This is a genomic window from Cryobacterium inferilacus (genome assembly GCF_019599185.1).
Classification (GTDB): Bacteria; Actinomycetota; Actinomycetes; order Actinomycetales; family Microbacteriaceae; genus Cryobacterium; species Cryobacterium inferilacus.
On sequence record NZ_JAIEUL010000014.1, the window covers coordinates 57,385 to 115,055 of the forward strand.

49 protein-coding genes, 1 tRNA gene, 1 other RNA gene and 1 pseudogene (2 of these 52 only partly in view) are annotated in these 57,671 nt (G+C 68.8%); 37 read left to right on the forward strand and 15 right to left on the reverse strand.

Annotation, left to right across the window (positions count from 1 at the left end; translation table 11 throughout):
- The 3 genes in view from K2F54_RS13150 to K2F54_RS13160 are tightly spaced (at most 49 nt apart) and all read left to right on the forward strand, a layout consistent with a single transcriptional unit that may run on beyond the window.
- Window positions 1–968, forward strand: partial view of a TrkH family potassium uptake protein gene (locus tag K2F54_RS13150; RefSeq protein WP_308287653.1) — the 3' portion only. Its footprint begins 400 nt before the window's first position; the window shows 968 of its 1,368 coding nt (coding positions 401–1,368); the start codon falls outside the window, past its left edge; it ends in the stop codon at window positions 966–968.
- Between the two features lie 49 nt (window positions 969–1,017).
- Window positions 1,018–1,674, forward strand: a complete 657-nt coding sequence (locus K2F54_RS13155) for a potassium channel family protein (protein WP_220606323.1) — start codon at window positions 1,018–1,020, stop codon at window positions 1,672–1,674.
- Complete coding sequence (locus tag K2F54_RS13160) at window positions 1,674–1,910, forward strand: hypothetical protein (protein WP_220606324.1); 237 nt, start codon at window positions 1,674–1,676, stop codon at window positions 1,908–1,910. Before K2F54_RS13155 ends, K2F54_RS13160 begins: the two co-directional genes overlap by 1 nt.
- A 24-nt stretch (window positions 1,911–1,934) precedes the next feature.
- On the opposite strand, the gene K2F54_RS13165 is transcribed toward K2F54_RS13160, so the two are convergent.
- Complete coding sequence (locus K2F54_RS13165) at window positions 1,935–3,260, reverse strand: RNA polymerase sigma factor (RefSeq protein ID WP_220606325.1); 1,326 nt, start codon at window positions 3,258–3,260, stop codon at window positions 1,935–1,937.
- Window positions 3,242–3,619, reverse strand: coding sequence for a YciI family protein (locus K2F54_RS13170; protein WP_220606326.1), 378 nt, complete (start codon window positions 3,617–3,619; stop codon window positions 3,242–3,244). Before K2F54_RS13170 ends, K2F54_RS13165 begins: the two co-directional genes overlap by 19 nt.
- A 145-nt stretch (window positions 3,620–3,764) precedes the next feature.
- Here K2F54_RS13170 and K2F54_RS13175 point away from each other — a divergent pair, with 145 nt between their 5' ends.
- Complete coding sequence (locus K2F54_RS13175) at window positions 3,765–4,895, forward strand: ECF transporter S component (RefSeq protein ID WP_220606327.1); 1,131 nt, start codon at window positions 3,765–3,767, stop codon at window positions 4,893–4,895.
- Here the strand turns inward: K2F54_RS13175 and K2F54_RS13180 are convergent.
- Window positions 4,892–5,656 (reverse strand): hypothetical protein, encoded by a 765-nt coding sequence (locus K2F54_RS13180; RefSeq protein ID WP_220606328.1) that lies wholly within the window; start codon window positions 5,654–5,656, stop codon window positions 4,892–4,894. The genes K2F54_RS13175 and K2F54_RS13180 overlap by 4 nt on opposite strands.
- Before the next feature lie 212 nt (window positions 5,657–5,868).
- Window positions 5,869–5,956 (reverse strand) — tRNA-Ser (locus K2F54_RS13185).
- A gap of 121 nt (window positions 5,957–6,077) precedes the next feature.
- On the opposite strand from K2F54_RS13185, the gene ffs reads away from it, so the two are divergent.
- From ffs to K2F54_RS19760, 12 genes are all read left to right on the forward strand, one after another.
- An RNA gene (ffs, locus tag K2F54_RS13190) (signal recognition particle sRNA small type) lies at window positions 6,078–6,174 on the forward strand.
- 210 nt (window positions 6,175–6,384) lie between these two features.
- Window positions 6,385–8,856, forward strand: a complete 2,472-nt coding sequence (locus K2F54_RS13195; protein WP_220606329.1) for a phosphoketolase family protein — start codon at window positions 6,385–6,387, stop codon at window positions 8,854–8,856.
- A 2-nt stretch (window positions 8,857–8,858) separates the two neighbouring features.
- Window positions 8,859–11,075, forward strand: coding sequence for a phosphate acetyltransferase (gene pta, locus K2F54_RS13200; RefSeq protein WP_220606330.1), 2,217 nt, complete (start codon window positions 8,859–8,861; stop codon window positions 11,073–11,075).
- Window positions 11,072–12,265, forward strand: coding sequence for an acetate/propionate family kinase (locus K2F54_RS13205; RefSeq protein ID WP_220606331.1), 1,194 nt, complete (start codon window positions 11,072–11,074; stop codon window positions 12,263–12,265). Before pta ends, K2F54_RS13205 begins: the two co-directional genes overlap by 4 nt.
- A 198-nt stretch (window positions 12,266–12,463) precedes the next feature.
- Window positions 12,464–12,868, forward strand: a complete 405-nt coding sequence (locus K2F54_RS13210; RefSeq protein WP_220606332.1) for a YccF domain-containing protein — start codon at window positions 12,464–12,466, stop codon at window positions 12,866–12,868.
- Window positions 12,869–13,083: 215 nt separating this feature from the next.
- Window positions 13,084–13,743 carry a hypothetical protein gene (locus K2F54_RS13215; protein ID WP_220606333.1) on the forward strand — a complete coding sequence of 220 codons (660 nt, stop codon included), beginning with the start codon at window positions 13,084–13,086 and terminating at the stop codon, window positions 13,741–13,743.
- 81 nt (window positions 13,744–13,824) lie between these two features.
- Window positions 13,825–14,655 (forward strand): DUF2382 domain-containing protein, encoded by an 831-nt coding sequence (locus tag K2F54_RS13220; protein WP_374107295.1) that lies wholly within the window; start codon window positions 13,825–13,827, stop codon window positions 14,653–14,655.
- Between the two features lie 173 nt (window positions 14,656–14,828).
- Window positions 14,829–15,383 (forward strand): hypothetical protein, encoded by a 555-nt coding sequence (locus K2F54_RS13225; protein ID WP_220606334.1) that lies wholly within the window; start codon window positions 14,829–14,831, stop codon window positions 15,381–15,383.
- 59 nt (window positions 15,384–15,442) lie between these two features.
- Window positions 15,443–16,324 (forward strand): SDR family oxidoreductase, encoded by an 882-nt coding sequence (locus tag K2F54_RS13230; RefSeq protein ID WP_220606335.1) that lies wholly within the window; start codon window positions 15,443–15,445, stop codon window positions 16,322–16,324.
- Window positions 16,314–17,111 (forward strand): histidine phosphatase family protein, encoded by a 798-nt coding sequence (locus K2F54_RS13235; RefSeq protein WP_308287654.1) that lies wholly within the window; start codon window positions 16,314–16,316, stop codon window positions 17,109–17,111. The genes K2F54_RS13230 and K2F54_RS13235 overlap by 11 nt, the downstream gene beginning before the upstream one ends.
- Window positions 17,095–17,973 carry an NAD(P)H-hydrate dehydratase gene (locus K2F54_RS13240; protein ID WP_220606336.1) on the forward strand — a complete coding sequence of 293 codons (879 nt, stop codon included), beginning with the start codon at window positions 17,095–17,097 and terminating at the stop codon, window positions 17,971–17,973. Before K2F54_RS13235 ends, K2F54_RS13240 begins: the two co-directional genes overlap by 17 nt.
- Window positions 17,974–18,008: 35 nt before the next feature.
- A complete protein-coding gene (locus K2F54_RS19760) occupies window positions 18,009–18,323 on the forward strand; it encodes a DUF7882 family protein (RefSeq protein ID WP_489667116.1) in 315 nt (104 codons plus the stop codon).
- A gap of 46 nt (window positions 18,324–18,369) precedes the next feature.
- On the opposite strand, the gene K2F54_RS13250 is transcribed toward K2F54_RS19760, so the two are convergent.
- From K2F54_RS13250 to K2F54_RS13280, 7 genes are all read right to left on the reverse strand, one after another.
- Complete coding sequence (locus K2F54_RS13250) at window positions 18,370–19,545, reverse strand: alcohol dehydrogenase catalytic domain-containing protein (RefSeq protein WP_220606337.1); 1,176 nt, start codon at window positions 19,543–19,545, stop codon at window positions 18,370–18,372.
- The gene (locus K2F54_RS13255) at window positions 19,542–20,504 is read right to left on the reverse strand and encodes a manganese catalase family protein (RefSeq protein ID WP_220606338.1); all 963 of its coding nucleotides are present in this window, start codon (window positions 20,502–20,504) and stop codon (window positions 19,542–19,544) included. Before K2F54_RS13255 ends, K2F54_RS13250 begins: the two co-directional genes overlap by 4 nt.
- A 79-nt stretch (window positions 20,505–20,583) precedes the next feature.
- Entirely contained in the window at window positions 20,584–21,648 is a 1,065-nt protein-coding gene (locus K2F54_RS13260; RefSeq protein WP_220606339.1) for a YihY/virulence factor BrkB family protein, read from the reverse strand.
- 48 nt (window positions 21,649–21,696) lie between these two features.
- On the reverse strand, window positions 21,697–22,269 hold the full coding sequence (locus K2F54_RS13265) for a DUF3618 domain-containing protein (RefSeq protein WP_220606340.1): 573 nt from the start codon (window positions 22,267–22,269) through the stop codon (window positions 21,697–21,699).
- Window positions 22,266–22,682 (reverse strand): phage holin family protein, encoded by a 417-nt coding sequence (locus K2F54_RS13270; RefSeq protein WP_220606341.1) that lies wholly within the window; start codon window positions 22,680–22,682, stop codon window positions 22,266–22,268. The genes K2F54_RS13265 and K2F54_RS13270 overlap by 4 nt, the downstream gene beginning before the upstream one ends.
- Window positions 22,675–23,355 carry a hypothetical protein gene (locus K2F54_RS13275; RefSeq protein WP_220606342.1) on the reverse strand — a complete coding sequence of 227 codons (681 nt, stop codon included), beginning with the start codon at window positions 23,353–23,355 and terminating at the stop codon, window positions 22,675–22,677. Before K2F54_RS13275 ends, K2F54_RS13270 begins: the two co-directional genes overlap by 8 nt.
- A 699-nt stretch (window positions 23,356–24,054) precedes the next feature.
- Window positions 24,055–25,044, reverse strand: coding sequence for a LacI family DNA-binding transcriptional regulator (locus K2F54_RS13280; RefSeq protein ID WP_220606372.1), 990 nt, complete (start codon window positions 25,042–25,044; stop codon window positions 24,055–24,057).
- A 217-nt stretch (window positions 25,045–25,261) separates the two neighbouring features.
- Between K2F54_RS13280 and K2F54_RS13285 the strand changes: the two genes are divergently transcribed.
- The 7 genes and pseudogenes from K2F54_RS13285 to K2F54_RS19710 all read left to right on the forward strand — a co-directional run.
- A complete protein-coding gene (locus tag K2F54_RS13285) occupies window positions 25,262–26,206 on the forward strand; it encodes a carbohydrate ABC transporter permease (protein WP_220606343.1) in 945 nt (314 codons plus the stop codon).
- 148 nt (window positions 26,207–26,354) lie between these two features.
- Window positions 26,355–27,164: a carbohydrate ABC transporter permease gene (locus tag K2F54_RS13290; RefSeq protein WP_255577102.1), complete on the forward strand. Its 810-nt coding sequence runs from the start codon at window positions 26,355–26,357 to the stop codon at window positions 27,162–27,164.
- Between the two features lie 101 nt (window positions 27,165–27,265).
- Window positions 27,266–28,618 (forward strand): ABC transporter substrate-binding protein, encoded by a 1,353-nt coding sequence (locus tag K2F54_RS13295; RefSeq protein ID WP_220606345.1) that lies wholly within the window; start codon window positions 27,266–27,268, stop codon window positions 28,616–28,618.
- 79 nt (window positions 28,619–28,697) lie between these two features.
- Window positions 28,698–30,236, forward strand: coding sequence for an arabinosylfuranosidase ArfA (gene arfA / locus K2F54_RS13300; RefSeq protein WP_220606346.1), 1,539 nt, complete (start codon window positions 28,698–28,700; stop codon window positions 30,234–30,236).
- Window positions 30,227–32,425 (forward strand): beta-galactosidase, encoded by a 2,199-nt coding sequence (locus K2F54_RS13305; protein ID WP_220606347.1) that lies wholly within the window; start codon window positions 30,227–30,229, stop codon window positions 32,423–32,425. The genes arfA and K2F54_RS13305 overlap by 10 nt, the downstream gene beginning before the upstream one ends.
- Window positions 32,422–34,377 (forward strand): glycoside hydrolase family 35 protein, encoded by a 1,956-nt coding sequence (locus tag K2F54_RS13310; protein WP_255577091.1) that lies wholly within the window; start codon window positions 32,422–32,424, stop codon window positions 34,375–34,377. Before K2F54_RS13305 ends, K2F54_RS13310 begins: the two co-directional genes overlap by 4 nt.
- Before the next feature lie 291 nt (window positions 34,378–34,668).
- Window positions 34,669–36,009: pseudogene (locus tag K2F54_RS19710) on the forward strand (DNA polymerase III subunit gamma and tau); the annotation flags it as partial.
- Between the two features lie 182 nt (window positions 36,010–36,191).
- Here K2F54_RS19710 and K2F54_RS19715 read toward each other — a convergent pair.
- Window positions 36,192–36,809, reverse strand: coding sequence for a pentapeptide repeat-containing protein (locus K2F54_RS19715; protein ID WP_374107296.1), 618 nt, complete (start codon window positions 36,807–36,809; stop codon window positions 36,192–36,194).
- Between the two features lie 634 nt (window positions 36,810–37,443).
- Between K2F54_RS19715 and recR the strand changes: the two genes are divergently transcribed.
- The 11 genes from recR (at window position 37,444) to K2F54_RS13370 (ending at window position 52,081) form a co-directional block, all read left to right on the forward strand.
- Window positions 37,444–38,043 carry a recombination mediator RecR gene (gene recR / locus K2F54_RS13320; protein WP_220606349.1) on the forward strand — a complete coding sequence of 200 codons (600 nt, stop codon included), beginning with the start codon at window positions 37,444–37,446 and terminating at the stop codon, window positions 38,041–38,043.
- A 201-nt stretch (window positions 38,044–38,244) separates the two neighbouring features.
- Window positions 38,245–39,534 (forward strand): ABC transporter substrate-binding protein, encoded by a 1,290-nt coding sequence (locus K2F54_RS13325; RefSeq protein ID WP_220606350.1) that lies wholly within the window; start codon window positions 38,245–38,247, stop codon window positions 39,532–39,534.
- Window positions 39,535–39,635: 101 nt separating this feature from the next.
- A complete protein-coding gene (locus tag K2F54_RS13330) occupies window positions 39,636–40,682 on the forward strand; it encodes a carbohydrate ABC transporter permease (RefSeq protein ID WP_220606351.1) in 1,047 nt (348 codons plus the stop codon).
- 20 nt (window positions 40,683–40,702) lie between these two features.
- Window positions 40,703–41,578: a carbohydrate ABC transporter permease gene (locus K2F54_RS13335; protein WP_220606373.1), complete on the forward strand. Its 876-nt coding sequence runs from the start codon at window positions 40,703–40,705 to the stop codon at window positions 41,576–41,578.
- Between the two features lie 73 nt (window positions 41,579–41,651).
- Window positions 41,652–43,082 carry a GH1 family beta-glucosidase gene (locus K2F54_RS13340; protein ID WP_255577104.1) on the forward strand — a complete coding sequence of 477 codons (1,431 nt, stop codon included), beginning with the start codon at window positions 41,652–41,654 and terminating at the stop codon, window positions 43,080–43,082.
- 72 nt (window positions 43,083–43,154) lie between these two features.
- On the forward strand, window positions 43,155–44,186 hold the full coding sequence (locus tag K2F54_RS13345) for a LacI family DNA-binding transcriptional regulator (protein ID WP_220606352.1): 1,032 nt from the start codon (window positions 43,155–43,157) through the stop codon (window positions 44,184–44,186).
- A 104-nt stretch (window positions 44,187–44,290) separates the two neighbouring features.
- Entirely contained in the window at window positions 44,291–45,586 is a 1,296-nt protein-coding gene (locus tag K2F54_RS13350; protein ID WP_220606353.1) for an aspartate kinase, read from the forward strand.
- A 46-nt stretch (window positions 45,587–45,632) separates the two neighbouring features.
- On the forward strand, window positions 45,633–46,727 hold the full coding sequence (locus K2F54_RS13355; RefSeq protein WP_220606354.1) for an aspartate-semialdehyde dehydrogenase: 1,095 nt from the start codon (window positions 45,633–45,635) through the stop codon (window positions 46,725–46,727).
- A 48-nt stretch (window positions 46,728–46,775) separates the two neighbouring features.
- Window positions 46,776–49,199, forward strand: a complete 2,424-nt coding sequence (locus K2F54_RS19580; protein ID WP_220606355.1) for a putative bifunctional diguanylate cyclase/phosphodiesterase — start codon at window positions 46,776–46,778, stop codon at window positions 49,197–49,199.
- A gap of 16 nt (window positions 49,200–49,215) precedes the next feature.
- Window positions 49,216–50,877, forward strand: a complete 1,662-nt coding sequence (locus K2F54_RS13365; RefSeq protein WP_220606356.1) for a sensor histidine kinase — start codon at window positions 49,216–49,218, stop codon at window positions 50,875–50,877.
- A 61-nt stretch (window positions 50,878–50,938) separates the two neighbouring features.
- Window positions 50,939–52,081, forward strand: a complete 1,143-nt coding sequence (locus tag K2F54_RS13370) for a GGDEF domain-containing protein (RefSeq protein WP_220606357.1) — start codon at window positions 50,939–50,941, stop codon at window positions 52,079–52,081.
- 37 nt (window positions 52,082–52,118) lie between these two features.
- Here K2F54_RS13370 and K2F54_RS13375 read toward each other — a convergent pair whose 3' ends face one another.
- Entirely contained in the window at window positions 52,119–52,721 is a 603-nt protein-coding gene (locus K2F54_RS13375) for a hypothetical protein (protein ID WP_220606358.1), read from the reverse strand.
- Window positions 52,722–52,842: 121 nt separating this feature from the next.
- Here K2F54_RS13375 and K2F54_RS13380 point away from each other — a divergent pair, with 121 nt between their 5' ends.
- Complete coding sequence (locus K2F54_RS13380; RefSeq protein ID WP_308287659.1) at window positions 52,843–54,288, forward strand: glycosyltransferase family 2 protein; 1,446 nt, start codon at window positions 52,843–52,845, stop codon at window positions 54,286–54,288.
- Window positions 54,285–54,641: a hypothetical protein gene (locus K2F54_RS13385; RefSeq protein ID WP_220606359.1), complete on the forward strand. Its 357-nt coding sequence runs from the start codon at window positions 54,285–54,287 to the stop codon at window positions 54,639–54,641. Before K2F54_RS13380 ends, K2F54_RS13385 begins: the two co-directional genes overlap by 4 nt.
- 34 nt (window positions 54,642–54,675) lie before the next feature.
- Here K2F54_RS13385 and K2F54_RS13390 read toward each other — a convergent pair whose 3' ends face one another.
- Complete coding sequence (locus K2F54_RS13390; protein WP_220606360.1) at window positions 54,676–55,665, reverse strand: response regulator transcription factor; 990 nt, start codon at window positions 55,663–55,665, stop codon at window positions 54,676–54,678.
- A 54-nt stretch (window positions 55,666–55,719) separates the two neighbouring features.
- The gene (locus K2F54_RS13395) at window positions 55,720–56,715 is read right to left on the reverse strand and encodes a glycoside hydrolase family 6 protein (RefSeq protein ID WP_220606361.1); all 996 of its coding nucleotides are present in this window, start codon (window positions 56,713–56,715) and stop codon (window positions 55,720–55,722) included.
- 123 nt (window positions 56,716–56,838) lie between these two features.
- Here K2F54_RS13395 and K2F54_RS13400 point away from each other — a divergent pair, with 123 nt between their 5' ends.
- A protein-coding gene (locus K2F54_RS13400; RefSeq protein WP_374107297.1) for a malate:quinone oxidoreductase crosses the window boundary here: on the forward strand, window positions 56,839–57,671 show its 5' portion. The gene runs 598 nt beyond the window's last position; the window shows 833 of its 1,431 coding nt (coding positions 1–833); it begins with the start codon at window positions 56,839–56,841; its stop codon lies off the right edge, out of view.

Genomic DNA, 57,671 nt, shown 5'->3' on the forward strand with positions numbered 1-57,671 from the left:
GTCTCGTGGTCGGTGTCGTCACGATCTCCCTGATCGTCGAGGGCGTGGTGGCGGTGCTGCTCAGCCTGCGTTTTCTGTTCGGCTACGGGGAGCCGCTCGGCCAGGCGATCTGGTTCGGCGTGTTCCACGCGGTGTCGTCGTTCAACAACGCCGGGTTCGCGCTGTTCAGCGACAACCTGATGAGCTACGCGGTCGACCCGTTCATCTGCCTGCCGATCGCCGCCGCGGTGATCCTCGGCGGGCTCGGCTTCCCGGTGATCGTGCAGCTGCGCAAGCACCTGCGCTCGCCGCTGCTCTGGACGATGAACACCCGCATCGTGCTGGCCGGCACGGTAACCCTGCTCGTCGCCGGCACCGTCTACATCACCGCAGTGGAGTGGTCGAACTCGGCCACGCTGGGCCCGCTGGACTGGCCGGCGAAGCTGCTCGTCGGGTTCTTCCAGTCGGTGCAGACCCGCACGGCCGGCTTCAACAGCATCGACATCGGCGCCATGGACTCCGCCAGCCTGCTCGGTATGGACGTGCTGATGTTCATCGGCGGCGGCCCGGCCGGCACCGCGGGCGGTATCAAGATCACCACCTTCGCGGTGCTGTTCTTCATCCTCGTCGCCGAGGTGCGCGGCGACAGCGTCGTCAACGTCTTCGGCAAGCGGCTCTCCCGCGCCGTGCACCGCCAGGCGATCACCCTCGTGCTGCTGGCCGTGTTCGTGGTCACCGCCGCCACCGCGGCGCTGATGCTGCTCACCGACATCGGCCTGGACGCCCTGTTGTTCGAGGCGGTCTCGGCGTTCGGCACCGTCGGCCTGTCCACCGGCATCACGGCGAGCCTGCCAGCGGCCGGCCAGGTCATCCTGATCGTGCTGATGTTCATCGGCCGGCTCGGCCCCATCACCTTCGCCTCCGCCCTGGCCCTCCGCGAGCGGCCCGCCACGTACGAACTCCCGAAGGAGAGGCCCATCATTGGCTAAATTCCGGTCGTCATCGTTCTCCCTGTTCAACCAACGGCAGCCTGCGAGGATGGCCGAGGAGGATTCCGTCGTCGTCATCGGTCTCGGTCGGTTCGGCAGCGCCCTCGCCCTCGAGCTGATGGCGAACGGCACCGAGGTGCTCGGCATCGACGCCGACGAGGAGATCGTGCAGGCGCACAACCGGCTGCTCACCCACGTGGTGCGGGCGGACTCCACCAAGGAAGACACCCTGCGCCAGCTCTCGGTGCCGGAGTTCAGCAGCGTCGTCGTCGCCATCGGCGGCGACATCCAGGCCAACATCCTCACCGCGTCGCTGCTGCTCAAGCTCGGCATCCCCAACATCTGGGCCAAGTCGGTGAGCGAGCCGCACGGCGAGATCCTGCGCCAGCTGGGCGTGAAGCACGTGATCTACCCGGAGAAGGACATGGGCAAGCGCGTCGCCCACCTGGTGCGCGGCGTGATGCAGGACTACATCGACATCGGTGAGGACTTCGCCCTGATCAAGACGGCCCCGCCGCAGGAGATCCTCGGCCGGCCGCTGAGCGAGACCAAGGTGCGCACCGTGCACGGGGTCACGGTCACGGCGTTCCACCGCGCCGGCCTGGGCTGGAACTACGCCACCATGGACACCGTGATCGAGGCGGGCGACATCATCCTCGTCGCCGGCCAGACCCAGCGGGTCGAGTCGTTCAGCCGGTTGCGCTGATGAGCTCGCCACTGGAGTTTCTGACCGGCGCCGAACTGGGCACGCGGGTCGTGGTGCGCACCACCGTCGAGGGTGGCTACACGGATGCCCTCGGCTACCTCCGCTCCCGCGACGCCACCCACTGCACGGTCGAGACCAAGCGCGGCCTGGTGAGCCTACTGCTGGCCGAGGTGGTCGCCGCCAAAGAGGTGCCGCCGCCCCCGCCCCCTCGCCCGCGCCGCCACGTCGGCGACTAGCCGTTCCGGGCCCCCGCCGGGCGCTCAACCGGGCGGCAGCGCGTCGGCCCGTCGCCGCAACGCCGCACGCACTCTCGCGTCGCCGGCCAGCTCCACCGCCCGGTCGTACGCGGCCCGGGCATCCGTAGGCCGACCCGCCCGACCCAGCAAGTACGCGCGGGTGGCCCAGAGCGGCTGGAACGCCGCGGTGTCCGCCCGCTCGCGCACGAGGGCGTCGAGCGCGCCGAGCCCGGCGCCGGGGCCGTGCACCTCGCCGATGACCGCCGCCAGCGCCACTCGTGCCCCCGCGGTGGGGGAGAGGCGCACCAACGCGGTGTGCAGGTTCAGCAGCGCCGCCCAGTCGGTCAGTCCCGAGCGCGCCCGATCACAGTGCACCGACTGGATGGCCGCCTCGAGTTGAAACCGCCCGACGCGGGCCAGCGCCCGAGCGCGTCGCAGATAGTACTCACCGCGGGCGATCAGCGCGGCTTCCCACAGCGCCGGATCCTGATCGTCGAGCGCCACCAGCTCGCCCGTGCTGCTGGTACGCGCCGGCAGCCGAGCGATCGACAGGGCGAGCAGAGCGGCCAGCCCGAGCACCTCGGGTTCGTCGGGCAGCAGAGTCGCGAGGGTCTCGGCCAGGTACAGCGCTTCGCCGGCCAGCGAGTCCGGCTCGGCCCGGGCATCCGGGGTCGCGGTCGGCCAGTCGATCGCGTACGCACCGTAGACGGCCTCGAGCACCGCGGGCAGCCGTTGCGGCAGGTCGGCGAGCGCCGGCAGTGCGAACGGGATGCGCGTGCTGCGGATGCGCCGTTTGGCCCGCACCAGCCGCTGCGCCATCGTCGACTCCGGCAGGGCGTAGGCGGCCGCGATGTCGGCGGCGGTGAGCCCGAGCACGGTGTGCAGCATCAGCGGCGTGCGCACGGCGGGGTCGATGGCCGGATGCGCGCACACGCAGAGCAGTTCGACCCGCTTGTCTGGGATGGCCTGCGCGTCGATCGCGTCGATGGCCGCGAGCGCCGAGAGTCCAGGCCCCGCGGCCGCCTGCGTGCCGCCGGCCCGTGCCCCGGCCCCACCGGCACCGGCACCGTCGAGCGTGCCCTCCTCCAGCGGAGCCCGCAGCCGCACCGCCGCCGACTTCCACAGGTCCCTCAGCCGGTTGCGGGCCACGGTGAGCAGCCATCCTTCGGGGTTGTCGGGCACTCCGTCGCGTGGCCAGGTGGTGAGCGCGCGTTCGAAGGCATCGGCGAGGGCGTCTTCGGCCGCGGCGATGTCGCCGGTGGGCGCGGCGAGCACGGCGATCAGGCGCCCGTAGGAGGCGCGGGCGGCGAGCTCCGCCCGCGCCTGGGCGCTCACGCCACCGCTCGCCATGCCCCATCGGTGAAGATGATCGCCGACGGGCGCACCTCGATCGCGCCGTACTGGGCGGCCGGGCATTTCGCGGCCCAGTCGAGGGCCGCGTCGAGGTCGGGCACCTCGATCACGAAGGTGCCGTTCAGGCGCTCCTTGGTGTCGGCGAACGGGCCATCCTGAATCTGCAGGGCGCCATCCCGCATCGACACCGTCGTTGACGCCGAGACGGGCTGCAGGATGTCGGCGGAGACGAGCACCCCGGCCGCGGCGAGCGCCTTGCCGTAGGCGTCGAACGCCACCCGGCCCCACTCCATGTCTTCCTCGGTGATCCCGGCGTCCCCGGACTCCTGGCTGATGACGAGTAGTGAATACTGCATGGTTTGTCCTTTCACGCGTTACGGATACTGACACCCCTATGACGACTGAGCCAGCCCCCAAACGACACCCGTCCGCATCCGGCCACGGCCTCCGCCGTTACACTCACACTGTGCGTCAGAGCACACATTCACCGGGGGGTCGATCATGCGGGATGACGCAGCGCACGCGACCGCGCGGTCCGAAACGTTCGATTCCGTCGCCGAGGAGCTGCAGCGGTTGCGCGCGCGAGCCGGCCACATCTCCTACGCGCAGATCGTCTCCCGCATCTTCGACGCCCGCCTGCTGCTCACCGACCCCGGCGCCCGCCCGCCCGGTCGCAGCACGGTCTACGACACGTTCAAGTTCGGGCGACAGCGGGTCGACGTGGCCCTGGTTCTCGAGATCGCCCGAGCGTTGGGGGCGGATGCGGCGGGGTGCCACGACCTGGAACAGCGCTGCGCGACCGTGCGCATCCGCCTCGAACGGGGAGCCCCGAGTGGCCAGGGCGGCACGCCCACCACACTCGCGGCCGCCCTTCCCGCCACCGCAGGTGCGACCCCGTCGTCGACCAGCCCGGCCGGGCGTGTGGCCGGGGTCGCCCGGCCGCGGCGCTGCGGCGTGTACCTGCTGGTCGCGCTCGCCGCGGTGTGCCTCAATACGCTCGGACACGGGCTGGTGGCCTGGCTGGGTCTGCCGCTCTACCTCGACATGCTCGGCACCGGCATCGTGGCGATCGCGCTGGGACCGTGGTGGGGCGCGGCTGTCGGCCTGGCCACCAACTTCGTGGCCGTGCCGTTCAACTCCGAAGCCTCGATCCCGTTCGCGGCGGTCAATGTCGTGGGCGCTCTGGTCTGGGGCTACGGGGTGCGCTCGTTCGGTCTGGGCAAAACCCTGCCGCGGTTCTTCACGCTCAACCTGCTCGTGGCGCTCACCTGCACGGTGACGGCGGTGCCGATCCTGGTGCTGCTCTTCAACGGTGACACCGGGCATTCCGGCGAATCGCTCACCGGTACGTTCTCGCTGATGGGGGAGACCCTCGTGCTCGCCGTCTTCTCGTCCAACCTGGTGTCTTCGGTGGCCGACAAGCTGATCGCCGGCTTCGTCGCCCTCGTGATCGTGGGCTCGCTGGGCCGATGGATCCCTGCCCCGGCCGGCGTGCTCTGGGCCACGGGGCAAAGCTTCGGCAGCCGTGCGCACCCGCCGGTCGCGACCACCGAACGGCCGCTCGCGCCCACCGGCGACCCGAGCGACCTCAGCTCGGCCGCCCGCTCAGCCCGATCCGGCCCACCGCGCTAGTCGTCGTCGACGCCCTGCTCGAACCGGAGCACGGTCTGCTCGGCGCCTGCGTGCCACTCGAACCGGTCGCCGTCCCGCACCGCGTGCCGGTCGTCGACGATGTCCCAACCCGCTGCGGCCAGCTGCGTTAGATACTCGGTCGCGCCGCCGGGCCGACCCGCGGCGACGAACTCGTACGTGTCCGTGGTCGCCGAGCGGATCACCCGCGCATCGATGAAATCCCCCGCGGGCAGGGCGGGCACGTTCCACCCGGTCGGCAGCGCGAACGCCGGCGACACCGGGTTGACCACATAGACGAACGACACCGAGTCCGCACCGACCGGGGCGCGCACGCCGCCCACCTCCGGCAGCCATGCCGCCCAGAAACCGGTGCCCTCTTCCTGCAGGGGCGCCACACCCCACCCGGCGGCCACGGCGTTCACCCAGGCCTTGCCGGTGTCCGCGGTGGCATCACTAGACACCAGCGTCGCCCGGCGCAGCTGGCCGTCGAACCCCACGATGAAGCCATAATCGTCGATCGCCACATCCGCCGGCACGGTGATGGTCCAGCCGGTCATCAACTCGGCGAACCGGGCATCGTGCTCGAGCGGATGCGTCGCCGCCGCGTCCGCCCCCACGGTCGAGGCGCTCTCCACGGGCACGGTGGCGCGCTGCCCCGTCGCCGCAGTGGAGCCGCTCGACACGATGGTGATCATGCCCAGACCGAGCGCGATCACACCGAGGGCGAGCGCGCCCAGCGTGTGGAGGATGCGAGTTCTCATGAGGTCCCTGCGAGTGCGGCCGGCGAGGTCGCACGTGCGGCCCACGATCGACGCTACCCAGCGTGGAGTGCCGTGCGGGCCGCACCGGGGCATCCGGAACAAGGCCGCACAAACCCGCACACGCGTAACGCGCAAAACGCCCGCGCATTAACGCGCAAAACGCCCGCTCGAAAGCGGGCGTTTCGGTGGCGGAGGCCAACACGTTTCACAACTGGCGGAGAATGGGGGATTCGAACCCCCGAGGGCTTTCACCCAACACGCTTTCCAAGCGTGCGCCATAGGCCACTAGGCGAATTCTCCTGAGCCGATCGATTCGTAGAGACAACGACCAGGGAAAATCTTACCTGCTTCCGAGGCCTCCGCGTGACACGTCGACGAACCGTGCGGGTTTGGGCGTCGGGCAGGAACGCCCTAAACTGACTATGGCTCCTCGCGTGGCGCTATCTCAGCCAACTCCCCCAGGACGGAAACGTAGCAAGGGTAACTGGGCTCTGGTGGGTGCGCGAGGAGTTTTACTTTGCCCGGATGCGCCCGCGCCGGCGCCCGCGCCGTCCCGGCGAACCGCGCCCGCGCCGCCCCGGCGAACCGCGCCCGCGCCGCCCCGGCGAACCGGCCAGACCATCTCCCCAACTGTTCACTTGTCGGGACCAACGTCCCCCGCGCATCCAGTGGTCCGCTCCTAGACTTGGACGGCGCTACGAGCGCCAACAGAACATTTGGAGACCGCGATGGAACATGCCGCTGACACCACCACATTCACCTGGCCCAGCCGCCTCCCGCACGCGCTGAGCGCCGAAGCTCTCGCCAGCGTCGACGCCTGGTGGAGGGCCGCGAACTACCTCTCGGTGGGTCAGATCTACCTGCTCGACAACCCGCTGTTGCGCCGGCCCCTGCAGAAGGCGCACATCAAGCCGCGCCTGCTCGGCCACTGGGGAACCACCCCCGGCCTCAACTTCCTCTACGCGCACCTCAACCGGGTCATCCGTGAGCGCGACATCAGCACCCTTTACATCACCGGCCCCGGCCACGGCGGGCCCGGCATGGTCGCCAACGCCTACCTCGACGGCACCTACTCCGAGATCTACTCCGGCATCGACCAGTCCGAGAGCGGCATCAAGGGCCTGTTCCGCCAGTTCTCCTTCCCCGGCGGCATCCCCAGCCACGCCTCACCGGAGACCCCCGGTTCGATCCACGAGGGCGGTGAGCTCGGCTACGCGCTCAGCCACGCCTACGGTGCCGCGTTCGACAACCCCGACCTGCTCGTCGCAGCCGTCGTCGGCGACGGCGAGGCCGAAACCGGCCCGCTGGCCACCAGCTGGCACTCCAACAAGTTCGTCGACCCGCTGCAGGATGGCGTTGTGCTGCCGATCCTGCACCTCAACGGCTACAAGATCGCCAACCCCACCATCCTCGCCCGCATCCCCGAGAGCGAACTGCTCGAGCTGATGCGCGGCTACGGCCACAACCCGCACATCGTCTCCGGCGGTTTCGACGGCGAAGACCCCCTCGCGGTGCACCAGCGCATGGCACAGACCATGGACGAGGTGCTCAACGAGATCGCCGCGATCAAGCGCGCCGCCCTCGCCGGCGACACCAACCGGCCGCGCTGGCCGATGATCATCCTGCGCACCCCCAAGGGCTGGACCTGCCCGCCCGTCATCGACGGTGTGCAGGTCGAGGACTCCTGGCGTTCGCACCAGGTTCCGCTGGTCAACGCCCGCGACACCCAGTCGCACACCGACGTGCTCGAGTCCTGGCTGAAGAGCTACCGGCCGGAGGAGCTCTTCGACGAGGCTGGCGCTCCCGCCGCCCACATCAGCGCACTCGCCCCGCACGGCGACCTGCGCATGAGCGCCAACCCGGTCGCCAACGGCGGCCTGCTGCGCCGCGACCTCAGGCTGCCCGACTTCCGTGAGTACGCGGTGGATGTGCCGTCCCCCGGCGCCACCGTCGACGAGGCCACCAAGGTGCTCGGCATCTGGATGGCCGACGTCATCCGGCAGAACCCCGACAACTTCCGCATCTTCGGACCGGACGAGACCGCGTCCAACCGGCTCGCGCCATCCGTCTACGCCGCCACCGACAAGCAGTGGAACGCCGAGTTCGTGCCGGGCGACACCAACCTCGCCCGCGGCGGCCGGGTGATGGAGATGCTCAGCGAGCACCAGTGCCAGGGCTGGCTCGAGGGCTATCTGCTCACCGGCCGGCACGGTGTCTTCAACTGTTACGAAGCGTTCATCCACATCATCGACTCGATGTTCAACCAGCACGCCAAGTGGCTCAAGGTCACCAGGGAGATCCCGTGGCGCCGCTCCATCTCCAGCCTGAACTACCTGCTCTCCTCGCACGTCTGGCGCCAGGACCACAACGGCTTCAGCCACCAGGACCCGGGCTTCATCGACCACGTCGTGAACAAGAGCGCCGACGTCGTACGGGTGTACCTGCCGTTCGACGCCAACACGCTGCTCTCCATCTACGACCACTGCCTGCGCAGCGTCGACTACGTCAACGTGGTCGTGGCCGGCAAGCAGCCCGCGCCGAACTGGCTCACCATGGACCAGGCCGTCGCGCACTGCGAACGGGGCCTGGGCATCTTCGAGTGGGCCGGCACCGAGACGCCGGGCACCGAACCCGACGTGGTGCTCGCCGCCGCCGGTGAGGTGCCCACCCTCGAGGTGCTCGCCGCCGCGAAGATCCTGCGCGAGGCCATGCCCGACCTCAGCGTGCGCGTGGTCAACGTGGTCGACCTGATGCGCCTGCAGAGCGAGGACGACCACCCGCACGGCCTGAGCGACCGCGAGTTCGACGCCTACTTCACCGCGGACAAGCCGATTGTCTTCGCGTACCACGGCTACCCGTGGCTGATCCACCGGCTCACCTACAAGCGCCACGGCCACTCCAACCTGCACGCCCGCGGCTATAAGGAGAACGGCACCACGACCACGCCGTTCGACATGGTCATGCTCAACGACCTCGACCGGTACCACCTGGTGATGGATGTCATCGACCGGGTACCCGGACTCGGCGCCCGCGCCGGCCTGCTGCGTCAGCAGATGCAGGACGCCAGACTGCGTGCCCGCCAGTACACCCGTGACCACGGCGAAGACATCCCCGAGGTCACCGACTGGGTATGGGCTGGGAACGATGCCGAGGCAGCCGCCGCGCGCGCATCCGACACCACCGGCGGGGATAACGTATAACCGTGGCTCGAAGCATTTACATCACCTCCGCCGAGGGAAATACCGGCAAATCTACTATCGCACTCGGCGTTCTCGACACCCTGTTGCACTCCATCGAGCGGGTGGGCGTCTTCCGCCCCATCGCCCGCTCCAAGCACAAGCCCGACTACGTGCTCGAGCTGCTGCTCACCCACCTGCAGGCCCGTAAACCCGTGGGCACGCACACGGCGGCGCAGCCCGCGCTCAGTTACGACGAGTGCGTTGGCGTCACCTACGACGACGTGCACGCCGACCCGGATGCCGCGCTGGCTCGCATCGTGGCCCGCTACAAGGCAGTCGAAGCGCAGTGCGACGCCGTGGTGGTCATCGGCAGCGACTTCACCGACGTCGGCAGCCCCACCGAACTGGCCTACAACGCCCGCATCGCCGCGAACCTCGGCGTGCCGGTGCTGCTCGTGCTGGCCGGCCGGGTGGCCTTCGGTCAGGGCGAGGGGCTGGGCCAGAGCGACCAGCTCGGCCAGAGCGAACCGCGCACCAGTGACGACATCCGTCAGCTCACCGACGTGGCGCTCACCGAACTCGCCTCTGAGCACGTCTCGCTACTGGGTGTGGTGGTCAACCGCGCCGACCCCGAGAACCTCAGCGGCCTCATCGCCGCGGTGCGCGAGGGTGTCGACAACACCCCGCCGGCGTCGGATGCGGCGCCCACCGCCGTCGTACCCGTCTGGGCGATCCCCGAAGACGCGTTCCTCGTTGCTCCGAGCATGAAGACCATCCTCGAGGCCACCCACGGCACCCTGGTGCAGGGCGACCCGGAGCTGCTCTCCCGTGAGGCGCTCAGCGTGGTCGTGGCCGCCATGTCGATGGTCAACGTGCTGCCCCGGCTGGCAGAGGGCGCCGTCGTCGTCATCCCCAGCGACCGCCCGGAGGTGCTCCTCGCCGCGCTGATGGCCAACTCGTCCGCGACCTTCCCGTCGCTGGCCGGTGTGGTTCTCGTCGGCGGGTTCGCGCTGCCGGAGTCGATCGAGCAGCTCATGCAGGGCCTGGCCCCGTCGGTGCCGATCATCCGCACCGACCTGGCCTCGTACGAAGCGGCGCTGCGCATCACCCACACCCGCGGCCGCCTCGCCGCCGACTCGCAGCGCAAGCACGACACCGCGCTGGCGCTGTTCGAACAGCACGTCGACGGTGCGGCCCTGCTCGACCGGCTCAAGGTGAGCCGCGCCGACGTGGTCACCCCGCTGATGTTCGAGTACACCCTGCTCGAGCGTGCCCGCCAGAACCGCATGCGCATCGTGCTGCCAGAGGGCGACGACGACCGCGTGCTGCGCGCCGCCGCCACCCTGCTGGCCCGCGACGTGGCCGACCTGATCATCCTCGGTGAGGAGTTCGAGGTGCGCTCGCGCGCCATCGGCCTGGGCCTGGACATCGCCAAGGCGAGCGTCGTCAGCCCGTTCGACGACGTGCTGCGGATGCGCTTCGCCGAGGAATACGCCCGCCTCCGCGCCCACAAGGGCGTCACCATCGACCAGGCCCGCGACGTCGTCACCGACGTCTCGTACTTCGGCACGATGATGGTGCAGCTCGGCCTGGCCGACGGCATGGTCTCCGGCGCATCGCACACCACCGCGCACACCATCCGGCCCAGCTTCGAGATCATCAAGACCCGCCCCGGCGTGTCCGTGGTCTCCAGCGTGTTCCTGATGGCCCTGGCCGACCGGGTGCTCGTCTACGGCGACTGCGCGGTCAACCCCGACCCCACCGCCGCGCAGCTGGCCGACATCGCCATCTCGGCGTCGGAGACGGCCGTCGAGTTCGGCATCGAGCCGCGCATCGCGATGTTGTCGTACTCCACCGGCGGGTCCGGCAGCGGCGCGGATGTCGAGAAGGTGCGGGAGGCCACCGCCATCGTGCGTGAGCGTCGCCCCGACCTCGCCGTCGAGGGTCCCATCCAGTACGACGCCGCCGCGGATGCCGCAGTGGCCGCCGCGAAGATGCCGGACTCCGCCGTTGCCGGCAAGGCGAACGTCTTCATCTTCCCCGACCTCAACACCGGGAACAACACCTACAAGGCGGTTCAGCGCAGTGCTGGCGCCGTGGCGATCGGCCCCGTCCTGCAGGGCCTGCGCAAACCCATCAACGACCTTTCCAGAGGAGCCCTCGTGCAGGACATCGTGAACACCGTGGCGATCACCGCCATCCAGGCCGCATCGCTGGCAGCAGTCGAGGCATCCGTATGACCGCCATTCTCGTCATCAACAGCGGGTCCTCGTCGTTCAAGTACCAGCTGATCGACGTCGACACCGAAACCGAACTGGCCGGCGGGCTCGTCGAGCGCATCGGGGAAAAGCTGGGCAGGGCCCGGCACACCAACGTCGCAGCCGGAGGCGAGCGTCAGGACACCAACCTGACCATCCGCGACCACACCGTCGGTTTCGCCGCGATGATCGCCGGGTTCGCCGAGCACGGACCGCAGCTGACCGAAATCGACCTCGTCGCCGTGGGCCACCGCGTTGTGCAGGGCGGCGCCATCTTCACCGGCCCGACCGTGATCACCGACACGGTTCTTGCGCAGATCACCGAGCTTTCCGCGCTGGCCCCGCTGCATAACCCCGCACACGTTCAGGGCATCGAGGCCGGGCGGTTGAATTTCCCGTACGTGCCGCACGTCGCGGTGTTCGACACCTCGTTCCACCTCACCATGCCGGCGCCCGCGTACACCTACGCGATCGACACCGCCCTCGCCGCCAAGCACGGGATCCGCCGGTACGGTTTCCACGGCAGCTCGCACAAGTACGTGTCGGAGGCCGCGGCCGAGTTCCTCGGGCGTCCGCTCGCCGAGCTCAAGACCATCGTGCTGCACCTCGGAAACGGCGCGTCGGCCTGCGCCGTGGACGGCGGCAAGTCGATCGATACCTCGATGGGCCTCACCCCGCTGCAGGGCCTCGTGATGGGCACCCGGTCCGGTGACATCGACCCGGCCGTGCTTTTCCACCTGCACCGCAAGGCCGGCTATTCGATCGACCAGCTCGACGAACTGCTGAACAAGAAGAGCGGCATGCTCGGACTCACCGGCAACGGTGACATGCGCGACGTGGAGGTGGCAGCCCTGGCCGGCGACGCCATCGCGCAGGCCGCCCTCGACGTGTATTACCACCGCATCCGGGGCTACGTGGGCAACTACATGGCCCAGCTGGGCGGACTTGACGTGATCGTCTTCACGGCGGGAGTGGGAGAGAATTCCGGTGTCATCCGTGAGCGGGCGCTGGAGGGCCTCGAGGGCCTCGGCATCCAGGTCGACCACGACCGCAACTACGCGTTCTCGCGTGGCGCACGCGTCATCTCGACGGATGCCTCCCGCGTCACGGTGCTCGTCATCCCCACCAACGAGGAACTCGAGATCGCGCGGGAGTCCCGAGCGGTCATCTAGCCCTCGCGTACCAACTGAGTTACCGGCATCCGGCCTTCGTTCCCGAACGAAGGCCGGATTTTCGTAACCCAGCCCTGCGAGTTCGGGTCCCCGCGCTGTTCGCCCCCCCCACCCGCTGGTCGAGCTTGTCGAGACCTCGCGACGTGCGTGCACGTCGCACCCCACGCGCAGGCCAACCCGCTGCGGTAGAGTTCCCGCGTGCGCACGCTACTCAACCTGATCTGGCTCGTCCTCAGCGGCTTCTGGCTCTTCCTCGGCTACCTGGCCGCGGGCATCGTGCTGTGCATCCTCATCATCACCATCCCGTGGGGCATCGCCTCCTTCCGCATCGGCATCTACGCTCTCTGGCCGTTCGGCCGCACCATCGTGGACAAGCCGTCCAGCGGTGCCTTCTCCTTCATCGGCAACGTGATCTGGGTCATCCTGGCCGGCTGGTGGCTCGCCCTGGCGCATATCGTCTCCGGCATCGCCCTCTGCGTCACCATCATCGGCATCCCGCTCGGTATCGCCGACTTCAAGATGGTGCCCATCTCCCTCGCCCCGCTCGGCAAGGAGATCGTGCCCACGGGCGGCGAGTTCGACCGCGCGCTGTCCCGGAACTGAACCCGCGCCACTGCAGGCGGAGATTCTCTCGACCCGCCATGTCCGGCGGCGCGGATTGCGGCGTGCCCGAAAGTTCTCCGCCTGCCTCACAATCAATCTGAGGAAACTTCAGTACCGGGCGTGACGATGGGCCGAGTCTGCCCGTCTTTAGGGGGTAGCCCTATTCGGGCCGACGTAACCGTTCCACTCGGCACCATCGTTCGAAGGAGAACCTCATGACGTCAGCGCAGAACGAACCCCGCCAGCCGCCGCCGCCCCTGGCAGCCGGCGACACCCAGCCGGCCGCCCACGCCGCCACCAGCGGCAACACCATCCGGGAAGACGTCGTCGCACGGCAGAAGGAAGAGTTCGGCGGCATGCGCTTCTTCACCGCCTTCTTCGGCTGGCTCACCGCCACCGGGGCAGCGGTTCTGCTGACCGCGCTGGTCGCGGGCGCCGGCGCTGCCGTCGGGCTCGGCACCCAGGCCGACCCTGAGCAGACCACAGAGGCCGCGGCCGAGAACGCTGCCACCGTCGGCCTGATCGGCGCCATCGCCCTGGGTGTCGTCGTGTTCGTCGCGTACTTTTGCGGCGGGTACGTCGCCGGCCGGATGGCGCGGTTCAGCGGCGCGAAGCAGGGCATCGCCGTGTGGCTCTGGGCATTGATCGTGGCCGTGGTGCTGGCTATCGTGGGCGCCATAGCGGGCAGCCAGTTCAATATCCTCGCCAACCTGAACAGCTTCCCCCGCATCCCGGTCAACGAGGGCGACCTCGCGCTGGGCAGCATCATCACGGCTATTGCGATCGCGATCGTCAGCCTCGGTGGCGCCATCCTCGGCGGCATCGCCGGGATGCGGTACCACCGCAAGGTCGACAAGGTCGGACTCGGCAAGTAGAACCATCCTCGATCCTCATATCGATCCACCGCCCCACCATCGCCGGGCAACTCGTTCGGCGTGCAAAGCAGGAAGAGAGAAATGACAATGATCAACACCAACAACATCGATTCCCTCATCGGTGCCAACGTCGTCGACACCGAAGGTCGCAAGGTCGGCACCGTCGGCCAGGTGTATCTGGAAAGCACCACCAACCAGCCCAGCTGGGTCACGGTCAAGACCGGCCTCTTCGGTACCAGCGAATCCTTCGCGCCGCTCGACAGTGCCGACTGGACGGGCGACGAGCTGCGCATCGGTTACGACAAGAACTTCGTGAAGGACGCCCCGCGCATCGACACCGACGGCTCGCTGGAGAGCGCCGATGAAGACGCGCTCTACCGGTACTACGGCCTCAGCGGGTCCACCGTCGGCCAGAGCACCGGCACCACCGGAACCTACGACGACACCAGCCGGGACGCCACGGTCGGCGACCGCCGCACGGAGGGCTATGACACCTCCGGACCTACGACGGATGACGCGATGACCCGCTCCGAGGAGCAGCTCCGCGTTGGAAAGGAGCAGGTCGGGGCCGGCCGGGCCCGGCTGCGCAAGCACGTGGTGACGGAGAACCAGACCGTCACGGTGCCGGTGAGCCACGAAGAGGTCACCCTGGAGCGGGAACCCATCACCGAGGCGAACGTGGGCAAGGCCACCTCCGGCCCCGACCTCAGCGAGGAGGAGCACGAGGTTCAGCTCACCGAAGAGCGCGTCGTGGTGGACAAGGAGACCGTCCCGGTGGAGCGCGTGCGCCTGGGCAAGGAGACCGTCACCGAAGACCAGCGGGTCTCCGAAGACGTGCGCAAGGAAGAGATCGACTACGACGAGTCGGACATCGACCGCCAGCGCCGTCAGTCCCGCGACGACACCCTGTAGAAGGCCCGTCGAGAACCGTACCCACCACCCCACCGGGCCCCAGGAAACTTCCCGGGGCCCGGTGTTGTGAGGGCGTTCGGGCGCCCGCGCAATTCGATCCGCCGTTCGTCATGACGTTTCCCGCCGGGACAACGTCTTACTCATAACGCTCGATAATCACGAGGAGTACCCGTATGTCATCACGCAACACTCTCGTTCGCAGCCTTCACGACGTCGGCCTGGCCGCCTGGTTCGGCGGTTCGTTGATGGGGGCGGTGGGGCTGAACAGCGCCGCGGCCTCGGTCAGCAACCCCCGGGAACGGCTCGCGGTGGCCAGCGTGGGTTGGAAGCACTGGACGCCCGTGCAGTTCGCGGCGATGATCGCGCACGGCATCGGCGGTGTGGGCCTGATCCTCGGCAACACCGAACGACTCGCCGCCCAACAGGAGGGCCGGGTCAACACCGGTGTGAAGGCGGCCCTCACGGTGGCCGCCATCGGCACCAGCATCTACTCCGGCGTCCTCGGCACGCGGATGGCCGCCAGCGGTGACGAACCCGTCGAGGGCACCACTGAGCCCACGGGCACCACCTCCGACGAGGTGGCGTCGGTGCAGAGCCAACAGCGCATCATGCAGTGGGTCACTCCCGCGATCACGCTGATCCTGATCGTGCTCGCCGCCCAACAGGGCGAACAGCAGCGCCCCGTCGCCAGCACCGGCGGCTGGTTGCAGCGACTCATCAAGCGCTGAGCGAAGCATTCCCGGCCCGGGTCATCTCGACCCGGGCCGCCACCTCACGAGGAGTACCCATGACGAACGCAAACGAAGACCCGACGACCAAGTACTTCTCCGACGGCTTCCCCAAGCAGGAGCAGGACCAGCCCGGCCTGACCGGTGCCACGGAACCGCGCCCCGACCACGGTGAGGACACCTACGTGGGCAGCGGCAAGCTCACCGGCAAGCGCGCCCTGATCACCGGCGGCGACTCCGGCATCGGCCGCGCCGTCGCCATCGCCTACGCCAGGGAGGGCGCCGACGTCGCCATCTCCTACCTGCCAGAAGAGCAGGCGGATGCCGAGGACACCGCGGCCCTGATCCGCGCCGCCGGCCGCACCGCCCTGCTGCTGCCCGGCGACATCCGGGAAGAGGGGCACTGCATCTCCATCGTGAACGAGACCGTCACCACCCTGGGCGGGCTGGACATCCTGGTGCTCAACGCCGCGTACCAGGAGAACCGCGACGGCCTGGAGAACCTCTCCACGAAGGAGTTCGACAAGGTCTTCAAGACCAACCTGTACGCCACCCTCTGGATCGCGCGCACCGCCATCCCTCACCTGGCCCCCGGCTCGTCGATCATCTCCACGTCGTCGATCCAGGCGTCCAGCCCGTCGCCGCAGCTCATCGACTACGCGATGACCAAGGCCGCGCTGGTCGCGTTCACGCAGGCCCTCGCTCAGCAGCTCGGCTCCACCGGGGTGCGTGTGAACGCCGTCGCCCCCGGCCCGATCTGGACGCCGCTGATCCCGGCGACCTCCTGGCCCGACAAGCTGCCGAGCTTCGGTCAGGACACCCCGCTCGGCCGGGCTGGACAGCCCGCCGAACTGGCCGCAGCGTACGTCTTCCTGGCCTCCCCGGAAGCGTCGTACATCTCGGGCGCCGTCGTGCCGGTCACGGGCGGCCGTGGCTTCTGACGCCGGTCGCCGGCAGAACCACCTGAACGGCCGCACGGGCGGCGGCGCCACGTCGGTGCTGCTCGTGCGGCACGGCGAGAGCGCGGCGAACGTCGCCGCGACCGCGGCCGAAGCCGCGGGCGCCGAGATCGTCGACATGCCGCTGCGAGACGCGGACGTGCCCCTCACCGGCACCGGCACCGACCAGGCTGAGGCGTTGCGGCGCTGGTTGGACTCCCGTCCGGCGGGGGAGTACCCGGAATCGGTGTGGGCGTCCCCGTACCTGCGGGCAGCCCAGACGGCGAGCATCGCCCTCGCCGGCCGGCCGGATGGCACCCGCCAGATTCCGGACGAACGGTTGCGTGACCGCGAACTCGGCGTGCTCGACCTGCTCACCAGCCGCGGAGTCGAGGCGCGGCTCCCCATCGAGGCCGCCCGCCGCCGCCGACTGGGCAAGTACTACTACCGGCCGCCCGGCGGCGAATCTTGGGCCGATGTGAGCTTGCGCATCCGCTCGTTCCTGCCGGCTCTCGACGCCGACGACTGCGGCACGACCGCCCTGGTGGTGTCCCACGACGCCGTCATCCTGCTCTTCCGCATGGTGTGCGAGGGACTCGCCGAACTCGACGCCCTGCACCTGGCCCGCACCGAACCGCTGCTGAACGCATCCATCACCCGCCTGGTGCGGGAGGACCGCCGGGCGCCGTGGCGGGTGGAGACCTACAACGACGTGTCCCACCTGGTCACGGCCGGCGCCAGCGTCACCGCGCACACCTCCGCGAAAGACGCCGATGTCGCCGCCGACTGAACGCGGCATCGTCCTGACGCCCGCGCTGCTGCGGGGCTGGGCGCTGCCGTCCGGCGCCGATTCCAAGTACGCCAGGGGCCAGGTGGTCGTGGTCGGCGGGGCCCGTAAGTCGCCCGGTGGCGCCCTGCTCGCCGGCACCGCTGCCCTGCGCGTCGGAGCCGGCCGGCTCACGCTTGGCGTGGCCGCGTCGGTGGCGGTGCCGCTGGCCGTCGCCGTGCCCGAAGCCGGCGTGGTGGGCCTGCCGGAGACGCCGGCCGGGGCGGTGCGCGGCGGCGACCTCGCCGCGCTGGCCGACGAGCTCGGCGACGCGGATGCCGTCGTGTTAGGCAGCGGCCTCGACGACGCCGACGAAGCGAAAGCGTTGCTCGGCGGGCAGCCCGCTCTGCTCGACCCAGCCGTCGGCCTGGTGCTGGATGCGTTCGCTCTCGGCGCCCTGCCAGACCTCGGCGACGATTTCCGACCGACCAGTGCCCTCGTCCTCACCCCCAACCCGGCCGAGGCCGGCCTGCTCCTGGGTCGCGACCTCGACGACCTCCAGGACGACGTCACCCGGATTGCCGCGCGGTTCACCGCCACGGTGAGCTGTCAGGGTGTCATTGCCGCCCCGGATGGACGGATCTGGCTGACGGGCACCGGGCAGGGCGGACTGGGCACCTCGGGCAGCGGCGACGTGCTGGCCGGAGCGATCGGCGGCCTGCTCGCCCGCGGAGCCGACCCCGAGCAGGCCGCCTGCTGGGGGACTTGGCTGCACGCGGCCGCGGGGGACCGGCTGAACGCCCGCGTGGGTCCTACCGGGTATCTCGCCCGAGAACTGTTGCCCGAGCTGCCCACCCTGCTCGCCGAGTTGGGCCAACGGCCCTGACCGCCCCCGATAGGAGATCGATCATCGGAAAACTCATTTACGACGGCATCGAGATTCATTTCGATGACCGTGCGCTGGTTCACCTGCAGATCGTCATCGGCTCAAAGCTGCGCCGGGGCGAGAGCTTCTTCCTGTCCTGGAACGATTCGCCGGCCGCCGGCACCGGCCGGTCCAGTGTCTGGCTGCACCCCGGCATTCCCGTGTTCTTCAAGTACAACGGCGGCAAAACGCCCATCATCAACCGGGCCTGGATCGACGTCCTGACCGCTGCCGCGAACAGCGGCCAGGGCCTGCTGCTCAGTGCCGAACCGCCGGAACGTCACCAGCGCGCGCGCGTCATCGACGGCTGAGCGCCCTGGGTCGGTTCCGCGCCGGTTCGAACCGGGCCGGTTCGGCTCAGGGGGTCAGTACCACCTTGATGCAGCCCTTTTCCTTCTTCTGGAAGAGCGCGTACATTTCCGGCGCCCTCTCCAGCGGCACCCGGTGCGTCACCAGGTCCTCCACGCCCAGCGGGTCGGCGGGATTTTCAACCAGCGGAATCAGCTCGTCCAGCCAGGACTGCACGTTGCACTGGCCCATCCGCACCGTGACCTGCTTGTCGAACAGCGACTTCATCGGGGTGGGGTCGGATTCACCGGCATACACCCCGCTGAGAGACACCGTGCCGCCGCGGCGCACGGCGTCGAACGCGAGGTGCATCGCACTGAGCCGGTCGATCCCGCCAGTGTTCATTACTTTCTGCGCCACAGCGTCGGGCAGGAGCCCCACCGCGGCCTGCGCCAGACTGGCTGCCGGCGCAGCATGGGCCTCAAGGCCCACCGCGTCGACGATCGAGTCCGGCCCCCGGCCATCGGTGCTGTCGCGTAGTCGTTCCAGCACGTCCTCGGTGAGGTCCAGCGTCTCGATGCCGTAGCGTTCCGCCATCAGGCGACGCTCGGCAACCGGGTCCACGGCCACCACCCGGTGCCCCAGGTGCCGGGCGATCCGGCCCACGAACTGGCCCACCGGGCCGAGGCCGAGCACCCCGAGCACGCCGTCCCTCGGCAGGTCGGCGTATGCGACGCCCTGCCAGGCTGTCGGCAGGATATCGCTGAGGAAGAGGTACCGATCATCCGGCAGGTCGTGACCGACCTTGCGCGCGTTGAAGTCGGCCAGCGGCACCCGCAACCGTTCGGCCTGCCCGCCGGGCACCGAGCCGTACAGCTCGGTGTACCCGTAGAGCGAGGCGCCGCTGTCGTGGGCGCGGTTCTGGGTCGTCTCGCACTGGGTGGTCAACCCGCGCAGGCACATGAAGCAGTCGCCGCACGCGATCACGAACGGGATGACCACCCGGTCACCGGGCACCAGATTCCGAACGGATGCGCCCACCTCGTCCACGACGCCCATCGACTCGTGGCCGAGAATGTCGCCGGGCTTCAGGAACGGCCCGAACACCTCGTAGAGGTGCAGGTCCGACCCGCAGATGGCCGTCGACGTGATCCGGATGACCGCATCCGTCGGCTTCTCGATGACCGGGTCAGGCACCTCTTCGACCGCGACGTGCCGTTTGCCCTGCCAGGTGAGGGCCTTCACGCGGTCGTCGACGTGGTGGGGCCGTAGAACGACTCCACCTCCGCCATCTCCATGGCCGCCGTCGCCTGGATCAGCTCGATCAGCTCCGGGTCCAGCCCCGGCGAGAACTCCTCGAGCCGCTCCGGCGCGATCACCGACGGCACCCCCTCCGGCGCCTGCTGGTCGGCGACAAGCTTGGTGCCGTCCTTGGAGGGCGACATGCCCTGGAAGATCTTGCCCGCCTCGGACTGGCCGGCGAGGTCGAAGGTGTACTGCTTGCTGTGCAGGCCGAGGTCGAGCATCTTCTTCACCTCGGGGAACTTCTCCGCGTTGGTCTTCGGGATCGGCAGCAGGGTGTTCCAGTGCACGCCGAGGGTCTCGAGCGCCTGGGCGTAGGCATTCTCGTGGGCCTGGTCGCGCACGATCAGGTACGAGATCGTGGACCGGGCCGTCTTGTTGTCGGTCATCTCGTAGATCCGGCACTTCTGCAGCCGGCCGGTGGACTCCAGCATCAGGTTGTAGAGCAGGTCGAGCACCAGGTTTCCGGAGTTGTAGACGTAGCTGCCGCTCCACGGGTTGCCCGCCGCGTCCACCGGCAGCGCACCCTGCGCGCCGACCAGATAGTGGTGGATGTTGCCTTGGTCCAGGGCGATGTTCAGCGGGATGTCGCCGCCGGAGCCGGGCTTGTCGAGCGGATCGGTGACCTTGCCCTGGTACCGTGGCGAGCCATCCAGCAGCCGCGAGATAGTGGTGCCGATCAGCTCGACGTGGCTGATCTCCTCGGTGCCGATGCCTTGGATCAGGTCGCGGTACGGCTTGGCCGCCGCGCCGCGGAAGTTTATCGACTGGAAGAGGTACTGCATCATGGTGCGCATCTCGCCGAACTGGCCGCCGAGGCCTTCCTGCAGCGCATTGGCGGCGGCGGGATCCGGCTCGTCCTGGGCGATGTCGTGAATGAGTCGTTGCACGTGGAAGTACATAGGTGTTCCCTTCGATGGTGGTGCGAATGGGGAAGTTGGCGGTGCGTGAATCGGGTGCGGCGGATGCCAGCGCCGGGTGTCAGCGCTTGGTGTCGGCGTGCTCTGCGGCGTCCTTGCGGAGCTTCCGACCGATGGCGATGTCCTCACGGTCTTTGAGGGCCGCCTTGTCGCTCTTGCGGGTGTCCCGCGGCGGCAGCTGGATCTCTTCCTCGGCGGCGATGCCGGCCTGAAGCTGCCGGCCCCGCTCGAGCTCGGCGTCGAACTCGGCGCCGAGGAGCAAGGCGAGGTTGGCGATCCAGAGCCAGAGCAGGAAGATCACCACGCCGGCGAGCGACCCGTAGGTGCGGTCGTAGTTGGAGAAGTTGGTGACGTAGAGCCCGAACAGGAACGACGCGATCACCAGGGTGATCAGCGCCAGCAGCGCGCCCAGGCTGATCCAGCGGAACTTGGGCTGCTTGGCGTTCGGGGTGGCGTAGTAGAGAATCGCGATGATCAGCACCGCCGCTATGGCCAGGATCGGCCACTTCACGATCGACCAGACGATTTGCACGGTCTCACCGAGGCCGAGGGCGCTGCCGACCGCGTCCGTCACCGGGCCGGAGACGATCAGGATGACGACCATGATGAGGATCAGCAGAATGCTCACGATGGTCACGAACAACTGCATCGGGCGCAGCTTCCAGAACGGCCGGCCTTCCTCGATCTCGTAGATCCGGTTCATCGCCCGGCTGAACGCGCCGACGTAACCGGACGCCGACCAGACAGCCAGCACGATACCGAAGACCAGGGCGAACCCGGCGGCCGGCGACGAGCTGAATTGCTCGAGCGGGTCGCGCAGCACGTCGGCCGTGCCGCCGGGAGCCACCTGGTTGACGAGATCGAGGATGGTGTCGACGGACTGCTGGCCCTGGCCGACGACGCCCAGCAGCGAGATCAGCGCGATCAGCGCCGGGAACAGCGCCAACACCGCGTAGTAGGTCAGCGATGCGGCGATGTCGGTGCACTGGTCGGCGGAGAACTCCCGCACCGTCTTCTTGAACGCGTACTTCCAGGACGGCTTTTTCACCTCACCCGGTGTATCCGGTTTGCGCGGATCGTCGGGGGAGGGGGCGGCGTTCTTCTTCTCGCTGGTGTTCTGGGCCACCGGTACATCTCCTCGTTCTCGTCTGGCGGATGGTGTGGGTTCCGCTGCTTAGACGGTGCCCTGTCCGCCCGGAGTCGCCGTGTCGCGCACCTCTTGGGCGGAGGAGGTGGTTTCGGACTTCACCGTGCCGGCGGCATCCGTGGCCTTGCCTTTGACGGCCTGCGCGGCGTCGGTGAGCGGCTGCTTGAGGTTCTCACCGACCTCTTTCGCGGCGTCCTTGACCTCGTCGACCAGCGGCTCGGCGGCGTCCTTCACGTTCGCCGCGACCTGCTTCTCGACGGTGCTGGCGGGGATCAGCGACGACGCCAGCCAGCCCACGCCGAACGCGATCAGGCCCACAGCAAGCGGGTTGCCCTTCGCCTTGTCGACGGCGGTGTGTGCCAGGCCGGAAGCCTCGTCGGCTACGCCACCGAGGGAGTCGCCGGCATCGGATGCGCTGCCCATCAGCCTGTCTTTCACCGAGGAGACCGCTCCTCGGACCTTGTTGCCTTGGCGCTGCATGATCTTGCCGGGGGTGACCTTGTCGGCTAGGGCGTCGACATCGGCGCCCAGCTCGCGGCGGGTGTCTTCGATCTGGGTCCGCAGAACTTCGGGGTCGGAGCTCGGGTTGGAAATACTCATCGGTTTTCCTCATTTCGTTTCAGTGCGTCGGGAATCTGCTTCAGGGAGTCGACGGTTTCGGGTGCGCCCTTGATGGCCTGCATTTCCTTGCGGCCGAGCACGAACAGGATGGCGGCGACGATGCCCCAGATGACGGCGACGATCACGGCCGCCCAGGCGATGTCAATGACGTGTCCGAGTCCCCACCACGCCGCGAACGACAGGAACAGGACGGTGAGGTGGCCGGCGTACCCGGCCCCGCCCAACATCCCGGCACCCTTGCCGGCGCGAGTGGCGGATTGCTTGACCTCGGCCTTGGCCAGTTCGACTTCCTGGCGCATCAGGACGGAGACGTCGCGAGTCACCTCGCTGAGCAGGTCGCCCAGGGAGGTGTCTGCGGCTTTGCGTTCGGAGGGTGTGGGCAGGTCACTCATTGCGGTTCTCCTGGTAGTCCGGGTACTCCGCGGCGAGCGGGGTCCCGACTCCGGTGGGGGCGCCCGTCGTGTTGCCCAGGCCGTATTCGGTGCCGTACTCGGCGCCGGCAGTGGTGCCGACTCCGTAGTCGGTTCCGGTCTGGCTGTGCACCCCGCGCGGGGTGGCGCTGGCGGTCGGTGCGGAGTCCGCGGACTCCTTGGACTCGGCGATCACCGAGCGGGTCAGGCGACCGGCGACGACGCCGGCGACGGCGGCGATGGCGATGAACACGCCGGGGCGGCGACGGGCGAAGCTCTTCACTTCGTTGAGCAGGGCGGCAGGGTCGCGCTGCTCCAGCCAGTCCGCCACGCCGGCGGCACGGGTGGCCGCCTGGTGGGCGAGGTCGCTGGCCACGCCCTGGGTCTCGGACTTCTCGGCCATCGAGCCGAACTCGTCGCTGAGTGAGCGGATGCCGGAGGCGACCCGCTGCTGCTGCGCCGCCGCCTGGTCCTTGAGTTCCCCCTGCGTCTGGCGGTAGAGGTCCTTGGCCTGCTGCTTGGTTTCGCTGCCGACTTTGTGCAGTTCATCCTTGGCGACGCCGGCAACGTGCTGGCCGGCAGCGACCGAGGTGTCCTTCACTTCAGCGGAGCGTTCCTTGGCCTCGGGAGCGGATGTTGGATACGTGTTCGACATGACTCTCCTTGAGAAATCGATGTTGACAGGGCGTCGCGGCTCGACGCCCAGGTCGTGATGCGACCATCATTATTCGACTTAAACGTCGTTTCAAGCACTTGGCGAGATCTGGTGATTTTGGATTTTTTCTGTGACGAAACAGGCATTTCGCCGTCTATATATAGGCGCAGCGGCCATGGCAACGTAACCGTCAGAGGGGGTAGCGCGGATCCCAAAACCAGAGTAAGTTGCGCCCGTCTTCGTCCCCGTGCCTCCCGGTGAATGGGGGCGCCCCAGGCATCCGCCGGTCGAAAACGGGGCGCCCCCATCCCTCCGGTCGAGCCTGTCGACGCCGACGCGACCATCCCGTTGGTCGAGCCTGTCGAGACCCGGCGAGCCGACCTGCGGATGCCGCGGCAGCGCCCCATAGGCACGTCACGGGGTCTCGACAAGCTCGACCAGCGAGTGGGCGCGACCCATAGGCATCCGCCGGTTGAAGACGGGGCGCGACCATCCCGTTGGTCGAGCTTGTCGAGACCCGGCGAGCCGGCGTGCGGATGCCGCGGCAGCGCCCACAGGCATCCGTATGTTTCAGGCACAACCCGACCATCCCGGTGGTCGAGCCTGTCGAGACCCGGTGGGCCGGACGTCACGGGGTCTTGACGAGCTCGACCAGCGAGTGGGGGCGTCCATAGGCATCCGCCGGTCGAGACGGGGAAGTTAGCCGGGCGGGGGCGCGGTGCTTGCCCGCACCACGAGGTGCGTGGGCACGATGGTGGTGCCGGGGCCCACGGCCGCGGGGGAGTCGATCTGGCGCAGCAGCTTCTCGATACAGAGCCGCCCCACCTGGCCGAAGTCCTGGTGCACGGTGGTCAGCGGTGGCCAGAAGGCATCCGCCTCACGCATGTCGTCGAAGCCGACGACACTGCAGGATGCCGGCACCGACCGGCCGGCCTCATGCATGGCCCGCATCACGCCGAGGGCCATCTGGTCGTTCGAGGCGAAGATCGCCGTGACCGTCGGGTCGGCAGCCAGCGTCACCCCGTGCCGGTAGCCGCTCTGTGCGCTCCAGTCGCCCTCCAACACGGGCGGCACCGGGGCGCCGGCCGCCTTGAGGGTGGCGCGCCAGGATGCCGTGCGCCGCCCGGCCGAGAACGACGACTCCGGACCGGCGATGTGCCAGACCGTTGTGTGCCCGAGGTCGAGCAGGTGCTGGGTGGCCAGCCGGGCTCCCTCGGTCTGGTCGGTGTCGACCACGGTGTACCGGGCGCCCGCGTCGGAGTCGACGATCACGACGGGTAACCCGGTCGGCACGGTCACGTCGATCCGGTCCAGGATGTGCGCTTCCATGATGATCACGATGCCGTCGACGGCCTGCTCGGCGAGCCGGTTCACGGCCCCGGCCACGGCGCCCTGGGTGGGCAGTGCCACCGGCAGCAGGGTGATGGAGTAGCCGGCCTCGGCGGCGGCGGTGGCCACGGCGTCGAGGGTGCGCATGTTGCCGAAGCTCGACAGCCCGAACATGATCACGCCGATGGTGCGAAACCGGCCGGACTTGAGCGCCCGCGCGGCACTGTTGGGCCGGTAGCCGATCTCATCCATCGCCGAGAGCACCCGGTCGCGGGTGTCGGCGTCCACGTTGCTACGGGCGTTCACCACCCGGGAGACCGTCTGCGAGGAGACCCCGGCCAGCGCCGCGACATCCGCCATCGACGGCTGCCTTCCGGCGCGCACCGGGGGACTGGTGCGCGCGCCGGCTGTCGCGCCGTTGGTGGGGCTGATCGTTGCCACGTGCGCTCCCGGCTCTCAGAAAAATTTCAATATGTTTACGTAAACATGCTAGCGTGCTCAACACGGAATGTTTACGTAAACATGGCGTTCCGGTTCCACCCTCCGTCGCACCACCCCCGAGCCAGAGAAAACAGGCATGACGACGCTGTCAACACTCCCCCCTAGTGGCCAGGCCCCCAGTACCCAGGCGCTGCAGAAGCCCCGCAAACCGCGCGTGCAGAAACGCGACTGGACCGGTTGGAAGTTCATCGGCCCGTTCATGATCGTGTTCGCCCTCGTGCTCATCGCCCCGGTGCTGTACTCGATCTACCTCAGCTTCTTCAAGGACCAGCTCGTCGGCGGCAACTCCTTCGTGGGCTTCGAGAACTACGGCCAGGCGCTCACCGATCCCAAGTTCTGGGAGTCGATGGGCCGGGTCACCCTGTTCTTCGTGGTGCAGGTGCCGATCATGCTCGGCATCGCCCTCTTCGCCGCCCTCGCCATCGACAGCGCCCGCCTGCACCTGTCCAGCTTCTTCCGCATCGCGATCTTCCTGCCGTACGCGGTTCCCGCCGTGGTCGCCACGCTCATGTGGGGCTTCATGTACGGCACCAAGTTCGGCCTGGTCGGCAACCTCAACGACTTCTTCGACCTCGCCATCCCCAACCCGCTGGGCAACACCTGGGTGCTCGCCGCGATCGGCAACATCGTCACCTGGGAATTCATCGGCTACAACATGATCCTGTTCTACGCCGCCCTCCGGGTGATCCCCACCGACCTCTACGAGGCCGCGTCGCTCGACGGCGCCAACGCGTTCCGCATCATCCGCAGCATCAAGCTGCCGACCCTGCGGCCCGCGATCGTGATCGGCGGCATCTTCAGCGTGATCGGCAGCTTCCAACTGTTCAACGAGCCGAGCATCCTGCAGTCGCTGGCGCCCAACACCATCTCCACCTATTTCTCGCCGAATATGTACGCCTACAACCTGTCGTTCTCGGGCCAGCAGTACAACTATTCGGCCACCATCGCGATCATCGTCGGCCTCATCACCGCCGTCATCGCCTACATCGTGCAGAACTCCGGATCAAGGAAGGAGGTCTGAGATGTCGACTCTTAACCAGGCCACAGCGCTGTCCACCACGGATGCCGCGGCCGGCCCCAAGAAAGGCTCGCGGGCCCCCCGCTACACCAAGACGGCCAAGCAGACCCAGGCGCTGCACACCAAGAAGTCCATCATCCTCACCATCGTCATGGGCGCCCTGCTGATCTACAGCCTGCTGCCCCTGTTCTGGCTGTTCGTGAACTCCACCAAGACCCAGGCCGAGCTGCTCAACTCGTTCGGCCTCTGGTTCAGCGGTGACTTCGCCCTCTGGGACAACATCATCGCCACGCTCACCTACAACGACGGCGTCTTCGTGCGCTGGTTCGGCAACACGGTGCTCTACGTCGTCGTCGGCGCCGGCGGCGCCACGTTCCTGGCAGCCCTCGGCGGTTACGGCCTGGCCAAGTTCAACTTCCCCGGCAAGAAGGCCGTCTTCGCCGTCGTGCTCGGCGCCGTCGCCATCCCCGGCACGGCCCTGGCGGTGCCGACCTTCCTGATGTTCAGCCAGATGGGCCTCACCAACACCCCGTGGGCGGTCATCCTGCCCTCGCTGATCAGCCCGTTCGGCCTGTACCTGATCTGGACCTACGCCATGGACGCGGTGCCCACCGAGGTGCTCGAGGCCGCGCGAATGGATGGTTCGGGCGAGTTCCGCACCTTCTTCACGATTTCGCTGAAGCTCCTGGCCCCCGGCCTCGTCACGGTGCTCTTGTTCACCCTCGTGGCCACTTGGAACAACTACTTCCTGCCCCTGATCATGCTCAGCGAACCCACCTGGTACCCGCTGACCGTGGGCCTGAAGCAGTGGAACATGCAGGCCCAGACCGTGGGCGGCGACGTCATCTACAACCTCGTCATCACCGGGTCGCTGCTCACGATCGTGCCGATCGTCGTGGCGTTCCTGTTCCTGCAGCGCTACTGGCAGTCCGGCCTCGCCGCCGGCTCCGTCAAGGCGTAGCCCCCCAAACCGATCCATCCAGTCTTACCCGCACCGAAACCCGCACCATCCGTCATCCGCAGCACCGAACATCCGTTTACAAGGAAGTGAAAGGCATCCCCATGAAAGCACCCCACAGCAACACCCGGCTCCGCCGCACCGCCCTCGCCGTCGCCACCGGACTCGCCCTGAGCGTCTCCCTCGCCGCCTGCGCCTCCACCGGCGGAGGCGGAGCCGAGACCGGCACCGCCGACGACATCGAGGCCGCACTGCAGGAAGAGACCACCCTCACCGTCTGGGCCTGGGCCCCGGCCGTGGAAGACATCGCCACCGCGTTCGAGAAGAAGTACCCCAACGTCACGGTCGACGTGGTCAACGCCGGCACCGGCAACGACCAGTACATCAAGCTGCAGAACGCGATCAAGGCCGGCTCCGGCGCCCCCGACGTGGCCCAGATCGAGTACTACGCGCTGCCGCAGTTCGCCCTCTCCGAGGCCCTCGTCGACCTGAGCGACTTCGGCCTGGACTCCCTCGAAGACCAGTACACCGCCAGCACCTGGGGTTCGGTGAACCTCGACGGCGGCGTCTACGCCCTGCCGCAGGACTCCGGCCCCATGGCTATGTTCTACAACCAGGCCGTCTTCGACCAGTACGGCCTGACCGTGCCCACCACCTGGGACGAGTACATCGCCACCGCCGAGAAGCTGCACGCGGCCAACCCGAACGCCTACATCACCAACGACACCGGCGACGCGGGCTTCGCCACCAGCATGATCTGGCAGGCCGGCGGCCAACCGTTCACCACCACCGACTCCACCGACGTGGCGATCAACCTGCAGGACGAGGGCTCGAAGAAGTTCGCCGACACCTGGAACCAGCTGCTCGAGAAGGACCTCATCGCGCCGACCTCCAGCTGGAGCGACGAGTGGTACCGGGGCCTGGGCGACGGCACCATCGCCACGCTCAACATCGGCGCCTGGATGCCCGGCAACCTGGAATCCGGCGTGCCGGAAGCCGCCGGAAACTGGCGGGTGGCCCCGCTGCCCGTCTACGAGGCCGGCGACACCGCCAGCGCCGAGAACGGTGGCGGCGGCGACGCCGTGCTGGCCCAGAGCAAGAACAAGCTCGCCGCGGCCGGCTTCGTCGAGTTCATGAACTCCGGCGAAGGCACCCAGATCTCCATCGACGCCGGCGGCTTCCCGTCCACCGTCGCCGACCTCGAGTCCGACGAGTTCCTCGGCTACGAGAGCGAGTACTTCGGCGGCCAGAAGATCAACGAGGTCCTGGTGCAGTCCGCCAACGACGTCGTCGAGGGCTGGAGCTACCTGCCGTTCCAGGTCTACTCGAACAGCATCTTCTCCGACACCGTCGGCCAGTCCTACGCCGACAAGTCCGACCTCAACGCCGGCCTGACCGACTGGCAGAAGGCCATCGTCGCCTACGGCAACGAGCAGGGCTTCACGGTCACCGAGTAACACCGGGCGAAGGGTGGGTCAGTCCGCTGGACGGCCCACCCTTCGCGCACCATCAGCTTCCAACCAGAGGATCTTCTTCGTGTTCCACGCCCGGCTCAGCATCACCCGCGACGACATCGTTGCCCCCGTCTCACCCCGGCTGTTCGGCTCATTCGTCGAGCACATGGGCCGCGCGGTGTACACGGGCATCTACGAACCCGGGCACCCCACCGCCACCGCGGATGGCTTCCGCCAAGACGTGCTCGACCTCGTGCGTGAGCTGAACCCCAGCCTGATCCGCTACCCGGGCGGCAACTTCGTGTCGGGATTCCGCTGGGAAGACAGCGTCGGCCCCGACCGCCCGGTGCGCCTGGACCTGGCCTGGCACTCCGTGGAGACCAACGAGGTGGGCCTGCACGAATTCGCCGACTGGGCCGAGAAGGCCGGCGTCGAGATCATGCAGGCCGTGAACCTCGGCACCCGGGGCATCGCCGACGCCGCGGCCCTGCTCGAATACGCCAACCACCCGGCCGGCACTGCGCTCAGCGACCAGCGCCGCGCCAACGGCCGCACCGAACCGTTCGACATCCGGGTCTGGTGCCTGGGCAACGAGATGGACGGCCCCTGGCAGATCGGCCACAAGACCGCCGAGGAATACGGCCGGCTCGCCGCCGAAACCGCCCGGGTGATGAAGTGGGTCGACCCCACCGTCGAGCTCGTCGTCGCCGGCAGCTCCAACGCCGAGATGCCCACCTTCGGCAGCTGGGAACGCACCGTGCTCGAACACGCCGCGGAGCTCGTCGACCACATCTCCCTGCACGCCTACTACGAGGAAAAACCCGGCGACCTGGACAGCTTCCTCGCCTCCGGCGTGGGCCTTGACCGCTTCATCGGCGACGTCGCCCAGATCATCGACGAGGTCACCGTGGCGCAGGGCCTCGACAAAACAATCGGCATCAGCGTCGACGAGTGGAACGTCTGGGACCAGACCCGGTTCAACGAGGTCGACAAGGAACCCCTGTTCACCGGCGACTGGAACACCCACCCGCGCCTGATCGAAGACGAATACAACGTCAGCGACGCCGTCGTCGTCGGCTCCCTGCTGATCACCCTGTTGCGCAACAGCGACCGGGTCAGCATGGCCAACCTCGCCCAGCTCGTGAACGTCATCGCGCCGATCCGCTCCGAGCCGGGCGGCCCGGCTTGGCGCCAGACCACCTTCTTCCCCTTCGCCCGCACCGCAACCGCCGCCCGCGGCGACGTGCTGGCCGCCACCATCCACTCCGACACCTACGACACCAGGGCGCACGGCACCGTCGACCTCGTGGATGCCGCGGTGACCGCTACCGACGAGGAGATCGTCTTGTTCCTCGTCAACCGGTCCAGCACCGACCCGCTCACCCTCGAGGTCGACCTGGCTGGCGCCCCCGCCGGTGCGGTGCTCTCGGCAGAGAGCCTGTTCGCGCCGGAGGGCGGTGACCGCTTCGCCAGCAATACCGTCGATGAGCCCGACCGGGTGCGCCCGGTGCCGCTGACGGAGGTGACGCTGGCCGCGGATGGCACCGCCGCCACGGTCGTGCTGCCCGCCTTGTCCTGGTCGATCGTGCGCCTCTCCGCTCGGGTCGCAGCATGCCGGTGACCGATCGTTGGTCGAGCTTGTCGAGACCTGGTGACCCTGCCTCGACAGCCGCACCGCACTGGGTGCGCTGGCCCGCCGCGCACACCCTCGCCGACGGCTCCGAGAGCCTGCCCGCCGACGCGGCCCGCATCGGCTACGGCGCCGACTACAACCCCGAGCAGTGGCCCGAAGAGGTCTGGGCCGACGACATGCGCCTGATGCGCGAGGCCGGCGTCAACATCGTCAGTCTCGGCATCTTCTCCTGGGCGCTGCTGCAGCCCACCCCCGACACCTGGGATTTCGGCTGGCTCGACCGCGCCATCGACCTGCTGCACGCCAACGGCATCGCCGTCGACCTCGCCACCGCCACCGCCAGCCCGCCGCCGTGGCTCACCGAACTGCACCCGGAGGTGCTGCCGGTCACCCGTACCGGCGAGACCATCTGGCCCGGCGGCCGCCAGCAGTGGCGCCCCACCTCACCGGTGTTCCGCCGTTACGCCCTCGCCCTGGTCGAGCAGATGGCCGAGCGTTACGCCGACCACCCGGCCCTGTCGATGTGGCACATCAGCAACGAGCTCGGCTGCCACAACGTCTACGACTTCTCCGATGACGCGGCGAGCGCCTTCCGCACCTGGCTCGAGGCCCGCTACGGGTCACTGGTCGAGCTCAACCGGGCCTGGGGCACCGCGTTCTGGTCGCAGAACTACTCCGCCTGGAGCCAGATCCTGCCGCCCCGACTCGCGGCGACGCATCCGAACCCCACCCAGCAGCTCGACTTCGCCCGGTTCTCGAGCGACGCCCTCAAGGACTACCTGATCGACGAGCGCGAGATTCTGCGCCGGGTCACCCCGACGGTGCCGATCACCACCAACTTCATGGTGATGGGCGAGACCCGCGGCATGGACTACGCCGACTGGGCGGGCGAGATCGACCTGGTCTCCAATGACCACTACCTGCTCGTCGCCGACCCGCAGGCGTTCGAGGAGCTCTCCTTCTCGGCCAACCTCACCGGCCAGATCGCCGGTCGGGCTCCGTGGTTCCTGATGGAGCATTCCACCAGCGCCGTCAACTGGCAGCCGGTGAACCAGGCCAAGAGCCCGGGGCAGCTGCGCCGCGACAGCCTCACCCACCTCGCCCACGGCGCCGACGCGATCTGCTTCTTCCAGTGGCGGGCGTCGCTGGCAGGCGCCGAGAAGTTCCACTCCGCGATGCTGCCGCACGCGGGCCCCGACAGCACCGTGTTCCAGAGCGTCACCCGCTTCGGCGCCGAGCTGGCCGGTCTGGCCGAGGTCGCCGGCAGCCGCACGAAGCAGGCGCGCATCGGCATCCTCTTCGACTGGGATTCCTGGTGGGCCGCCGAGCTCGACTCGCACCCCACCGAACTGCTGCGCTACAAGACCGAGGCCATGGCCTGGTACACCGCCGCGCTGGCCAACGGGCTGCAGGCCGACATCGTGCCGGCCCGGTCGGTGCTCAGCGGCCCCGGCCTGGCCGGCTCTGCCCTCAATGGCTACGACGTGGTGATCGCGCCGATGCTCTACCTCGTGCCGATACCGCTGGCGGATGCCCTCGCCGACTACGCGCAGGGCGGCGGCCACCTGGTGGTCGGCGTGTTCTCCGGCATCGCCGACGCCGACGACCACATTCACCCCGGTGGCTACCCGGGCGCCTTCCGTGAGCTGCTCGGCATCCGGGCGCAGGAATTCGGCGGCCTGCTCGCCGGTCAGACCGTGGCGCTCACCGGTGAACTGCCGGCCGGCTCCACCGGCTCGCTGCTCACCCACGACGTCACCGTCGGCCCCGACGTCGAGGTGCTCGCCCGCTTCGCCGACGGCCCGTTTCCCGGCGTGCCAGCCATCACCACCCGCGAGCTGCCGGGCGGCGGCCGGGCCAGTTTTGTCGGCACGGTGCTCGACCGCGCCGCCCTCACCGCCTTCGTGGGTCGGATCAGTGCGGATGCCGGCCTCAGCTCGCCGCTGCCGGAGGACGTGCGCGGCTCCGTGCAGCTGGCAGTGCGGCAGAGCGACACCGAGGAGTACCTCTTCTACATCAACCACTCTGCGCGAGCGGTGACCGTGGCGCTGCGCCCGGCCGACGGCGCCCTCGCCTCGCTCGACCTCGGCGGCAGCACCCTCGCCGCCGACTCCCTCACTCTCCCCGCCACCGGCGTCGCCGTGCTGCGCCGCCCCCGAACCGAGGCCCGACCATGAGCGACACCACCCCCACGACCCCGGGCACCTTCGCCATCGGTGCCACCGACTTCCTCCTCAACGGTGAGCCGTTCCGGGTGCTGGCCGGGGCCATCCACTACTTCCGGGTGCACCCGGATCACTGGGCCGACCGGATCCGCAAGGCCCGTCTGATGGGTCTGAACACCATCGAGACCTACGTGGCCTGGAACGCGCACTCGCCCCAGCGCGGCGAGTTCGACACGACCGGCCAGCTCGACCTGGGCCGGTTTCTCGACCTGATCGCGGCCGAGGGCATGTACGCGATCGTGCGGCCCGGCCCGTACATCTGCGCCGAGTGGGACAACGGGGGCCTGCCCGGTTGGCTCTTCAACGACCCGGCCGTGGGTGTGCGCCGGCACGAGCCGCTCTACCTCGCGGCGGTCACCGAATACTTCGAGCAGCTGCTGCCGCTGGTGGCGTCGCGGCAGATCGACCGCGGTGGCCCGGTGATTCTCGTGCAGATCGAGAACGAGTACGGCGCCTACGGCGACGACAAGGACTACCTGCGCGCGCTCGTCGAGCTCAACCGGGCCGGCGGCATCACCGTGCCGCTCACCACCATCGACCAGCCCACCGACCAGATGCTCGCCGACGGCAGCCTCCCGGAGCTGCACAAGACCGGCTCGTTCGGCTCCCGCGCCACCGAGCGGCTTGAGGTGCTGCGGCGACACCAGAGCACCGGGCCGCTGATGTGCGCCGAGTTCTGGAACGGCTGGTTCGACCACTGGGGTGCGCACCACCACACCACCTCGGCGGCCGATTCCGCCCGCGAGCTGGATGACCTGCTGGCGACCGGCGCATCCGTGTCGCTGTACATGTTCACCGGCGGCACCAACTTCGGCTTCACCAACGGCGCCAACGACAAGGGTGTGTACCAGCCCACCGTCACCAGCTACGACTACGACGCCCCACTGTCGGAGAGCGGCGAGATCACGGCCAAGTACCTGGCCTTCCGCCAGGTGCTCGCCCGCTACGCCCCGGTGCCCGCCGACCTGCCAGAGCCCGGCTGCCCCGCGCCGGCCTTCACCGTCGCCCTCGACGAATCGGTCTCCCTCTGGGAGGCCCTGCCCGAGCTGGCCGTGCCGGCCGTGCCTGCTGCTGCTGCTGCCGTGCCGGCGGCATCCGCCCTGCCCAGCATGGATGCGCTCGGTCACTACACCGGGTTCGCCCTGTACCGCAGCCGGCTCACGCCGGGTGCCCGGGTGTTGTCGTTCGCCGAGGTGCGCGACCGCGCCCAAGTCTTCGTCGACCGCACCCCCGTCGGTGTGCTGCAGCGCGATCACCACGACCGGTCGATCAGCCTGCCGCCGGGGGAGCGCCTCGACCTGCTCGTGGAGGACCAAGGCCGGGTCAACTACGGCCCGCGCATCGGCGAGGACAAGGGCCTGATCGGCCCGGCCGCCCTCGACGGCGCCGAACTGACCGACTGGCAGGTGCTCCCGCTCGACGTCGACGGATTCGTGCGCGCCGGCAGCGCCCTGTTCGCGACGGTCACGGCCCCCGCCGGTGCGGCTCCCTGCACCCACCCGGTGGACCTGGACCTCGATGTGGATCTCGACCTCGCGGTGAATCTCACCCCGACCCCGTCCTTCTCACCGACCCCGGCCGCACGGCAGGCGCCGGTTCTCGAGCTGGTTCCGGCCGAGGTCGCCCCCGCCTCGCTCAGCGGCCCGGCGTTCGCCCGCGGCCGGTTCGGCGCCGAGCCCGGTGTGGACCTGTTCCTGAGTACCGCCGGCTGGGGCAAGGGCCAGGCCTGGATCAACGGCTTCAACCTCGGCCGGTTCTGGGACCGCGGCCCGCAAACCACCCTCTACGTGCCCGGGCCGATCCTGCGCGCCGAGAACGAGCTGGTCATCCTGTGCCTGCACGGCACCGAGGCAACCGTCGCCCGCTTCGTCGCCCGTCCCGACCTGGGTCACACCGACTTCTAGCCCGGTCGACCCCGTTTCCCCGGTCGCCCCCGTTCATTTGCGGACTTCGCACAGTCATCCGGCCCGAACACCCTGCGAAGTCCGGAAACGAAGACCACAGGTGGTGGCGTGGGGCCTCGGCCGCCGCGCCGAGCCCGTCCCGGCCGCCACCCGCGCGTCCCATCCGCTCCGCAACGGATGCGCATCCGCCAGCCTGTGCACCACCCACCCGGGGTGTCGGTGGCAGCAAGTACCATTGACCTCGTGGTTACCGCCCTGTATCGCCGTTACCGGCCAGAGACTTTTGCCGAAATGATCGGTCAGTCCCAGGTGACCGATCCGCTCATGACCGCCCTGCGCACCAACCGGGTGAATCATGCCTATCTCTTCAGCGGACCCCGCGGCTGTGGCAAGACCACCTCCGCCCGCATTCTCGCCCGCTGCCTCAACTGTGCAGAGGGCCCCACCGACACTCCCTGCGGCGTCTGCCCCAGCTGCGTCGAGCTCTCCCGCGACGGCAGCGGTTCCCTCGACGTGGTCGAGATCGACGCGGCCAGCCACAACGGTGTCGACGACGCCCGCGACATCCGCGAGCGCGCCATCTTCGCGCCGGCCCGCGACCGCTACAAGATCTTCATCCTCGACGAGGCGCACATGGTCACCCCGCAGGGCTTCAACGCGCTGCTCAAGATCGTCGAAGAGCCGCCGGAACACGTGAAGTTCATCTTCGCCACCACCGAGCCCGAAAAGGTCATCGGCACCATCCGCTCGCGCACCCACCACTATCCGTTCCGGCTCGTGCCGCCCGCACCCATGCTCGACTACGTGCAGCAGATGTGCGACAGCGAGCACATGACCGTGGCCCCCGGCGTGCTGCCGCTCGTCGTGCGGGCCGGCGGCGGTTCGCCCCGCGACACCCTCTCGCTGCTCGACCAGCTCATGGCCGGCACCGACACGGATGCGATCGAGTACGAGCGCGCCGTCGCCCTGCTCGGCTACACCCACGCCACCCTGCTCGACGACGCCGTCGACTCCATCGCCGCCCGCAACTCCGCGGCCGCGTTCGACGCCGTCGACCGGGTCATCCAGACCGGGCAAGACCCCCGCCGCTTCGTCGAAGACCTGCTCGAGCGCATGCGCGACCTCATCATCGTCGGCGCCACCAGCGCTGCCGGTGCCGCGGCCGTGCTGCGCGGTGTGCCGCAGGACGAACTCGACCGCATGCAGGTGCAGGCGTCCAACTTCGGCCCGGCCGAGCTCAGCCGCACCGCCGACATCCTCAACGCCGCCCTCACCGAGATGACCGGCGCCACCTCCCCGCGCCTGCACCTCGAGCTCATGATCGCCCGGGCGCTCATCCCCGCCACCGACGACAGCAATCGCGGCGCCCTCGCCCGCGTCGAGCGTCTCGAGCGCCGCATCGGCGTCGACGGCACCCCCACGGATGCGCCGGCGCCCGCCGCCAGCGCCGCCCCGGCCCCGCGCACCCCCGTCGCGGCACCGGCCCCGCGCACCCCCGCCGCACAGGGTGCCCCTCCGGTCGCGACCCCGCCGGCTGCGACGACCGTCCCGCCAGCCGCGTCCGGCTGGGCCACCCGCACGCCGGGCACCCCCGCGGCCGTGCCGGTCGAGCCTGCGTCCGCGGAAACCAGCAGCCCGGCCGCCGATGCCAGCCCCGCCAGCCCGCAGGCCGACCGTCCCGAGCCGACCGCCGAGACGCCGCCCGCGGCCCCGGTGGTGCCCGTCGGCCCGGTCACCCTGGCCCAGATCAAGGACGCCTGGCCGCAGATCCTCGAGGCCGTCAAGGACGTCAAGCTCAGCGCCTGGCTCGTGGTCTACACCGCACGCGTGCTCGACCTGCGCGGCGACGACGTACTCGTGCTCTCCTTCCCGAGCGAGCAGGACATGCAGGGTTTCAAGGCCCAGCAGGCGCCCGGCCAGGGGGTCAGCGAGTTCCTCCGCGGAGCCATCGTCAAGGTCCTCGGCCTGCGCGTGAAGTTCATCGCCCGCGCCGACTCCGAGACCTTCGCCGCGGCGGCTCCCTCCGCGGCCCCGTTCCCATCGGCCTCCACCACCGACCTGCCCGCTTCCGGCCGAGCTGCTCCGGCGCAGCAGGGCAATTCGTCCGCGGCGGGGCCGCTCGCGGATGCTTCCGCTCCGTCCGCGCCGCCGCCCACCTCCGGCGCACCCACGAGATCCGCACCCACGAGCTCCGCGCCCTCGAACTCCGCGCCCTCGAACTCCGCGCCCTCGAACTCCGCGCCCACGAGCTCCGCGTCCCCGACCGCGGCGTCCGCCGGTTCAGCGCCGACGGCCACTCCGGCGTCCCCGTCCGGTTCCGCCTTCGGAAGCGCTGCCCCGGCCGGCTCCTCGAGATCAACCAGCTCGTCGAGCACCGCCACCGCCACCATGGCACCGCCGGCAACGGCCTCCGGATGGGCCACCGTCGTCATTCCCGGATCCGCGGCCGCCCTCTCTGCCGCCGAAACCGCGGCAGCCGAACCTGCTGTCTCCTCGTTCCCTGGCACGGCGCCAGCGCCTGCGGCGCCTGCTGCGCCAGCACGTCCCGCCTCGGCCGCACCCGCAGCACCGGCCGCAGCACAGCCGCGGACCAGCGCCGGCACCGCCTCTGCTCCTGATGGCAGTCCTGCCGTCGAACCCGTCCGCGATTACGCCCCCGAGCCCGACTTCGAGCCGCCCTTCGACGACGAGCCGCCGCCCTACGACGACTTCCCGCCAGACCCGCAGCAGTTCAGCGCGCCGCCGGAGTTCGACCGCGGCGCCCGGCCCGCCACGCAGCAGAGCCCGCGCACCCAGTCGGCTCCCGGTCAGCAGCGGGCGGCCGGTCAGGACCAGCCCGGTCAGGCGCAGCCCGGCCCCCAGCAGGCACGCGGCCAGCAGTCAGCATCCGCGCCAGCCGCATCCGCCCCCGCTGGCAACGGTCAGCGCGGCGCGCCCGCTCGCCGCTCGCCCGCGTTCGCGGAGAAGCAGCGCTACGGCGAGGCCGTGGTGCGCGAGATTCTCGGCGCCACCTTCATCGAGGAGCAGCCGCACGACCCGATTTCGCGACAGAGGAACGACAACTAAATGTACGAAGGCATCGTTCAGGAACTCATCGACGAACTCGGCCGTCTGCCCGGCATCGGGCCCAAGTCGGCGCAGCGCATCGCGTTCCACATTCTGCAGACCAAGAACTTCGACGTGAGCCACCTCGCCAATGTGCTGCTCGAGGTGCGCGACAAGGTCAAGTTCTGCGACATCTGCGGCAACGTCTCCGAGCAGGAGACCTGCATGATCTGCCGGGACCCGCGCCGCAACCCCACCTCTATCTGCGTGGTCGAAGAGGCCAAGGACGTCGTCGCCATCGAGCGCACCCGCGAGTTCAAGGGCCTCTACCACGTGCTCGGCGGGGCGATCAGCCCCATCGACGGCATCGGTCCAGACGACCTGCGCATCCGTCAGCTGATGACGCGCCTCGCCGACAACACCGTGCAAGAGGTGATCATCGCCACCGACCCCAACCTCGAGGGGGAGGCCACCGCCACGTACCTCTCCCGGCTGCTCACCACCCTCGACATCAAGGTCAGCCGCCTGGCATCGGGCCTGCCCGTCGGCGGCGACCTCGAATACGCCGACGAGGTCACCCTCGGTCGCGCTTTCGAGGGCCGCCGCACCGTCACGAGCTAGCAGCCCGCCCCGCGGCGCGCTGATGCCCGCCCGCACCAGACCCGTGCGACACCTCCATGGGATCGCTTCCACGAAAATCCTTGACACGCGATCCGGCTCTGCCTAGTGTTATCGCTAGTCCATGGGAGCGCTTCCACGACGAACCCTCAGGTTCCGCCCGCCAGCGTTTCTGTCCCCGTAACACGCCCACAAAGGAGTGCCGTGAGTTCACGACGCGCAATAACAGCCTCGATCGCTGGTGCCGCAGTCTTCGCCATCGTCGCCACCGGATGCAGCGCATCCGCCGGCGGATCCGACGACGGCAAGATCACCCTGTCGGTCACCACCTTCGGCACCATGGGTGTCGACGCAAACTACACCAAGTACATGGAGGAGAACCCGAACATCGTCATCGAGGCCACCAACCTCGAGGGCGGCGGCGCCGCCCGCGACGACGCCTACGCCAAGATCGCCGCCGGCACCGGCCTCAGCGACGTCGTCGCCATCGAAGAGGGCTGGCTCGGCACCATCCAAGAGGTCAGCGGATCCTTCGTGGACCTGCGCGACTACGGCATTGAAGACGTGGCCGACGAGTGGCTGGACTGGAAGTACAAGCAGGGCACGGATGCCGACGGCCGCGTCATCGGCGCCGGCCTCGACATCGGCCCGCAGGGCCTGTGCTACCGCGGCGACCTCTTCGAGGCGGCCGGCCTGCCCAGCGAGCGCACCGAGGTCGCCGAGTACTTCGGCGGCGACGACGCCACCTGGGAACGCTTCTACGAGGTGGGCGCTGAGTACGTCGCCGCCAGCGACAAGGCGTTTTATCACAGCCCCCGGTTCTTCTGGAACTCCTTCGTGAACCAGCAGGAAGAGGGCTACTACAAGTCCGACGGTGAGACCCTGAACATCGAGGGCAACGACGTGCTCAAGGACCAGCTCGCCCTGGTCGTCGAGGCGGAGAACGCGGGCCTCGGCGCCGGACTGCCCGGCTGGGATGTCGGACCGCAGGCCAAGGCCGGCGACTACGCCACCTACATGTGCCCGAGTTGGATGCTCGGCATCGTGCAGGGCTACTACGACGAGGGCACCACCGACAGCGGCTGGGACTTCGCCGACGTGCTGCCCGGCGGCGCGGCCAACTGGGGCGGCGCCTTCCTCGGTGTGTCCGAGTCGAGCGAGCACAAGGAGGAGGCCGCGGCCCTCGCCCTCTGGCTTGCCGCCCCCGCCCAGCAGGCGGCATCGTTCGAACTCGCCGGACCGTTCCCGAGCACTATCGAGGGCCAGGCCCTCGTCGCCGACTCGACCAACGAGTTCTTCAACAACGCCCCCGTCGGCGAGATCTTCCGCGCCCGCTCCGAGGGCGTCATCGCCCAGGTGAAGGGCCCGGAGGACTCCAACATCCAGGACAACGTCTTCGGCCCGGTATTCGACCGCATCGGCCAGGGCGAGATCACGGATGGCGACGTCGCGTGGGATGAGGCGATGGTGCTGCTCGACCAGCTGGTCGGCTAGCGCCCGCACGTCCTCCCGCCACACCAGGCGGGCGGCTCCGGAGCAGTCGCTCCCGGGGCCGCCCGCACCCCTCCCATGTCCCTCTCGCGGATTGGCCGCCGATGTCCAGCACGAGCACGATCACCACCCCCAGCCCCACGAGCCCGAGTCGGAAGCCCACGAGAGCGCGCTCCGACCTCACCTTCAAGCAGAAGCTCTCGCACTTCGACCACAAGGCGTCGCCGTTCCTCTATATCGCGCCGTTCTTCATCCTCTTCGCGCTCATCGGCATCTTCCCGATCGCGTACACCCTCAACGTGTCGCTCTACGACTGGCACCTGCTCAAGGGTCAGGGCGACTGGGTCGGCCTGGCGAACTACACCTCGGTGCTCTCCGACCCGTTCTTCTGGAACGCGTTCGGCAACACCGTCAGCATCTTCCTGCTCTCGGCCGTGCCGCAGCTGCTCTTCGCGACGGTGATCGCCGCCCTGCTCGACCAGGCCCTGCGCGCCAAGACCTTCTGGCGCATGAGCATCCTGCTGCCGTATATCGTCGCGCCGGTCGCGGTCGCGGTGATCTTCGCCCAGGTGTTCAACCAGTACACCGGCCCGGTCGCCGGTCTGCTCAACCTGTTCGGCCTCGAACCCATCCGCTGGGCCTTCGACGTGCTGCCCTCGCACATCGCCATCGCCAGCATGGTGAACTGGCGCTGGACCGGCTACAACGCCCTCATCCTGCTGGCCGCGATGCAGGCCATCCCGCGGGATGTCTACGAGTCGGCCGCCCTCGACGGCGCCAACAAGGTGCGCCGGTTCTGGGCCATCACCGTGCCGATGATCCGGCCCACCATGATCTTCGTGGTGATCACCTCCACCATCGGCGGGCTGCAGATCTTCACCGAACCCAAGCTGTTCGACGGCCGCACCAACGGCGGCGGCGGACGCCAGTTCCAGACCATCGTGCTCTACCTCTACGAACTCGCCTTCCCCAGACGGGACTTCGGCCGGGCCGCGGCCACGGCCTGGATCCTCTTCCTCATCATCATCCTCGCCGGCCTCGCCAACTACGCGATCGCCCGCGCCATCCGCACCAACGACATCAAGCCGGTCAAGATCCCCGCCGCGAAGCGGCCGTATGTGACCAGGTCCATCAACGGAGGCCGCAAGTGAGCACCCTGACCGAACGCCTGATGCCCGCCACCCCCGAACGTCGCGAGGAGCGCAAGGTGCGCCGCCGCGCCACCTACGAGGCGCCCGGCTTCCTCACCTACGGCCTGCTCTTCGCCTTCTTCGCCGGAGCGGCATTCCCGCTCTGGTGGTCGTTCGTGATCGGCAGTCGGCAGTCCTCCGACACCAACCTGGTTCCGCCGGCGATCCTGCCAGGCGGCAACTTCCTCGAGAACGCCGTCGAGGTCTTCGCCACAGTGCCGTTCCTGCAGGCCCTGATGAACAGCCTGATCATCTCCACCGCCATCACGGTCTCTGTGGTGTTCTTCTCCACCCTGGCCGGCTATTCCTTCGCCAAGCTCCGCTTCCGCGGCCGCAACGGGCTGCTCGTCGCTGTCATCGCGACCATGGCCATCCCCACCCAGCTCGGCATCATCCCGCTGTTCATGCTGATGGCCGAGTGGCAGTGGATCGGCACTCTGCAGGCCGTGATCGTGCCCGGCATGGTCACCGCGTTCGGTGTGTTCTTCATGCGCCAGTACCTCGTCGACGTCATCCCCGACGAGCTCATCGAGGCGGCACGGATGGACGGCGCGAGCATGTGGGGCACATTCTGGCACGTCGCCGTTCCCGCTGCCCGCCCCGCCATGGCGGTGCTCGCCCTGTTCAGCTTCATGGCGGCGTGGACCGACTTCCTCTGGCCGCTGCTCGTGCTCGGCCCGACCAACCCGAGCGTGCAGACCGCCCTCGCGGCGCTCAGCGCCAGCGGCGGGCAGACGCCGGACAACTCGATGGTGCTCACCGGAGCCGTGCTGTCCGTCGTGCCCCTGCTCATCCTCTTCATCGTCGCGGGCAAGCAGCTCATCGCCGGCATCATGCAGGGCGCGGTCAAGGGGTGACCCGGCCGCATCCGGCCAGCCCTCGTCGTCACCATTTTCGCCAGCACCTACTTGAAGGACCATTGTGAGCATTCTGACCACCGTGACCACGGGCACCGCCACCTACCGCGACTCCGGCCTCGAATTCGCCCCCGCCTTCTTCATCGGCTCGGCCACCGCGGCCTACCAGATCGAGGGCGCCGTCGACGCGGATGGCCGTGGCCCGTCGATCTGGGACACCTTCAGCGCCACCCCGGGCAAGATCGTCAACGGCGACACCGGCGAGGTCGCCGACGACCACTACCACCGGCTCGAGAGCGACCTCGACCTGATGGCGTCGCTGGGTCTGGAGGCCTACCGGTTCTCGGTCGCCTGGCCGCGCATCCAACCGCTCGGCTCTGGTGAACCCAACCAGGCCGGACTCGACTTCTACTCCCGGCTGGTCGACGGGCTCCTGGCCCGCGGCATCCGCCCCATGGTCACCCTCTATCACTGGGACCTGCCGCAGGCGCTGGAGGATGCCGGCGGCTGGACCAACCGCGACACCGCCTACCGGTTCGCCGAGTACGCCGCCGTCGTCGGTGCAGCGCTCGGCGACCGGGTGAGCTACTGGACCACGCTCAACGAACCCTGGTGCAGCGCCTACCTCGGCTATGGTTCCGGTGCGCACGCGCCCGGCCGCACCGAACCGCTCGCGGCCCTGCAGTCGGTGCACCACCTGCAGCTCGGGCACGGCCTGGCCATGCAGGCGCTGCGGCAGACCGTCACGACGGATGCCGAGTACTCGGTCACGCTCAACTTCCACGTGCTGCGCGGCGACGACGCCAGCTCGCCAGAGGCCAAGCGCCGCATCGACGCCCTCGCCAACCGCGCGTTCACCGGCCCGATGCTGCGCGGCGAGTACCCGGCCGACCTGCTCGAGGACACCGCGGCGATCACCGACTGGTCCTTCGTTCTGCCCGGTGACCTGCAGATCATCCACCAGCCGATCGATTTCCTCGGCGTCAACTACTACTCCACCGCCACGGTGCGGATGTGGGACGGTGCGTCCACGAGGCAGAACGCCGACGGCCACAAAGACGTCGGCGGTTCGCCCTGGCCCGGCAGCGGGCACGTCGAGTTCCTCACCCAGGCCGGCCCGTACACCTCGATGGGCTGGAACATCGCCCCAGACGGGCTCGAGGAACTGCTCCTCTCGCTCAGCGCCCAGTTCCCCGACCTGCCGCTGGTGATCACCGAGAACGGTGCGGCGTTCGACGACGTCGTGGAGCACGGGGCCGTGCACGACCACGACCGGCTCGACTACCTGCGCCGGCACTTCACCGCCGCGCACCGCGCCATCGAGCAGGGTGTCGACCTGCGCGGCTACCTGGTCTGGTCGCTGCTGGACAACTTCGAGTGGGGTTACGGCTACAGCAAACGGTTCGGCATCGTGTACGTGGACTACGACACCCAGGAGCGCGTGGTCAAGGACAGCGGCCTCTGGCTGAAGTCGCTCATCGCCAGCCGGCGTCTGCCCGAGTAGCGTCGGGGAGGCGGTCAGGCCGGTTCAGCGGGGCGGCGATAGAATCGCACTCGCCGCCCACGAAAGGCCCGAATGACCCACGACACGGAGCAGCCCGCCGGCGCCCCGCCCACTCTGTTGGCGGTCGCGCAGCGCGCCAAGGTCTCCCGTTCCACCGCCTCCCGGGTGATCAACGGGTCGCCGCAGGTCACCGAGGAGGCCGTCCGCGCCGTCACGGCCGCGATCGCCGAGCTCAACTACGTGCCCAACCGGGTCGCCCGCAGCCTCGCCAGGCGCTCCACCCAGACCATCGCGATGGTGATCCCGCAGCACACCTCCAAGTTCTTCGCCGACCCCTACTTCGCCGCGGTCATCCAGGGCGCCGCGCTGCACATCGCCACCACCGACTACACGCTCACCCTGCTGATCGAATCCGACGACGACCCGGAGAAGACCCGCCGGTTCCTCGAGGGCGGCAACGTCGACGGTGCCCTGATCCTCTCCCACTTCAGCCGGGACGCCGAGTACATCGCGCTCTCCCGCATCCTGCCGGTGGTGTTCGGGGTGCGCCCGCTGGCCACGGATGACGGCCCGTACTACGTCGTGGACGTCGACAACGTCGAGGCGGCCGCGCTGGCCACCCGGCACCTGGTCGAGCGCGGCCGCACCGACATCGCCATGATCGGCGCCCCGCAGAGCATGTCCGCCGGCCGGGACCGCCGTGAGGGCTGGCAGACCACCCTCGCGCTGGCCGGGTTGGCGGAGGGCCCGTTCGAGGAGGGCGACTTCACCCCGGCCGGGGGAGCCGCCGCGATGGAGCGGCTGCTCGACCAGGGCCGGCCGATGGATGCGCTGGTGGCCGCATCCGCCCAGATGGCCTACGGGGCGATGGGCGTGCTCAAGGAGCGTGGCATCACCGTGCCGGGCGACATCATCGTGGCCACGATCGACAACAACTTCTTCTCCACCAGTGCCGGCCCGCAGCTCACCTCTGTGGACCTGAACACCGACACCAAGGGTGCAGTGATGGCAGAGACCCTGCTGCGCATCATCGCCGGCGAGACGGTGGACCGGTCCACCACCATCCCCGTCGACCTCATCGTGCGCCCCTCCACCGAGCGCTAGCTGCAGTGCCAGCACACAACGTCACATGAACGACCGAGAATACGAACGCATTTAGGATGGAAGCGCGGGATGTCTCCGCGTACCCGGAACCCAGGAGTGCCCACGTGAGCCTGATCGTGCAGAAGTTCGGCGGATCATCCGTTGCCGACGCCGAGAGCATCAAACGCGTTGCCAAGCGCATCGTCGACACCAAGAAGGCCGGCAACGACATCGTCGTGGCCGTCTCCGCGATGGGTGACTCCACCGACGAGCTGCTCGACCTCGCGCACCAGGTCACGCCCATCCCGGCGCCGCGCGAGCTCGACATGCTCCTCACCGCCGGCGAGCGCATCTCCATGGCCCTGCTCGCCATGGCCATCAAGAGCATGGGCTACGACGCCCGCTCGTTCACCGGCAGCCAGGCCGGCATGATCACGGATGCCCAGCACGGCGCCGCCCGCATCGTCGACGTCACCCCCGGCCGGCTCCGCGACGCGCTCGACGAGGGCGCCATCGCCATCGTCGCCGGCTTCCAGGGCTTCAACCGCGACACCAAGGACATCACCACTCTCGGCCGCGGCGGTTCAGACACCACCGCCGTCGCCCTCGCCGCCGCGCTCGGCGCCGACATCTGTGAGATCTACACGGATGTCGACGGCATCTTCACCGCCGACCCCCGCGTCGTGCCCCAGGCACGCAAGCTCGATCGGGTGTCCAGCGAGGAGATGCTCGAGCTCGCCGCCGCCGGCGCCAAGGTGCTCTACATCCGCGCCGTGGAATACGCCCGCAGGCACGGGGTCACCCTGCACGTGCGGTCGTCGTTCAACAGCAACACCGGCACCATCGTCTACAACCCGGGCGCCACCAGCCCGTACGCCACCGCAGTACTGAATGGAGAGACAGTGGAAGAGCCCATCATCGCGGGGGTCGCAGCCGACCTCAGCGAGGCCAAGGTCACCGTCGTCGGTGTCCCCGACATCCCCGGCAAGGCCGCGCAGATCTTCAAGATCGTCGCCAAGACCAACGCGAACGTCGACATGATCGTGCAGAACGTGTCCGCCGCATCCACCGGTCTCACCGACATCTCGTTCACCCTGCCCAAGTCAGAGGGCCAGCAGGTGCTCACCGCGCTCACCAACGAGCAGGCCAACGTGGGCTTCGCCGGCCTGCAGTACGACGACCAGATCGGCAAGCTCGCCCTGGTCGGCGCCGGCATGCGCACCAACACCGGTGTCTCCGCCAAGCTGTTCGAGTCGCTGTTCGAGGCCGGCATCAACATCGAGATGATCTCCACCAGTGAGATCCGCATCTCGGTCGTCACCCGCGCAGACACTATCAACCAGGCCCTGCGCGTGGTGCACACCGCCTTCGGCCTCGACGGCGACGACCTCGCCGTCGTGCACGGCGGCACCGGCCGCTAGCCCCACCCCCTCCCGGCATGACGCACGACCGAGTAAGGATCACACCGTGACCAGCATCGCCCCCAGCACCGCACCCACCGAAGCCGCCAGCGCCGGCATCCATATCGGCGTCGTCGGCGCCACCGGCCAGGTCGGCGCCGTCGTGCGTCGCCTGCTCGAGGAGCGCAACTTCCCGGTCGCCAGCATCCGCTACTTCGCCTCTGCCCGCTCGGCCGGCACCACGCTGCCCTGGAGGAACGAGAAGATCGTCGTCGAAGACGCCGCCACCGCCGACCCCACCGGGCTCGACGTGGCGATCTTCTCCGCCGGTGCCACCACCTCCAAGGCGCAGGCCCCCCGCTTCGCCGCCGCGGGCGTCACCGTGGTCGACAACTCGTCTGGCTGGCGGATGGACCCCGACGTGCCTCTGGTGGTCAGCGAGGTCAACCCGCAGGCCATCGACCAGGCCGTCAAGGGCATCATCGCCAACCCCAACTGCACCACCATGGCTGCCATGCCGGTGCTCAAGGTGCTGCACGACGAGGCCGGCCTCGAACGTCTCATCGTCAGCACCTACCAGGCCGTCTCCGGCAGCGGCCTGGCCGGCGCGCGCGAGCTCGCCACGCAGATCCGTGCGGCGGCCAGCGACGACAACCTCCTCCAGCTGGTGCACGACGGCTCGTCGGTCACCATGCCGGAGCCCACCATCTACAAGCGCCCGATCGCGTTCGACGTCATCCCGCTGGCCGGCGCCATCGTCGACGACGGCTCGTTCGAGACCGACGAAGAGAAGAAGCTGCGCAACGAGAGCCGCAAGATCCTCGACCTGCCCGACCTCCTCGTCTCCGGCACCTGCGTGCGCGTGCCCGTCTTCACCGGCCACTCGCTGTCGATCAACGTCGAATTCAGCAAGCCGATCTCCGTCGCCCGCGCCACCGAGCTGCTGAAAACCGCGCCAGGCGTGCAGCTGAGCGACATCCCCACCCCGCTCGAAGCCGCCGGCGCCGACCCGAGCTTCGTCGGCCGCATCCGCCAAGACCCCGGCGTGCCCAACGGCCGCGGCCTGGCCCTGTTCATCAGCAACGACAACCTGCGCAAGGGTGCCGCGCTCAACGCCGTGCAGATCGCCGAACTGATCGCCGCCAAACTGGCCGTCGGATAGTCGACAAGGCGCACGCGGCGGCGGTCCGCTCCACTAAGGTCAGAAACTGTGGAGACAATCAAGGCGACAGGCATCGCGAACCGGGTCGCCTTCGGCCTGCTCGTGGCGATCGCGCTGGTCTTCATCACCTCCTCCGCGCTCGACGTGGTGTTCGCCGGTAACGCTGAACACCTGATCATCGCCGTCGTCGGTGTGCTGGCCGCCGCCGTGCTCGATGTGCCGCGCCTGCGCCTGGGCACGGTACCGCACCGCAGCCCAGTGGTCGGCCTGCCGATCGTGGTGGTCTTCGCGCTCGAACCGGCCTTCGCCGCACACATCTCGGTGGGTCTGGTCTGCCTGGGCGTGCTGCTGTCGGTGTGGGTGCGCACGCGCCGCCCAGAGGTCGGTCTGTACGCGTCCGGTATCACCGGGCTCGGCGGCATGGCCTTCCTCGCCGCCCACGACCTGCTGCACGGCCTGGACGCCATGTCGGGCGTCATCGCCGCCGGTAGCGCGTTCGCCTATGTGGCCGTCGTCATTCTGGCGGATGGCCTGCGCCGGCGGGTGCACCGCCCGCGGCTGCACCTCGGCCCCGATCAGCGCGACTACACGGCCACCCGGCTGCTGTCCGTCGGCGCCGGCTACACCGTGCTGTGCGCGCTGATCGGCAGCTGGACGCATCCGTTCTTCGACGCCCGCACCGACACCCTGGCCGTGGCCGTCACCCTGGTTCCTCTCCTCGTGGCCGGCTTCGGCGCCATCGTCCTCCTGCGCGCCACGGCCATGCGCCTCCGCCTGGCCGGGGTGGTCTCCGGCGTCATCGACCTCAACGCCACCAATCACTACACCCGGGTCGGCGGGCAGACCTCACCCATCATCATCAGCCCGGCCAGCAGCAGCGCCAGCCTCGACACCGTGCTGCTCAACGCCGTCTCGGCCGCCATCGGGGTCGAGTCAGCGACCATCAGGCACACCCCGGCCGGTCGCAGCGAGATCGGCGCACCGGTGGCCATCGGCACCGCCAACGGCGACACCGGCAACCAGTACGTGGTGGTGCGCCGCGACGGCATGGACGTACCGTTCAGCAGCGACGACCGCCGCGCCATCGCCGCCCTCGCGCACACCGCCGACGTGGTCTACACCGCAAGGGAGAGCATTGGCGGGCTCACCATCCGCGCCAACACCGACCCGCTCACCGGCCTGCCCAACTACGGCGCCTTCCAAGACGCCCTGGCCAACATCAACGATCACCGGGACTACTCCGAGGCCCTCGCGGTGCTGTTCATCGACCTCGACGACTTCAAACGGATGAACGACCGCTACGGCCACCAGGCCGGCGACGAGATCCTCAGCGAAATCGGCCGCCGGCTCAGCGCGGTCATCCGCCCGTACGACGTCGTGGCCAGGGTCGGCGGCGACGAGTTCGTCGTCATCCTCACCCGGCTGTCGTCGCTGGCCGAGGCGAAGCTGCTCGCCGAAGAGCTGATGGACGCCACCGGCGAACCCCTGCCGGTGGGCGGCAACGTGATCAACCCGATCCTCAGCATCGGCCTGGCCTACTCCGCGCACCGCGAGACCGATGTCAACCAGCTGCTCCGCGACGCAGATCGCAGCATGCTCGCCATCAAGAAGTCCCGCCGCCGGGGCGGCCCCGCGCACGAGAGCAGCATCAACATCTCCGGGCACCGGTCGTCGCAGATGAACGACATCGTGGCCCGGGCCATCGACGAAGACCTGCTCGAACTGGCGTTTCAACCCATCGTCAGCCTCGTCACCGGCCAGATCTGGGCGTTCGAGGCCCTCGTGCGCTACACCGACCCCGAACTGGGCCCGCTGTCCCCACCGTCGCTGGTGGAGAAGGCCAAGAGCCTGGGCCGGCTCGACGCGCTGACCCGGCAGGTGGCGCTCAAGGCCATGGCCGCCGCCGCGGACTTCCGGCTGATCGAACCGAGCATCGTCTGCATGACCGTGAACGTGGAGGCCGGCCAGCTGCTGCCGCAGCGGATGGGCACCTTCGTGTCCGAACTGGCCGAGAGATACCCCAACATCTCGCTCTGCCTCGAACTCAACGAACGCTCCGTCGCTCGGGTGTCCACCGCGGTGCGCGCACAGGCCGATCTGCTCCGTGACCTGGGCATCATGATCGCCCTGGACGACTACGGTTCGCAGGACTCCTCCGTCGACGCCCTGGTGCGCATGCCGATGGACATCCTCAAGATCGACAAGAGCCTCGTCGACGACCTCGACGACGTGCGCCAGCGCGAGGTGCTCACCGCACTGCAGGGCTTCGGCGACAACCTCGAGTACTCGATGATCGTGGAGGGCGTTGAGAACGAGGCCATGGCCCACCACCTCACCGCCCTCGGCATCCGCAGCGCCCAGGGTTTCCACTACGGGGTGCCCCGCAGCCTGGAGAAGACCCTCGCCCGCCTCGAAGAATTCGGCGCCGCCGCCGTCCTGCCCGTGCGCGCCGCGTCTGAGCTTTCCCTCTAACGGCTAGGGTCGCACTATGGTCGAGCACACATCCCGGATGCCGCGCGTCGGCGTGCGGGAACGCGTGGAACGCAGCGTCTTCCTCTCCCAGCTGCTCCTCGCCGCCGCGACCCTGCTGCTCGTGGCCGTGTCGGTGGTCACCCGCCCCACCATGTTCGCCGACCCGCTGTACTTCCTCGGCGTCATGCTCATCTTCGGCACCACCGGCCTGGCCGCCGCGGTGCCGTGGCGCCGCTTCCCCAAGGCGTACATCGTGGTGCTGCCGCTGCTCGACATTCTCGGCCTCACCATTGCCCGCATCGCCGAACCCAACCTCGGCGTGAGCTTCCTGCTGGTCTTCCCGGTGATCTGGATGTCCACCCACTTCGGCCAGGCCGGCGCCACCGGCAGCGTCGTGTTCGCGGCGCTCCTGCTCTGGGCGGGCCTGCCGGCGCGGTTCCTCACCGACCCGCTCAACGCCAGCGGCTACGCCACCAGCCAGGCGCCGCTGCTGGCCGTGGTCACGATCATGCTCGCCTTCGTGGCCTCGGTCACGTACACCTCCACCCGCCGCGGCGAGGCCCAGCGGGTGCTGCTCACCCAGCAGGCCGGGCTGTTCGAGACGGCCCTGCAACGCTCGAGGCGCCAGGAGCAGACCCTCGACGAGATCTTCAACACCGTCGACTTCGGCGTGGTCGGCTATGACCGCGACGGCAAGATCAACTTCATGAACCGGGCCCAGCGGATGCTGCTCAGCCGGTTCGGCGTCAGCGACGGCATCGGCCTGGCCAACATCGTCTACCGCGACGACGGCGTCACCCCGTTCACCGGTCCCGACCGGCCGTACCACCGCGCCCTGCGCGGGGAGACCGTCGACCGGGTCACGGTGTGGATCGGCTCGCCCGACCAGCAGCAGGCGGCCGTGCTCGTGTCGGCCCGGCCCATCCGCGACCACACCGGCCGGTACGACGGCGGTGTGCTCGTCACCCGCGACGTCACCGCCGAGGTGCGGGCCGTGCAGGCCAGGGACGACCTCGTCGCGTCGGTGTCGCACGAGCTGCGCACCCCGCTCACCTCCATCCTCGGTTACCTCGAACTGGCCCTCGACGACGACACCGTCGACCCGGACACCCGGCGGATGCTCGAGATCGCGTCGAAGAACTCCGACCGGCTGCTCGAGATCGTCTCCGGCCTGCTCACCGCCGCCAGCGCCTCCAACGAGGGCCTCGCCCTGGCGCTGGAATCCTGCGATATGGCCGCGATCCTCACCGAAGCGGTGGAGTCCGCCGAACCGCTCGCCTCACAGCGCAACATCCGCTTCGACCTCGGCACCCTGCCGGAGACCCGCGTCGTCGCCGACGTGTTCCGGCTGCGCCAGGTGATCGACAACCTGCTCTCCAACGCGATCAAGTACAACGTGGACAACGGCAAGGTGAGCGTGAGCCTGCAGAACGCCGACTGCGGCCTCGAGGTGCGGGTGACCGACACCGGCCGGGGCATGAGCGAGGATGAACAGGGCAACCTGTTCGACAGGTTCTACCGCGCCGACTCGGTGCGCGGGTCCAGCGTGCACGGCACCGGACTGGGACTGAACATCAGCCGCGAGATCATGCGCGAGCATGGCGGAGACCTCCGGCTGGAATCCATCAAAGGTAAAGGGACGACGGCCATCGCCACGCTCCCGGTAGGAATTAGTTGAGCGTGGCCCGCCACGCCCGACAGGGGGAATCATGCTGTTAGACGCGTCGACGCTGCAAATGATGAGCGGACTGATCGTCATCCTCTGCGGGGTGTCGTTCATTTTCAACACCGCGCTCAACCGCAACGACCCGCCCGGCCGGTTGTGGAGCCTCGCCTTCGTGGCGGGCATGATGGTGGCCGTCGGGTACGGCGTCTACATCGTCAGCGCGGATGCCTGGTGGGCGATCACCTTCGCCAACACCGCCCTCGTCGTCACGGTCGGCGCGCTCTGGTCCGGCTGCCGGGTCTACAACGGCCGGTCCTCCGGCTTCCTCATCGTCGGCGGCCTCGCGCTGCTCGTCGGCGCCATCTCGCTGCTGCCCGGACCGGACGGCGGCGAATGGGCCGGCGCCGGCCCGCTCTGGCTGGTCGTGGCCGCGATGGGCGGCCTCGGCGGCTTCGAGGCCCTGCGCGGCCGGCTGCGCCGCAACGTGAACGGCCGCATCCTCGCGATCGTGCTCGGCGTGGTCTCCGTGTTCTACGTCACCCGGGCGGTCACCTTCCTCGTGGCCGGCGTCGAGTCCGCCACCTTCCGCACCTACTTCGATTCCGGCACCACCTCCATCCTCAACATGGCGTTGATCGTCACCGCCTGCATCGCGGTGTCGATTCTCCGCGCCGAGGGGGTCGGCAGCAACGCCGTCGGCGACATCACGGTGGGCATCCACTCCGCCGCCGGGGTGCTCTCCGCCGTGTCGTTCCGCCAGGTCGCCACCGACCACCTCGAACGTGCCGACCGTGCCCAGCAGGGCCTGGCCATGATCGGCGCCGACATCGACAACCTGCCCGAGATCAACACCGCGTTCGGCCGCTCCGCCGGCGACGAGGCCATCGCCCGGTTCGCCGACATCCTGCGCAGCAGCGCCCCGCTGATGGCGCAGATCGGGCACCCCGCCGCGGGCCGGTTCTACGTGCTGGCCGCGGTCGGCTCCGCCACCGAGGCGCGGTCGATCACCGAACGCATCCAGAACGCCCTCGTCGACGGCCCGCTGGGGGAGTCGTACCAGATCCGGCTCACCGCCAGCTTCGGCATCGCGGACACCTTCGACCACGGCTACAGCCTCACCGGCCTCACCGACGCCGTCAGCCATGCCATCGTCCTGGTCAAGGAGCAGGGCGGCAACGACATCGCCGTCGTCACCGAAACGGTCACCCCGCTCTAGCCCGCGCGCCGCTCGCCCTCGCGGCCCAGCGGGGCGGCTACTTCGCGACGGCGACGACGATCTGGTCGCTGGCGGTCTGCTTGGCGTAAGTGGATGACGTGGGCGTCGTCTGGATGAGCAGCTCGTAGGTGAACGACAGGGTGATGCTCGTCGCCGCCGGGTCGATGGCCGGCAGCACGAAGGTCTGGCCGTAGCTGTACGGCGCCTTCATGAAGTACCCGTTCGCCAGGCCGGACTCGTCGATCAGCGGCGCCGGCGCATCCAGGGCCCCGTCGGGACCGGAGACGCCGGGGATGACGCTCACCTTGGACAGGTAGACGGCCTGGCCGTCATCGGTGCCGAGCGCCGCGGTGACGGTGAAGCTGATCGGCTTGTTCGCGCCGGCGGTCCACTCGCCCATGTTCAGCGTCGACGAGTAGTCCACGGTGAGCCCGGCGTCGCCGGCGGTGATGGTGTGCTGGGCGGACCCGGTGGCGAGGTCGTTCTCGATCGCTTTGATGGTGGCCTTCGCCGTGGGGGTGGCGCTGGCCGTTCCGGTCAGGCCGCCGGCCCAGGGTGCCTGGCCGCAGCCGGACAGGGCCAGAGAGAGACCGGCCGCAAGGCTGAGCGCCGCGAGGCGGGTGCGAGTCGACGTCGGCATGGGATTCCCCTTTTATCTCCACGGCGGCAAGCACGTGCTGCGCCTTTTCTTGAGCCTATCTTGTGAAAACCTTGACCCCTACTAGGGGCAATTCGCACAAATCCCTGCCAGAGTTGGGTTTGTGACCGATAGAAACCGCTACGTGAAGCCCGTCGAACCCGTCGACCCGGCGATTGCTGCCTATGCCAACGAATTCAACGAGATGGTCGAAGGCCTGCCCACCTTCCGCCCGAGTATCGGATGCATCGTTCCCGCGTACAACGAGGCGGACTCCATCGCCGGTGTGCTCGACTCGCTGCTCGCCCAGACCCGCCTGCCCGACGTGATCCACGTGGTGGTGAACAACACCACCGACGACACCGTCAAGATCGCCAGCGAGTACGCCGGCCCGCACGAGGTCGTCACCGACGGGGTGCTGCAGTTCACCGAGGTGTTCGTGCACGACATCGGCACCAACCCCGACAAGAAGGTCGGCGCGCTCAACTACGGGTACTCCCTCATCGAGGGCTGCGACTTCCTCCTCGGCGTGGACGGCGACACCACCGCGTCCACGAACGCGGTGGAGAAGCTCGAGGCGGAAATCGCCTCCGACACCCGCATCGGCGGCATCTCGGCGATCTACAGCATCGACGACACCGTCATCCACGGTCTCATCCCCAGCTTCCTGATCTCCGGCCAGCGCGCCCAGTTCGCCGCCTTCAACATGCAGAACATGCTCCGCGGCCGCAACATGGCCGTGCTCGGCGGCCAGTTCTCGATCTTCTCCATGAAGGCGCTGCGCGAGGTCATGGTCGACAGCCACCAGGCCACCCCCTGGGTGAAGGACTCCGAGGTGGAGGACTCGCTGTTGTCGCTGCAGATCAAGAGCGCCGGTTACCTCACCAAGATCAGCGCGCAGGCCCGCGCCAACGTGGGTGGCATGACCACCCTCCGCGGCCTGGACGCGCAGCAGGTGAAGTGGAACTTCGGGGCCATCGAGCTGATGTGGCCCGGCCAGCGTGGCGACACCAAGGGCCAGCCGTTCCACCCCAACCTGCGGCTGCGCTGGGTGGAGAACTTCTCCATGATCGTCAACGTGATCACCCGGGTGCTGTTCTTCATCATGCTCGCCGCCTCGCTGTCGATCAGCGCGTTCGTGTTCAGCCCGATCTGGCTGATCCCGCCGGCCGTGGCGCTGCTGCTCAACCTCCGCACCGCGATGTCGATGAAGAACCGCAACGGCAAGGACATCTTCTTCGCCATCGGGTTCTTCCCCGCCGAGATCTACATGTGGGTGCGCATCGGGCACTTCATGCGGGCCTGGACCAAGTTCGCCAGCAACAAGAAGGTCGACAACTGGGCCGAGCAGGCCAAGGCCGAGCGCGGCTCCGGCAACGCCTATCTGGTTCCCCTGATGGTGGCGGTGGGCTTCACCGCCGCCCTGGTGTTCATCTGGCTGCAGCTGCCCATCATGGTGCAGTCCGCGATCCTGTGGGTCGGCTGGCCGATCCTCGGTGTCACCACGGTGATCCAGACGTTGACCATGTTCTTCACCCTGGTCAAGCGTCACCACGGCTACAAGGTTTGAGCGCGCACATCGAGGCCACGGCGCTGCGTGCGCTGCTCTCCCAGGTCGGCGGGAACCAGGAGCTGCAGCGCCGGTTCGTGCACGACTTCGTGCATCTCTGGGGCAGCCGCGCGCAGCGCCTGCAGGCGGCCCTCGCGTTCCCGGATGCCGAGGAGGCGCACGTGGTGCTGCTCGCCATCCGCTCGAGCAGCACCATGGTCGGTGCCGTCACGGTGGAGGCCACCGCGGCCATGATGCACGACGCCCTCCGCGACGGCGACATCGCCGGCTCGGTGCGCCACATCACCCGGCTCAACGAGGTCGGCGAAAGCGCCTGCCACGATCTCGCCGTGATGTTCGCCCTGGAGCGCTGAGCCCGTTACTCCGAGCCCGCCGGCGTCTGGCGGGCTAGTACGAGTCGCGACCGGCGTCGTCGGATGCGGCCAGCCGGTAGCCGACGCCGCGCACGGTCTCGAGCCAGCGCGGTGCGGTGAGGCTGTCGCCGAGCTTGCGGCGCAGGTTGCTCAGGTGCGCTTCGACGGCGCGCTTGTCGGCCTCGTTCACGTAGTACGACGTCACGTAGCTCTCGCCGCGCAGCAGCAGCGCGAGGTCGGCCTTGCTGCGCACGCGGCGCTTCGACTCGAGCAGCGCCGCCAGCAGGTCGAACTCGGTGCGGGTGAGGTCCAGCTCGGTGGTGCCCAGCACGGCCAGCCGCATGTCGTTGCTCAGCCGCAGCCCGTTGTGCTCGATCCAGTCCTCCGCCCGGTGGTCGCTCGCGCCAGACACGGTGGGCAGCGGAACCGTCACCGACACCGGAGTCTCGCCGAAGACCGGCAGGCCGGAGGCATCCGTCGCCGGCAGAACCGGCGCCACATAGGCCGGCGTGTACAGCGGTTCACCCTGGTCGGCGGGAACGTAGTCCGGCACGGTCACCGGCTCGGCCACGACCGGCGCCGGCGGAGCGAGGGCGCTGCCAGCGACGGCACCGATGGCGGCGGCGTCAGAGGCCGCCGCCATGCGCGGCCGCCGCAACATGGCGTCGATGCGGGCCCGCAGCTCGCGCGGCCGGAACGGCTTGGTGAGGTAGTCATCCGCGCCCGATTCGAGGCCCTGCAGGGTGTCGATTTCTTCGTCGCGCGCGGTGAGCATCACCAGATAGGTGGCGCTGAACGCCCGGATGCGCTTGGCCGTCTCGAATCCGTCCATGCCGGGCATGCTCACGTCGAGGGTCGTCACGATCGGGTCGTATGCCCGCACCGCGCGCACGCCGTCGAGGCCGTTGCTGGTGGCAATGGCCTGGAATCCGGCTTGGGTGAGCACCGCTTCGAGCAGGTTCCGGATATCGGCATCGTCTTCGATGATTACCGCGACTCTACGAGTTTCTTCAGACGCTGCCATACCTGAGCATCTTACTCGTTCGTAGCCCTCTATTCGGGCGAAAGGGGGGCGCGTTTACCAGCCGGCAGAGGCGGCCAGTTGCAGGGCTCGCTCGTTCCACCATTCGCCGGCCGCGGGGCCGCCGTTGCAGGTGCCGTCGCTCTCGCCCGGCAGCTTCACCCAGAGGTAGGCGTCGCGCGGGCCGTTGTCGGTGCTGGCCGCCGGGGCCTGGCCGATCGCCCGGCCGGTGGGGTTGCACCACTCGCCGTTGCTGCCATTGCCGTTGCGCGAGGAGTCCACGATGAAGTGCGCGTCGCCGGTCAGGGCAGACACCGCCTCGCCGAAGCGCTGTTCCTCGGCGTCGCTGTTGTAGTTGGACACGTTGGTCGCGAACCCGCGCACCTCCTGCACGCCGGCCTGGTTGAGCAGGTCGGCCATGGTCGTAGCGTCGATCCAGTCGGAGTGGCCGGCATCGAGGTACACGGTGGCGATGCTGGTCGAGAAGGCGGCCACGCCCTGCTGGATCTGCGCCACTCGTTGTGCCACGTTGCCGCATTCCTGCGCGAGCGCGAGGGCATCCGGTTCCAGAATCACCACGGCCGACCTGGTACTCAGCGCGGTCGCGATCGCCGACACCCAGACCGGGTAGTCGCTCTCCGACAGGCCGCCCGCGGAGAAGTTGCCGCAGTCGCGGTCGGGGATGCCGTAGATGACGAAGATGGCTTCCTGGTCGGCCGCCGCCGCGGCATCCGCGATCTCGGCCACATCGGCCTGCACGGTCGCCAGCGGGTACTTCTCCGGCAGCAGCCAGATCGCGGCCGGCGTCTCGGCGATGCGGGCCACGGTCGCGGCCTCGGCCGAGTCCGGGTCGTCCTGGGCGGCGGAGGCGGCGGCGACGCTGGCCGTGGACGCCGGGTTCGCGTAGAAAGACACCCCGGCCAGCGGGTTGGTGTCGGCGGCGGCCCCCATCCCCGAGGCGAAGGTGCCGATGAACAGGCCCAGTGCAACGATCGGGGCGGCGAGGGCGATCATGCCGAGGGACAAGCCCAGGCGGCTTCCGGAGGTGGCCATTCGCCAACCTTATACTGGCTTCTCGCGGCCAAGCCCGCGCCCGTCAGGGCGCCGAGCGCGGCGGGTTAGAGTGAGAACGTGAAATCTGACAAGGTCGATGTTGCCCTGATTGGCGGGGGCATCATGAGCGCCACTCTCGCCACCCTGCTCAGCGAACTGCAGCCCGACTGGAACATCCAGGTCTACGAGCGCCTCGGTGAGCTGGCCCAGGAGAGCTCCAACCCGTGGAACAACGCCGGTACAGGTCACGCCGCGCTCTGCGAGCTGAACTACATGCCGCAGGCGGCGGATGGCTCGGTGACGGCCGAGAAGGCCGTGGCCATCAACGAGCAGTTCCAGATCAGCCGCCAGCTCTGGGCGCACCTGGTCGAGACCGGTGTGCTGCCGTCGCCGGAGAAGTTCATCAACTCCACCCCGCACATGACCTTCGTGCACGGCACCAGCAACATCGACTACCTGCGCAAGCGCCGCGATGTGCTCGCCGACCAGCCGCTCTTCGCCGGCCTGGAGTACAGCGAAGACCCCGCCGTGATCGGGCAGTGGACCCCGCTGCTGACCAAGAAGCGCGACCCCAAGCAGAAAATCGCCGCCACCCACATCGCGTCTGGCACGGATGTCGACTTCGGCGCCCTCACCCGCTACCTGTTCGAGTCGCTCAAGAAGCGCGACGTGGCCGTGCACCTCAACCAGCAGGTCACCAGCCTCAAGCAGCAGGACGACGGCTCCTGGAAGATCAAGCTGCTCAGCCTGGTCGGCCGCTACACGAACACCGTCGACGCGAAGTTCGTCTTCGTCGGCGCCGGTGGGGGAGCGCTCCCGCTGCTGCAGAAGAGCGGCATCCCCGAGATCCAGGGCTTCGGCGGTTTCCCCATCAGCGGCCAGTTCCTGCGCACCTCCAACCCGGCGATCGTGGCGCAGCACCAGGCCAAGGTCTACGGCAAGGCCGCCGTGGGCGC

What these genes read in the sequence shown, in the direction of transcription:
- K2F54_RS13365 (WP_220606356.1), top strand. Translation starts at nt 49,216, where the DNA reads ATGGTCGAGCACACATCCCGGATGCCGCGCGTCGGCGTGCGGGAACGC.
- K2F54_RS13295 (WP_220606345.1), top strand. Translation starts at nt 27,266, where the DNA reads ATGAAAGCACCCCACAGCAACACCCGGCTCCGCCGCACCGCCCTCGCC.
- K2F54_RS19715 (WP_374107296.1), bottom strand. Translation starts at nt 36,809, where the DNA reads ATGACGACGGTGGCCCATCCGGAGGCCGTTGCCGGCGGTGCCATGGTG.
- K2F54_RS13205 (WP_220606331.1), top strand. Translation starts at nt 11,072, where the DNA reads ATGACCGCCATTCTCGTCATCAACAGCGGGTCCTCGTCGTTCAAGTAC.
- K2F54_RS13370 (WP_220606357.1), top strand. Translation starts at nt 50,939, where the DNA reads ATGAGCGGACTGATCGTCATCCTCTGCGGGGTGTCGTTCATTTTCAAC.
- K2F54_RS13270 (WP_220606341.1), bottom strand. Translation starts at nt 22,682, where the DNA reads ATGAGTGACCTGCCCACACCCTCCGAACGCAAAGCCGCAGACACCTCC.
- K2F54_RS13160 (WP_220606324.1), top strand. Translation starts at nt 1,674, where the DNA reads ATGAGCTCGCCACTGGAGTTTCTGACCGGCGCCGAACTGGGCACGCGG.
- K2F54_RS13330 (WP_220606351.1), top strand. Translation starts at nt 39,636, where the DNA reads ATGTCCAGCACGAGCACGATCACCACCCCCAGCCCCACGAGCCCGAGT.
- K2F54_RS13290 (WP_255577102.1), top strand. Translation starts at nt 26,355, where the DNA reads ATGGGCGCCCTGCTGATCTACAGCCTGCTGCCCCTGTTCTGGCTGTTC.
- K2F54_RS13195 (WP_220606329.1), top strand. Translation starts at nt 6,385, where the DNA reads ATGGAACATGCCGCTGACACCACCACATTCACCTGGCCCAGCCGCCTC.
- K2F54_RS13170 (WP_220606326.1), bottom strand. Translation starts at nt 3,619, where the DNA reads ATGCAGTATTCACTACTCGTCATCAGCCAGGAGTCCGGGGACGCCGGG.
- K2F54_RS13155 (WP_220606323.1), top strand. Translation starts at nt 1,018, where the DNA reads ATGGCCGAGGAGGATTCCGTCGTCGTCATCGGTCTCGGTCGGTTCGGC.
- K2F54_RS13175 (WP_220606327.1), top strand. Translation starts at nt 3,765, where the DNA reads ATGCGGGATGACGCAGCGCACGCGACCGCGCGGTCCGAAACGTTCGAT.
- K2F54_RS13240 (WP_220606336.1), top strand. Translation starts at nt 17,095, where the DNA reads ATGTCGCCGCCGACTGAACGCGGCATCGTCCTGACGCCCGCGCTGCTG.
- K2F54_RS13180 (WP_220606328.1), bottom strand. Translation starts at nt 5,656, where the DNA reads ATGAGAACTCGCATCCTCCACACGCTGGGCGCGCTCGCCCTCGGTGTG.
- recR (WP_220606349.1), top strand. Translation starts at nt 37,444, where the DNA reads ATGTACGAAGGCATCGTTCAGGAACTCATCGACGAACTCGGCCGTCTG.
- K2F54_RS13335 (WP_220606373.1), top strand. Translation starts at nt 40,703, where the DNA reads ATGCCCGCCACCCCCGAACGTCGCGAGGAGCGCAAGGTGCGCCGCCGC.
- K2F54_RS13230 (WP_220606335.1), top strand. Translation starts at nt 15,443, where the DNA reads ATGACGAACGCAAACGAAGACCCGACGACCAAGTACTTCTCCGACGGC.
- K2F54_RS13215 (WP_220606333.1), top strand. Translation starts at nt 13,084, where the DNA reads ATGACGTCAGCGCAGAACGAACCCCGCCAGCCGCCGCCGCCCCTGGCA.
- K2F54_RS13310 (WP_255577091.1), top strand. Translation starts at nt 32,422, where the DNA reads ATGAGCGACACCACCCCCACGACCCCGGGCACCTTCGCCATCGGTGCC.
- K2F54_RS13305 (WP_220606347.1), top strand. Translation starts at nt 30,227, where the DNA reads ATGCCGGTGACCGATCGTTGGTCGAGCTTGTCGAGACCTGGTGACCCT.
- K2F54_RS13220 (WP_374107295.1), top strand. Translation starts at nt 13,825, where the DNA reads ATGACAATGATCAACACCAACAACATCGATTCCCTCATCGGTGCCAAC.
- K2F54_RS13280 (WP_220606372.1), bottom strand. Translation starts at nt 25,044, where the DNA reads ATGGCGGATGTCGCGGCGCTGGCCGGGGTCTCCTCGCAGACGGTCTCC.
- K2F54_RS13395 (WP_220606361.1), bottom strand. Translation starts at nt 56,715, where the DNA reads ATGGCCACCTCCGGAAGCCGCCTGGGCTTGTCCCTCGGCATGATCGCC.
- K2F54_RS13275 (WP_220606342.1), bottom strand. Translation starts at nt 23,355, where the DNA reads ATGTCGAACACGTATCCAACATCCGCTCCCGAGGCCAAGGAACGCTCC.
- K2F54_RS13375 (WP_220606358.1), bottom strand. Translation starts at nt 52,721, where the DNA reads ATGCCGACGTCGACTCGCACCCGCCTCGCGGCGCTCAGCCTTGCGGCC.
- K2F54_RS13345 (WP_220606352.1), top strand. Translation starts at nt 43,155, where the DNA reads ATGACCCACGACACGGAGCAGCCCGCCGGCGCCCCGCCCACTCTGTTG.
- K2F54_RS13165 (WP_220606325.1), bottom strand. Translation starts at nt 3,260, where the DNA reads ATGGCGAGCGGTGGCGTGAGCGCCCAGGCGCGGGCGGAGCTCGCCGCC.
- K2F54_RS13285 (WP_220606343.1), top strand. Translation starts at nt 25,262, where the DNA reads ATGACGACGCTGTCAACACTCCCCCCTAGTGGCCAGGCCCCCAGTACC.
- K2F54_RS13255 (WP_220606338.1), bottom strand. Translation starts at nt 20,504, where the DNA reads ATGTACTTCCACGTGCAACGACTCATTCACGACATCGCCCAGGACGAG.
- K2F54_RS13390 (WP_220606360.1), bottom strand. Translation starts at nt 55,665, where the DNA reads ATGGCAGCGTCTGAAGAAACTCGTAGAGTCGCGGTAATCATCGAAGAC.
- K2F54_RS13225 (WP_220606334.1), top strand. Translation starts at nt 14,829, where the DNA reads ATGTCATCACGCAACACTCTCGTTCGCAGCCTTCACGACGTCGGCCTG.
- K2F54_RS13265 (WP_220606340.1), bottom strand. Translation starts at nt 22,269, where the DNA reads ATGAGTATTTCCAACCCGAGCTCCGACCCCGAAGTTCTGCGGACCCAG.